The organism is Streptomyces sp. NPDC087844 (assembly GCF_044742785.1).
Taxonomy (GTDB): domain Bacteria; phylum Actinomycetota; class Actinomycetes; order Streptomycetales; family Streptomycetaceae; genus Streptomyces.
The window spans coordinates 1-56745 of the sequence record NZ_JBIUVD010000017.1; the positions used below are offsets into that span (position 1 = coordinate 1).

General features: G+C 68.5%; 51 protein-coding genes and 1 riboswitch (1 of these 52 only partly in view). Of the genes, 24 read left to right on the forward strand and 27 right to left on the reverse strand.

What is annotated here, in order from left to right; genetic code table 11:
• Positions 1 to 1302: 1302 nt before the first annotated feature.
• Positions 1303 to 1890 carry an ImmA/IrrE family metallo-endopeptidase gene (locus ACIOKD_RS28530; protein WP_402089693.1) on the reverse strand — a complete coding sequence of 196 codons (588 nt, stop codon included), beginning with the start codon at positions 1888 to 1890 and terminating at the stop codon, positions 1303 to 1305.
• A 1-nt stretch (position 1891) separates the two neighbouring features.
• Positions 1892 to 2254, reverse strand: a complete 363-nt coding sequence (locus tag ACIOKD_RS28535) for a helix-turn-helix domain-containing protein (RefSeq protein WP_402089695.1) — start codon at positions 2252 to 2254, stop codon at positions 1892 to 1894.
• 152 nt (positions 2255 to 2406) lie between these two features.
• Between ACIOKD_RS28535 and ACIOKD_RS28540 the strand changes: the two genes are divergently transcribed.
• Genes ACIOKD_RS28540 through ACIOKD_RS28550 form a run of 3 tightly spaced genes read left to right on the forward strand, consistent with a single transcriptional unit; the run spans position 2407 to position 4209 of the window.
• On the forward strand, positions 2407 to 2667 hold the full coding sequence (locus ACIOKD_RS28540; protein ID WP_402089697.1) for a multiubiquitin domain-containing protein: 261 nt from the start codon (positions 2407 to 2409) through the stop codon (positions 2665 to 2667).
• The gene (locus tag ACIOKD_RS28545; RefSeq protein WP_402089699.1) at positions 2642 to 3811 is read left to right on the forward strand and encodes a ThiF family adenylyltransferase; all 1170 of its coding nucleotides are present in this window, start codon (positions 2642 to 2644) and stop codon (positions 3809 to 3811) included. Before ACIOKD_RS28540 ends, ACIOKD_RS28545 begins: the two co-directional genes overlap by 26 nt.
• Positions 3808 to 4209 (forward strand): DUF6527 family protein, encoded by a 402-nt coding sequence (locus tag ACIOKD_RS28550; protein ID WP_402089701.1) that lies wholly within the window; start codon positions 3808 to 3810, stop codon positions 4207 to 4209. Before ACIOKD_RS28545 ends, ACIOKD_RS28550 begins: the two co-directional genes overlap by 4 nt.
• On the opposite strand, the gene ACIOKD_RS28555 is transcribed toward ACIOKD_RS28550, so the two are convergent.
• Positions 4154 to 4978: a hypothetical protein gene (locus ACIOKD_RS28555; protein ID WP_402089703.1), complete on the reverse strand. Its 825-nt coding sequence runs from the start codon at positions 4976 to 4978 to the stop codon at positions 4154 to 4156. The two genes, ACIOKD_RS28550 and ACIOKD_RS28555, sit on opposite strands and share 56 nt — an antisense overlap.
• A 267-nt stretch (positions 4979 to 5245) precedes the next feature.
• Positions 5246 to 6283 (reverse strand): hypothetical protein, encoded by a 1038-nt coding sequence (locus ACIOKD_RS28560; protein WP_402089704.1) that lies wholly within the window; start codon positions 6281 to 6283, stop codon positions 5246 to 5248.
• Between the two features lie 430 nt (positions 6284 to 6713).
• Here ACIOKD_RS28560 and ACIOKD_RS28565 point away from each other — a divergent pair, with 430 nt between their 5' ends.
• Positions 6714 to 8102 (forward strand): serine hydrolase domain-containing protein, encoded by a 1389-nt coding sequence (locus tag ACIOKD_RS28565; protein ID WP_402089706.1) that lies wholly within the window; start codon positions 6714 to 6716, stop codon positions 8100 to 8102.
• Positions 8103 to 8172: 70 nt separating this feature from the next.
• Here ACIOKD_RS28565 and ACIOKD_RS28570 read toward each other — a convergent pair whose 3' ends face one another.
• Both ACIOKD_RS28570 and ACIOKD_RS28575 read right to left on the reverse strand, forming a co-directional pair.
• Positions 8173 to 8625, reverse strand: a complete 453-nt coding sequence (locus ACIOKD_RS28570; RefSeq protein WP_402089708.1) for a GNAT family N-acetyltransferase — start codon at positions 8623 to 8625, stop codon at positions 8173 to 8175.
• 54 nt (positions 8626 to 8679) lie between these two features.
• Entirely contained in the window at positions 8680 to 9144 is a 465-nt protein-coding gene (locus tag ACIOKD_RS28575; protein WP_402089710.1) for a MarR family winged helix-turn-helix transcriptional regulator, read from the reverse strand.
• A gap of 138 nt (positions 9145 to 9282) precedes the next feature.
• On the opposite strand from ACIOKD_RS28575, the gene ACIOKD_RS28580 reads away from it, so the two are divergent.
• A complete protein-coding gene (locus tag ACIOKD_RS28580; RefSeq protein ID WP_402089712.1) occupies positions 9283 to 10509 on the forward strand; it encodes an MFS transporter in 1227 nt (408 codons plus the stop codon).
• Positions 10510 to 10560: 51 nt separating this feature from the next.
• Positions 10561 to 10980 (forward strand): heme-binding protein, encoded by a 420-nt coding sequence (locus ACIOKD_RS28585; RefSeq protein WP_402089714.1) that lies wholly within the window; start codon positions 10561 to 10563, stop codon positions 10978 to 10980.
• Between the two features lie 135 nt (positions 10981 to 11115).
• Here the strand turns inward: ACIOKD_RS28585 and ACIOKD_RS28590 are convergent, their stop codons facing one another.
• Entirely contained in the window at positions 11116 to 11982 is an 867-nt protein-coding gene (locus ACIOKD_RS28590; protein ID WP_402089716.1) for a GNAT family N-acetyltransferase, read from the reverse strand.
• Between the two features lie 5 nt (positions 11983 to 11987).
• Positions 11988 to 12524 (reverse strand): DUF2269 family protein, encoded by a 537-nt coding sequence (locus tag ACIOKD_RS28595; RefSeq protein ID WP_402089718.1) that lies wholly within the window; start codon positions 12522 to 12524, stop codon positions 11988 to 11990.
• An 848-nt stretch (positions 12525 to 13372) separates the two neighbouring features.
• Between ACIOKD_RS28595 and ACIOKD_RS28600 the strand changes: the two genes are divergently transcribed.
• Complete coding sequence (locus ACIOKD_RS28600) at positions 13373 to 14818, forward strand: globin domain-containing protein (RefSeq protein ID WP_402089991.1); 1446 nt, start codon at positions 13373 to 13375, stop codon at positions 14816 to 14818.
• A gap of 103 nt (positions 14819 to 14921) precedes the next feature.
• Here ACIOKD_RS28600 and ACIOKD_RS28605 read toward each other — a convergent pair whose 3' ends face one another.
• From ACIOKD_RS28605 to ACIOKD_RS28625, 5 genes are all read right to left on the reverse strand, one after another.
• A complete protein-coding gene (locus ACIOKD_RS28605; RefSeq protein WP_402089720.1) occupies positions 14922 to 15404 on the reverse strand; it encodes an NUDIX domain-containing protein in 483 nt (160 codons plus the stop codon).
• Between the two features lie 66 nt (positions 15405 to 15470).
• Positions 15471 to 16376 (reverse strand): LysR family transcriptional regulator, encoded by a 906-nt coding sequence (locus ACIOKD_RS28610; protein ID WP_402089722.1) that lies wholly within the window; start codon positions 16374 to 16376, stop codon positions 15471 to 15473.
• 215 nt (positions 16377 to 16591) lie between these two features.
• A complete protein-coding gene (locus ACIOKD_RS28615; RefSeq protein ID WP_402089724.1) occupies positions 16592 to 17731 on the reverse strand; it encodes a cystathionine gamma-lyase in 1140 nt (379 codons plus the stop codon).
• Complete coding sequence (locus tag ACIOKD_RS28620) at positions 17728 to 18219, reverse strand: low molecular weight protein-tyrosine-phosphatase (protein WP_402089726.1); 492 nt, start codon at positions 18217 to 18219, stop codon at positions 17728 to 17730. Before ACIOKD_RS28620 ends, ACIOKD_RS28615 begins: the two co-directional genes overlap by 4 nt.
• Before the next feature lie 8 nt (positions 18220 to 18227).
• Positions 18228 to 18605 (reverse strand): phage holin family protein, encoded by a 378-nt coding sequence (locus tag ACIOKD_RS28625; protein WP_402089728.1) that lies wholly within the window; start codon positions 18603 to 18605, stop codon positions 18228 to 18230.
• 60 nt (positions 18606 to 18665) lie between these two features.
• Here ACIOKD_RS28625 and ACIOKD_RS28630 point away from each other — a divergent pair, with 60 nt between their 5' ends.
• The 4 genes from ACIOKD_RS28630 to ACIOKD_RS28645 all read left to right on the forward strand — a co-directional run bounded on the left by ACIOKD_RS28630 (position 18666) and on the right by ACIOKD_RS28645 (position 20950).
• A complete protein-coding gene (locus ACIOKD_RS28630; RefSeq protein ID WP_381834445.1) occupies positions 18666 to 18983 on the forward strand; it encodes a cupin domain-containing protein in 318 nt (105 codons plus the stop codon).
• Positions 18984 to 19156: 173 nt separating this feature from the next.
• Positions 19157 to 19369, forward strand: coding sequence for a DUF5326 family protein (locus ACIOKD_RS28635; protein WP_398287251.1), 213 nt, complete (start codon positions 19157 to 19159; stop codon positions 19367 to 19369).
• A 315-nt stretch (positions 19370 to 19684) separates the two neighbouring features.
• Positions 19685 to 20410 (forward strand): IclR family transcriptional regulator, encoded by a 726-nt coding sequence (locus tag ACIOKD_RS28640; RefSeq protein WP_402089993.1) that lies wholly within the window; start codon positions 19685 to 19687, stop codon positions 20408 to 20410.
• Positions 20411 to 20509: 99 nt separating this feature from the next.
• Positions 20510 to 20950 carry an SsgA family sporulation/cell division regulator gene (locus tag ACIOKD_RS28645; protein ID WP_402089730.1) on the forward strand — a complete coding sequence of 147 codons (441 nt, stop codon included), beginning with the start codon at positions 20510 to 20512 and terminating at the stop codon, positions 20948 to 20950.
• A 162-nt stretch (positions 20951 to 21112) separates the two neighbouring features.
• Here the strand turns inward: ACIOKD_RS28645 and ACIOKD_RS28650 are convergent, their stop codons facing one another.
• On the reverse strand, positions 21113 to 22594 hold the full coding sequence (locus ACIOKD_RS28650; RefSeq protein WP_402089732.1) for a YibE/F family protein: 1482 nt from the start codon (positions 22592 to 22594) through the stop codon (positions 21113 to 21115).
• A 71-nt stretch (positions 22595 to 22665) separates the two neighbouring features.
• Positions 22666 to 22822, forward strand: a riboswitch (TPP riboswitch).
• Between ACIOKD_RS28650 and thiC the strand changes: the two genes are divergently transcribed.
• Together thiC and ACIOKD_RS28660 are read left to right on the forward strand one after the other, a co-directional pair.
• Positions 22815 to 24734 (forward strand): phosphomethylpyrimidine synthase ThiC, encoded by a 1920-nt coding sequence (gene thiC, locus ACIOKD_RS28655; RefSeq protein WP_402089734.1) that lies wholly within the window; start codon positions 22815 to 22817, stop codon positions 24732 to 24734. (Overlaps the previous riboswitch by 8 nt.)
• 638 nt (positions 24735 to 25372) lie before the next feature.
• A complete protein-coding gene (locus tag ACIOKD_RS28660; RefSeq protein ID WP_402089735.1) occupies positions 25373 to 25558 on the forward strand; it encodes a DUF397 domain-containing protein in 186 nt (61 codons plus the stop codon).
• Positions 25559 to 25656: 98 nt separating this feature from the next.
• On the opposite strand, the gene ACIOKD_RS28665 is transcribed toward ACIOKD_RS28660, so the two are convergent.
• The 4 genes from ACIOKD_RS28665 to ACIOKD_RS28680 form a co-directional block, all read right to left on the reverse strand.
• Positions 25657 to 26733, reverse strand: a complete 1077-nt coding sequence (locus tag ACIOKD_RS28665) for a helix-turn-helix transcriptional regulator (protein ID WP_402089737.1) — start codon at positions 26731 to 26733, stop codon at positions 25657 to 25659.
• Between the two features lie 264 nt (positions 26734 to 26997).
• Positions 26998 to 27870 (reverse strand): hypothetical protein, encoded by an 873-nt coding sequence (locus ACIOKD_RS28670; RefSeq protein ID WP_402089739.1) that lies wholly within the window; start codon positions 27868 to 27870, stop codon positions 26998 to 27000.
• Between the two features lie 184 nt (positions 27871 to 28054).
• Entirely contained in the window at positions 28055 to 29281 is a 1227-nt protein-coding gene (locus ACIOKD_RS28675; protein WP_402089995.1) for a metallophosphoesterase family protein, read from the reverse strand.
• Between the two features lie 176 nt (positions 29282 to 29457).
• Positions 29458 to 30570, reverse strand: coding sequence for a LacI family DNA-binding transcriptional regulator (locus ACIOKD_RS28680; RefSeq protein WP_402089741.1), 1113 nt, complete (start codon positions 30568 to 30570; stop codon positions 29458 to 29460).
• Positions 30571 to 31002: 432 nt separating this feature from the next.
• On the opposite strand from ACIOKD_RS28680, the gene hisC reads away from it, so the two are divergent.
• The 6 genes from hisC (at position 31003) to ACIOKD_RS28710 (ending at position 41528) form a co-directional block, all read left to right on the forward strand.
• The gene (gene hisC / locus ACIOKD_RS28685) at positions 31003 to 32109 is read left to right on the forward strand and encodes a histidinol-phosphate transaminase (RefSeq protein ID WP_402089742.1); all 1107 of its coding nucleotides are present in this window, start codon (positions 31003 to 31005) and stop codon (positions 32107 to 32109) included.
• Between the two features lie 299 nt (positions 32110 to 32408).
• Positions 32409 to 33914: a cytochrome ubiquinol oxidase subunit I gene (locus ACIOKD_RS28690; protein WP_402089744.1), complete on the forward strand. Its 1506-nt coding sequence runs from the start codon at positions 32409 to 32411 to the stop codon at positions 33912 to 33914.
• 20 nt (positions 33915 to 33934) lie between these two features.
• Positions 33935 to 34939, forward strand: coding sequence for a cytochrome d ubiquinol oxidase subunit II (gene cydB, locus ACIOKD_RS28695; protein WP_402089746.1), 1005 nt, complete (start codon positions 33935 to 33937; stop codon positions 34937 to 34939).
• Between the two features lie 144 nt (positions 34940 to 35083).
• Positions 35084 to 38578 carry a thiol reductant ABC exporter subunit CydD gene (gene cydD / locus ACIOKD_RS28700; RefSeq protein WP_402089748.1) on the forward strand — a complete coding sequence of 1165 codons (3495 nt, stop codon included), beginning with the start codon at positions 35084 to 35086 and terminating at the stop codon, positions 38576 to 38578.
• Between the two features lie 115 nt (positions 38579 to 38693).
• A complete protein-coding gene (locus ACIOKD_RS28705) occupies positions 38694 to 40283 on the forward strand; it encodes a GAF domain-containing protein (protein ID WP_402089750.1) in 1590 nt (529 codons plus the stop codon).
• Between the two features lie 180 nt (positions 40284 to 40463).
• Complete coding sequence (locus ACIOKD_RS28710; RefSeq protein WP_402089752.1) at positions 40464 to 41528, forward strand: peptidoglycan DD-metalloendopeptidase family protein; 1065 nt, start codon at positions 40464 to 40466, stop codon at positions 41526 to 41528.
• Positions 41529 to 41588: 60 nt separating this feature from the next.
• On the opposite strand, the gene ACIOKD_RS28715 is transcribed toward ACIOKD_RS28710, so the two are convergent.
• The 5 genes from ACIOKD_RS28715 to ACIOKD_RS28735 form a co-directional block, all read right to left on the reverse strand.
• Complete coding sequence (locus ACIOKD_RS28715) at positions 41589 to 42476, reverse strand: Cof-type HAD-IIB family hydrolase (RefSeq protein ID WP_402089754.1); 888 nt, start codon at positions 42474 to 42476, stop codon at positions 41589 to 41591.
• A 208-nt stretch (positions 42477 to 42684) separates the two neighbouring features.
• Positions 42685 to 43596, reverse strand: coding sequence for an LLM class flavin-dependent oxidoreductase (locus ACIOKD_RS28720; protein ID WP_402089756.1), 912 nt, complete (start codon positions 43594 to 43596; stop codon positions 42685 to 42687).
• Between the two features lie 152 nt (positions 43597 to 43748).
• Positions 43749 to 44297 carry an RNA 2'-phosphotransferase gene (locus ACIOKD_RS28725; protein WP_402089997.1) on the reverse strand — a complete coding sequence of 183 codons (549 nt, stop codon included), beginning with the start codon at positions 44295 to 44297 and terminating at the stop codon, positions 43749 to 43751.
• 152 nt (positions 44298 to 44449) lie between these two features.
• Entirely contained in the window at positions 44450 to 45394 is a 945-nt protein-coding gene (locus ACIOKD_RS28730) for a MerR family transcriptional regulator (protein WP_402089757.1), read from the reverse strand.
• Positions 45395 to 45497: 103 nt separating this feature from the next.
• Positions 45498 to 47255, reverse strand: coding sequence for an SDR family oxidoreductase (locus ACIOKD_RS28735; RefSeq protein ID WP_402089998.1), 1758 nt, complete (start codon positions 47253 to 47255; stop codon positions 45498 to 45500).
• 467 nt (positions 47256 to 47722) lie between these two features.
• Here ACIOKD_RS28735 and ACIOKD_RS28740 point away from each other — a divergent pair, with 467 nt between their 5' ends.
• The 5 genes from ACIOKD_RS28740 to ACIOKD_RS28760 all read left to right on the forward strand — a co-directional run bounded on the left by ACIOKD_RS28740 (position 47723) and on the right by ACIOKD_RS28760 (position 51765).
• Complete coding sequence (locus tag ACIOKD_RS28740) at positions 47723 to 48736, forward strand: ABC transporter ATP-binding protein (RefSeq protein ID WP_402090000.1); 1014 nt, start codon at positions 47723 to 47725, stop codon at positions 48734 to 48736.
• Positions 48726 to 49649 carry an ABC transporter permease subunit gene (locus ACIOKD_RS28745; RefSeq protein WP_402089759.1) on the forward strand — a complete coding sequence of 308 codons (924 nt, stop codon included), beginning with the start codon at positions 48726 to 48728 and terminating at the stop codon, positions 49647 to 49649. The genes ACIOKD_RS28740 and ACIOKD_RS28745 overlap by 11 nt, the downstream gene beginning before the upstream one ends.
• A 49-nt stretch (positions 49650 to 49698) precedes the next feature.
• Positions 49699 to 50610, forward strand: coding sequence for an ABC transporter ATP-binding protein (locus tag ACIOKD_RS28750; RefSeq protein ID WP_402089761.1), 912 nt, complete (start codon positions 49699 to 49701; stop codon positions 50608 to 50610).
• An 11-nt stretch (positions 50611 to 50621) separates the two neighbouring features.
• On the forward strand, positions 50622 to 51341 hold the full coding sequence (locus ACIOKD_RS28755) for an ABC transporter permease (RefSeq protein ID WP_402089763.1): 720 nt from the start codon (positions 50622 to 50624) through the stop codon (positions 51339 to 51341).
• A 163-nt stretch (positions 51342 to 51504) separates the two neighbouring features.
• A complete protein-coding gene (locus tag ACIOKD_RS28760) occupies positions 51505 to 51765 on the forward strand; it encodes a hypothetical protein (RefSeq protein WP_402089765.1) in 261 nt (86 codons plus the stop codon).
• A gap of 296 nt (positions 51766 to 52061) precedes the next feature.
• Here ACIOKD_RS28760 and ACIOKD_RS28765 read toward each other — a convergent pair whose 3' ends face one another.
• The 4 genes from ACIOKD_RS28765 to efeB form a co-directional block, all read right to left on the reverse strand.
• Positions 52062 to 52883 carry an HAD family hydrolase gene (locus ACIOKD_RS28765; RefSeq protein WP_402089767.1) on the reverse strand — a complete coding sequence of 274 codons (822 nt, stop codon included), beginning with the start codon at positions 52881 to 52883 and terminating at the stop codon, positions 52062 to 52064.
• Positions 52880 to 54157: a serine--tRNA ligase gene (gene serS / locus ACIOKD_RS28770; protein ID WP_402089769.1), complete on the reverse strand. Its 1278-nt coding sequence runs from the start codon at positions 54155 to 54157 to the stop codon at positions 52880 to 52882. Before serS ends, ACIOKD_RS28765 begins: the two co-directional genes overlap by 4 nt.
• A gap of 538 nt (positions 54158 to 54695) precedes the next feature.
• Entirely contained in the window at positions 54696 to 55628 is a 933-nt protein-coding gene (gene pheA, locus ACIOKD_RS28775; protein ID WP_402089771.1) for a prephenate dehydratase, read from the reverse strand.
• Between the two features lie 68 nt (positions 55629 to 55696).
• Positions 55697 to 56745, reverse strand: partial view of an iron uptake transporter deferrochelatase/peroxidase subunit gene (efeB, locus tag ACIOKD_RS28780; RefSeq protein WP_402089773.1) — the 3' portion only. The gene runs 277 nt beyond the window's last position; only the last 1049 of its 1326 coding nucleotides appear in the window; its start codon lies beyond the right edge, outside the window — the gene reads right to left on this strand; it ends in the stop codon at positions 55697 to 55699.

Sequence of the window (56745 nt, forward strand, 5' to 3'; positions counted from 1 at the left end):
AGCTACCTCGCAGGCCTCCACCTCCGCGCCTCCATGATCTGGATCAACGACCTGCTGAAGGCAACTGACTGATCACGACATCACACAGGCCCTAGGCCAAGCCCTGCTCGAACGAGCTGAGCGCGGCCGACCCATGAAGCCAACATCTTTCGGGAAAAGGGTGGCTGCGGCTGTCGGGAAAGTCCCTGCGGGTGAACGGACGGGGCGATGAGTGCACCGGAGACGTTGACCTACCGGCGCACAGTTCCCCATGGGCGACCACCCCGGTACAGGACCCGTATCAGTGAGCAGCCGATACCGTGCTGTGTCTTTGTACGTTCGAGGCGTCGGTAAACCGCAGACCGCGCTGCGCTAGACGAGTGGATCATGGCCGCCGTGTGCTTGAACCGCAAACAGGCTATTTCCCCGTCTCCTAATGTCTCCGACAGCAACGCCCAGCCCGCATCAGCAGGCTCTAACTGACTCGGAGCGCTAATGTTGTCCACCGCCACGGAAGTGCCCAAGGCTGTGTGGCACGTCGACGAAACCGGCCTCGTGACCGTACAGGCGCAACCGGCCTGGTGGCGGAAGTGGGCTCAGGATGCTGGCTGGCCGGAGTATGCCGAGATGTTCGCCCAAGCTGGCGAGCAAGCCCGCTCTGACGACGTGTGTGGTGTCCTTGGGCGTACCACCTTCCGCCCCTGTCGCCACAACACGAGGCTGTACGGTCCCTGCCCGCACCACTGTGAGACGCCGCTGCGCTTCCACTGCGCCATAGAGCGGAAAAAGGGAGGCTGGTGCCGGTGGGATCTCCGCAAGGGCGCCTGTAGCCACCATCTCGACTCCTACGAGGAGTACGCGGCTGCGGAACGGGCTGACGAGGAGGAGGAACTGCGGCGACAGACGGTGCGCGAACATGAACTTCGCAAGGCGGCAGAAAAACGGCGCCTCGGGACACTGGGAGTGGCGTGCCCCTACTGTGACGCTCAGCCCGGCACGTGTTGCGTAGGGAGAAAGGGCGAAGGGAAGCGCACGTTGCACGGTGCTCGAGAAAATCTATGGCTTCACACCGAAACGGCGACAGCGTCGGCCTGCACCTACTGTGCGGCAGCAGTCGGCGAGCTATGTCGTACATCCAGCGGACATATCGCCAGTCAGGCCCACGCCGACCGCTGATGCTGCCTCTCGCGCCTCGGCTGGCTCGCACTTACGCCCTCAGGACGCCAGTCCGCTGCTCCCGGGTCGGTTGGATATGTTCAACGTTTCGAGGCACATTTACGCATGATGCCGGTTAGCCAGCACAGCGTGAGTGCCCGTGGTCCATTATCGAGAGTGCCCTGTCGGGGTCCGGAATCCGTACCTGCTCGCGGCCCGCTGTGCCCGTACTCGCTGGCCCTTCATCTGCATCTGGGCGAACTGCTCACTCACTCCGTATGCAGCGGCGACGCGAGCGTTGTCCCAACCGTCGAACGCCATACGCTCCGCCGCGGTGAGCGGGATCAGCAACTCGCCTGCCATGAAGGTTGCCTGCTTCTCCTGCTCCTCATTGAACTGGCGCTTGTGGTCCTCGCCGAAGATCACATTGTCGAAGGGGTGTTCCAGTAGATGGTGGCCAAGTTCGTGCGCGATGTTCGACCTGCGCCGGGCAATGGCGTGCGACTCATTCTCGATGATGACCCGTGCTGTCCCCAGCGGCACCAAGGCGGCTGACCACGCGGACGAGTCGACCGCCGTGAAGTGGCTGAGGGCCCCTGGGCCGATGCCGAATTCGACCAGACCGCCGAGTGTGTACACGTCGATGCCGTGCTCCTCGGCGAGGGCGTACGGGTCGAACGGTGCGTTCGTCCTCAGGCCGAGCGCAGCTCGCTCCTCCTGGGCCACCTCTCGCATCAGGGCCTGCGTCCAGCGCATTTCAGTTTCTCCCGGAGCCACGTTCCGTGCGGAACCGCCGCGCGGCCGCCCCGATGACCTCTTGGAGGTACTCCACGTCTCCTTCGGAGAGGTCCCGGCGAGCTCGAAGCAGCGGAACGAGGGACGCCACGAGTTCCGGCTCCTCCGCGTGTGCCTCCGTACCTGGAACCACGTAGAAGGCCTCCGCCGGCATGTGTAGCCACGTCGTCATAGCCGCGAAGGCCATGACATCAGGCTTCAGACCGTTGGCCATGCGCGAGATGGTGGATGCGCTCACCCCGATCTCCTTCGCCAACTGGCGTCCGGATAGACCTCTTTCCAGGCGGGCCGCCTCCAAGGCCGCATGCAAGGCCTTGACGTCCACGCTCGGACTGTCAGTCATCACTGCCCCTGATCTCTCGTAGTGCTCGACATGTCGATCACCTCTGCTACATTGTAACTGCTCGAAACTTCGATCAGCGATCGACACTCGGCGTGGGTGTCGGTCGGCCCGTTCCCACGCCGTAGGAGTACCCGATGACACAGGACGCCCACGGGCCCCGCCCCGTCACGATCATCGTTAACACCCGATCGCATCCCTGGGGGGCGAGGGAAATCTCCTTTGAGCAGGTGGTCGAGCTCGCCTACCCCGGCCAGCCCGGGACCGGCGAGGACACCATCACAGTCCGATACAGCCGTGGCCACGATGGTCACGGGTCGGGGAGCCTGACTGCCGGCCACAGCGTGCGAGTGAAGGAGGGGATGGTCTTCGATGTCTACCGCACCTCTCGTTCGTGACCCCGACCTGTCCCGCCTGCTCGACGAAGGGTTCGACGTCGTCGTGCAGGCGGGACACCTGCTCGTGCGCCACATCCCCTACGTCACCGAGGCGAGGACCGTTGAGTACGGTTTCCTCGCCTATCCGGTCACCGTCAGCGGAGATCGCGTCGTATCCGACACCGACCACCGCATCTGGTTCGGAGGTTCGACCCCCTGCGACGAGCACGGCCAGAAACTGGCGATGGCCAATCCCGAGTCCCGGGTGATCGCCGAAGGGCTGTCGGCGAGCTTCATGCTCTCCAGCAAGCCGACGCCGAACGGGTACCCCGACCAGTACTCCAAGGTCACGGCATATGCACGGATGGTCGCCGACCAGGCACAGGCGATCGACAACTCGGTGACGCCCACCCCCGGGGCGGCCTGGCAGGAGATCGACGACGACACGCCGTTCGTCTACCGGGACACGGCCACGTCGCGAGCTGGCCTCGCCGCCGTCAACCGACGGTACCGAGGCCACCGGATCGTGATCGTCGGCCTCGGCGGAACGGGGAGCTACATCCTCGACCAGGTTTCCAAGACCGAGGTCGACTCGATCCTGCTCGTCGACGGCGACACCTTCGACAACCACAACGCGTTCCGAGCACCGGGCGCGGCTACCCTCGACACGTTGCGAAACCGTCCGAACAAGGCCACGCACTTCTCGGCGGTCTATTCGAACATGCACCGTGGCATCACCACGTGCGAGCAGTACCTGGACGAGGACAACCTCGACATCCTCCAAGGGGCGACGTTCGTCTTCCTCGCATCGGACGACGCCGCCGGCAAGCCCGTCATCATGGACTGGCTGGAGGCCCGAGACGTGCCGTTCATCGATGTTGGACTGGGCATCGACGAGACCGACGGCCGACTCGGCGGCCTGCTGCGGGTCACGACGAGTCTGCCGGGGCGCCGCGAGCAGGCTCGCCGCAGGATTCCGATCCCTGCACCCGAACGAGACGACTACGGACGCAACATCCAGACCGCTGACCTGAACGCGCTCAACGCGATGCTCGCGATCATCCGCTGGAAGCGCCATGTCGGCACCTACGCTGATGCGACGGGAGAGGGATTCGCCACCTACTCGTTGATCACGAACGAGATCTCCAACGAGGACCTAACGTGACCGCGGTCGGCTTCTTTCGGCCGGAATTCGTTGAGAGCTTTCCAGCTCCTATGGAGGAGGGAGCGCTGTACGTCTCGATCGCGTACAGCACCTGCGGCCATCTGTGTTGCTGTGGCTGCGGGCAAGAAGTGATCACGCCGTTGTCGCCGGCGCAGTGGTCGTTCACTTACGACGGCGAGAACGTCTCCCTGACACCTTCGGTCGGCAATTGGGCCCTGTCATGTCGATCGCACTACTGGATCCGCAAGGGCAAGGTGCAGTGGAGCCGCAGGTACTCGCCCGACGAGGTCGCCGAAAACCGTGAACGCGATCGGCATGAGCTCGCGCAGCAAGCTGGCGAGATCACGGGCGGCCGGTTCGCCAGGCTGCGTCGGCGGTTGGGCGCATGGCGTTGGTGAATCCTCGCTGGGTGGGATGGTCCGTTCTGCGAACGGACCATCCGGAGTCTGCCGCGCGGCAGACTTGGAGTAGACGAAAGGGGTACCCGATGAGTGCACTGCCGGTCCGCCAGCATAAGCCTGACCGCGTACCTCGAAACGGTGCGCGGGTGTGCCGTTTCGTACTGGTGCCGCTCGGGTCCTCGTAGTCCATGTCATGCACGATGTCATTGCGGGCGGTGAAGAAAGGGTCGAGCAGCGCGAGCCGCTGCTTGGATACCTTCGCGTTGGGTATTCCCAGAGTGTCGCGTACCCGCTTGCGCAGATCTTCGCTCCCCTGCATGCTCGCCTTCGTTCGCGCCGCTACGTACAACTTGATCAACTCGTCGCGGGGCGTTTTGTTGCGGATCGCGGCGGCGACCGGATCAGATGGGCCGACGGCAAGTTCGTGGGCCAAGTACTCGTCGAATTTCCGCGCCGCGTCCGCGTTGCCCTTGATCAGCGCCGTGGCCGTATCCCGGACAAGGCGTTTGCAGCAGGCGTCCAACCCGCTGAAGGTGAACACCAGCGCGGCACGCAGCAGGTTCTGTTCATCGGTGCCCAGGCGCCCACGGAACTCCTCGCGCGCTTCGGCCCGGGCCCGACGCAGCACGGACAAACCGTCGAAGATGCCTTGGACGCTGGAATTGGCCGCCTTGAGGTACTGCCATGCCGGCGTGATCATTTGCCCCCTCGGCTTGGGGCCGAGATCTCTCAAGGAGATCTCGGTGAAGCCCTCACCGTTACCCATTTCCACCTCGTTGTTCTTGCCATCTGTGATCTGTCCATGCCATCGGGACGAGCTACCACTTCGTCTCTTCCGCCCTCTCGATCCGCCTTCCGCAGCGGGCGGAGAGGGTAAACCGGGGCTGGCCCGTGAGGTGGAGGCTTGGCTGTACCGACTAACTGGACTATGTGGGAAGACCGGCACACTGGCCAAAGGCGGGCCAGACGTAAAGCTCACGGACCAAGTCGGCCGCGCCTCAGGGCGCGTACGGATTCCGGCGAAGTGCGGGAGCTATTCAGCGGCGATTGCTTCACGCAGACAGCCGTCGCAGACGGATTCGCCGTCCGTCGGCGCGAACGGCTTCCCGCAGCGGAAGCACTCCTCCATCCCGGAGAAGGTCTCGCCGCAGTGGAAGCACAGGTCGACCGGGTTCCTCGGGGCGGCCGCAGCGAGCGCCCCACGCACCAAGGCCTCGACGTCGCAGGCTGGACACCAGTAAACCGGATCCAGTCCGCCGCGGACCGCCGACCACTCGGTGCGGTCCAGGATCTCGTACGCGTATGCCGACGCGATGTCGTCGGGCCCGCGCCGGTAGTGGCAGTACAAGCAGTAGGCGCCCTTCTCGTCCCCGACAACCAAGGCGTACTGGTCGCAGTTCCAACACTGGACGGTACGGGACTTCACGGGGTCGAGGTCGGGGCGCAGCCGCCGCATCCGCGCCGCAACGTAGCCACGGATCTCGTCGAGTCCTTCGTGGATGCGTGCCAGAGACTCAGCCGTCTCCCCGTCCGGTGGGTCGAGGCGGGGCAGCAGTTCGGAGTCCACGAAGTGGATCAGGAACTCCAACACGTCCGCGGCCTTCGCCTCGATCACGTACCGGTTGACCTTGGCGTCGTGCAGGCGGCCATAGTGCTGCAGTTGGTTGCGGAGGCTGGCCAGCTGCTTGAGGTCCTTGTCCTCCTTCGAGCTGATGGCGACGCCCGCAAGGTTGACGAGGCGAGTGATCGTCTGATCCACGGTGCAGGTGGTCAGGCTGCCGTCATCCAGGTCGCTGCGCATTGCGTCGCCGGGGTTCTTGAACACTAGGCTCCAGTGCTCGAGTTCCAACCGGTACTTCAGCAGGCACTCGACGGCGGCCTGCAGGTGTACCACGGCGTACTTCAGTTCCCGACGGCCGACCTCATCGCCGCGTAGGTGATCAACCACGCTGACCAGGTAGTCCAGACCATTGTCCACTGGCGGGTAGTGCACCTCGGCCGCCAAGCCCTCGCCGCCCGTAGCCGATGCGGCCTCCTCGGCTGGCACTGCGCCCCCCTTGTCGTCCGTCATCTTGAGTTTTCTCTCCTCTCGGTTCCGCCGACCAGGAGGTGACGGAGTATCACGTCGTCTGCCGCACAGGGCTGCTCTCTACGAATAACAGTGGGCTACGACGCGGGGCGCTTCGAAGATATGACAACAGGCGTGATGGCACGAGGGAATTGTCCATCGGAGCAGGAGAGTCATGACCCCGCTGAACTGGCCTTCGACGAGTTGATGAGCGGAGAACACCGTCCGTCGGGAGATCCCGGCCCGCCGTCGTGGCCCCCTCCGCTGGGCATGAGGAAATGCCACCCGCCCTGAGACATGAGCAGGTGGGCACGACGTGAGACAGTTTGAAAACTGCTGGTCAGAAGCTCGGCCTGTGTCACGGGCCGCGAGATCCTACAGCCCGGCGGCACATGTGCTCGACGCGGGACGTCGGGGCAGGTGGACTGGGGCCATGACGACGACTTCCGCGGAAGAACTGCATCCCGCCACGCGCAGGGCCCTGCTGCACAGAATCGCCACTGCCCAGGCGCAAGGGCGTGCGCCGTCGTTGGTCGCGGCGGTGGTGCGGGGCCGGGACACGGTATGGCACGGGTCCCGCACCTCGGTGGACGGTCACGGACCCGACGAGGACGTGCAGTACCGCATCGGTTCGATCACCAAGACCTTCACGGCCGTCCTGGTACTGCGGCTGCGGGACGAGGGCCTGCTCGACCTCGGTGATCCGCTGGAGAAGCATCTCCCGGGCACCGGCGCGGGGGAGGCGACGATCGCCGAGCTTCTCGCGCACACAGCCGGGTTGGCCGCTGAGTCGCCCGGCCCCTGGTGGGAGCGCACTCCCGGGTCGTTGCGTCCCGAACTCGCCGACGTCCTGGGCGAGCAGCCGCTCCGGCATCCGGTCGGGCGGCGGTTCCACTACTCGAACCCCGGTTACACCCTGCTGGGCGCGTTGATCGAGGAGCTGCGGGGTGCCTCCTGGGAGGAGGTCCTACGGAGCGAGGTGCTCGAACCGCTGGGACTGCACCGGACGAGCGGACAGCCGCAAGCACCTCATGCGGGCGGCTGGGCCGTGCACCCCTGGGCGGACGTCATGCTTCCCGAGCCGGTCGAGGACCTCGGGCTGATGGCGCCGGCCGGTCAGCTCTGGTCGACCAGCGGCGATCTGGCGCGCTTCGCCGTCTTCCTCGCGCGGGGCGACGACCGGGTGCTGAGCGCGGAGTCCGTACGGGAGATGCGTACGCCCGCCGCGCCTGCCGAACCGGAGGAGGTGGCGGCCGGTGCCGCGTACGGGCTCGGTATGCAGGTTCAGCATCGGAACGGCCGGACTCTGGTGGGGCACGGCGGTTCCCTCCCGGGCTTTCTCGCCGGGCTCATGATCAGTGTCGAGGACGACCTCGCCGCCGTCGTGCTCGCGAACTGCACCTCGGGTCCACCGGTGGCGACGGTAGCCGCCGACCTCGTGCGTATCGTCGCGGAGGCCGAGCCCCGGATTCCCGAGCCGTGGCGGCCGCTGCCGGAAGTCGACGGATCTGTACTGGAGTTGGCCGGGCCCTGGTACTGGGGGACGCATCCTTTCGCGCTGCGTCTCACGTCCGACGGCGGCGTGACGCTCGGGCCCCTGGCAGGCAACGGCCGGCGCTCGCGTTTCCGGGCTGAGAGCGACGGGACCTGGACCGGGCTCGACGGCTATTACGCCGGTGAGCTTCTACGGGCCGTTGAGGCGCCTGACGGGTCGGTGACCCACCTGGACCTCGGCTCGTTCGTCTTCACGCGTCAGCCGTACGGTGAGGGCGCTCCGGTCCCGGGTGGAGTGGACCCAGAGGGGTGGCGCGGGATCAAATAGCGGCCTTCCTGGCTGCGGCGCATGGATCTGCCATGTCACGATCCATGACCCGGCTTGGCCGGGACACTCTTCAGAGCTGCAGCTTGAACCCGACGTGCGAGGCCGTGAAGCCGAGACGTTCGTAGAACCGGTGAGCATCTGTCCGAGTGGCGTCCGACGTCAGCTGTACCAACTCACAGCCCTCGCTCCGGGATCGGTCCACGGCCCACTCGATGAAACGGGTGCCCAGACCGCTGCCCCGCTCGTCGGCATGGACACGTACGGCTTCGATGATCGAGCGGGTCGCTCCCTGGCGGGACAGCCCGGGAACGATCGTCAGCTGAAGTGTGCCGACGACCCGGCCCTCCCGTACAGCGACGACCGCGTGCTGGTTCGGATCTACGCTGAGGCGTTCCAAAGCGGACAGGTACGGGGTCAGGTCGCCCGGTGACTCACGCTGTGAGCCCAGCGGGTCGTCGGCGAGCATCGCGACGATCGCGGGGATGTCGTCGGCGACCGCGGGGCGTATCTCAAGATCTCCCATGGCGTCAGCCTACGCAGGACGAGAACGGCACAGCCGTGTCCGTGGTGGACCTGCCTATGCGGGCGCGGGCAGGCTCGCCGACTCCACGACGCGCACCAGCGGGGCCAGCTCGGGGTTGCGGGCCGCCTCGTCCAGCGCCTCCCGAAGGGCCGCGTCGTTGGTGGGCCGAGCCTCCCCCAATAGCTTGAGACCCGCCTCGCTGACGTTCGTGTAGATGCCACGGCGGTCTGTGGGGCACAGGTAGCGCGAGAGCAGGCCTCGGTCCTCCAGCCGGGTCACCAGTCGTGTGGTGGCGCTCTGGCTGAGGACGACCGCGTCGGCGACCTGCCTCATCTGCAGATGGCCGCCGTCGCCGTCGTGCTGGCGGCTGAGGACGTCCAGGAGCGAGTACTCGCGCACGCTCAGACCGTGCCGCGTCTGCAGGGCTCGTTCGATGTGCGCCTCGATCCTCCCGTGCAGCAGAGAGAGGGCGCACCAGCCCTGGGCGAGAGCGGTGAGTGCGGGGTCCGTCGCTGTCATGGCATTTCCTCCGTCCCGGAGCGGCTGACACCAGGATAGGGCACGATCGCAATATCATGCGCTTGCACTTAACCCGCGTCTGCAACTATTGTGAACGCACGTAAAGCGCTCTTGCAATCCTCTGGAAGGTCATCCCCCATGCCTCTCGCGCTTCTGGCCCTCGCGATCGGGGCCTTCGGAATCGGAACCACCGAGTTCGTGATCATGGGTTTGCTGCCCGAAGTCGCCGGCGACTTCGGTGTCTCCATCCCCACCGCGGGTTTCCTCGTGACCGGCTACGCGCTCGGAGTCATGTTCGGCGCACCCCTCATGACCGTGCTCGGCACCAAGGTGTCCCGCAAGCGGATGCTGATGCTGCTGATGGGACTCTTCATCGTCGGCAACCTGATCTCCGCGGTCGCCCCCAGCTTCACCGTCATGCTGATCGGACGCGTGGTCGCCTCGCTCGCGCACGGTGCCTTCTTCGGCATCGGCTCGGTCGTCGCCGCCGACCTGGTCGCGCCGGACAAGAAGGCCGGCGCCATCGCCATGATGTTCACCGGCCTGACCGTCGCCAACGTCGTCGGTGTACCGCTGGGCACGCTCATCGGGCAGTCCGCCGGCTGGCGCGTGACCTTCACGGTCGTCGCCGCGCTGGGGGTCCTCGGCCTGGCAGGCATCGCCAGGCTGGTACCCGACATGCCCAAGCCGGAGGGCGTGCGACTGCGTCACGAACTGGCCGCCTTCAAGAACGTCCAGGTCCTGCTCGCCATGGCGATGACCGTGCTGGGCTTCGGCGGGGTCTTCGCCGCGATCACCTACATTGCGCCGATGATGACGCACGTCACCGGCTACGCCGACGGATCCGTCACCTGGCTGCTCGTCCTCTTCGGCCTCGGCATGGTCGGCGGCAACCTCGTCGGCGGCAGGTTCGCCGACCGCGCCCTGATGCCGATGCTTTACGTGTCACTGGGCGCCCTCGCGGTCGTACTCGCCCTGTTCACCCTCACCGCGCACAACAAGATCGCGGCGGCCGTGACCATCACGCTGATCGGAGCCCTCGGGTTCGCCACCGTTCCGCCGCTGCAGAAGCGGGTGCTCGACCAGGCGCACGGAGCTCCGACACTCGCCTCCGCCGTGAACATCGGTGCCTTCAACCTCGGCAACGCCCTCTCTGCCTGGCTGGGCGGCGTCGTGATCGCGGCCGGCATGGGTTACACCGCCCCCAACTGGGTCGGCGCCGTCCTGGCCGCCGCCGCTCTGCTGCTCGCCGTCCTCTCGGCCGCGCTGGAACGCCGCGCCGATTCCGCCGATTCGGCGGACCCGGTCGCCGTAATGCCAGAACAGGCGCACTCCGTGCGGCAGCAGACCATCGTCCACCACTGAGCGTCGGTCGCAATCCCCCACACCGCACCATCTCGCAAGGAGCAACCCCTCATGAGCACCACCACCGTCACCCCGCTGACCATCCAGGACGCCGAGGCGCTCGTCACGGCCGCCCGTCGTGCCGCGGAAGCCGCGGACGTCAAGGTCAGCGTCACGGTCCTCGACGCGGGCGGCCACCTGCTCGCCTTCCGGCGGGACGACAGGGCGGTCCTGATCTCAGGTGAGACCAGCACCCGTAAGGCCTACACGGCACTGCAACTCGGCACTCCCACGGCGGACCTCGTCGAGGCCGTCCGGCCCGGAGGGCTCTTCCACACCCTGCCGACCGCGCTCGACCGCCCGCTCCTGTTCATCGCCGGCGGTGTGCCGGTGCACCGCGACGGCCGCCTGATCGGCGCGATCGGAGTCGGCGGCGGCGCACCCGAGCAGGACCACGGCTTCGCCACCGCCGCGGTGCGGACCCTCGCCTAGGTCCTGTCGTCACATTCCCGTCGTCCGCCGGGCCGGCAGGCGCGAATTCGACGACGCAACCCAGGAGGCCCGGCGCCCGGAGCGCCCCGCGACAGCGAACCGCCCGCTCGTCCCCGAGCGGGCGGTTCGCCCGGTTCAGCCCGCGGCCACGGTGAGCGGAGCGAAGCGCCGCGTCCAGTCGCCGGGCAACTCCCCGATGCCGTACGTCATGACCGCGTTGAAACTCACGGAGGCGAGCCCGCGCTCCTTGACCCACGCCAGCAATTCCTCATGGCGTACATCGATGTCCGTGCGCAGCGGACGGTCGGCACGCGAGGCCAGCGAGGCGATGAGCGCCTTCGCCGTCTCGGTGTCCCGGGCGATCAGCGGGCCCACGACATGGTTGTCCATGTTGGGCCAGGCGGCCCCGTACCCGATGATCCGGCCGTTCTCCTCGGCGACGCGCAGTTGGTCGGAGAAGGCGGGCAGCCGCGTGATCATGTGCGTCCGGTCCGCGCCGAAAACCTCCTCGTCGAGGCGGAGGATCGTGACGAGATCCTCGGCCGTCGCCGCGCGTGTGGACACCTCGGGCTCCGGGCCAAGAGGGCTGAAGCGGCCACGGACCATCTCGGCGCGCCCGATGGTCTTGAAGCCGAGTTCCTCGTAGAGAGGGCGCCCGTACGGCGTGGCGTGCAGGGTCACCGGGGTGGTCCCCAGTTCGGCCACGACGTGGCGCATCAGGCGGCGCCCGATGCCCTGGCGGGCGTACCGCTCGGCGACCAGCACCATGCCGATGGCTGTCAGATCCGGCTGTTCCCGGGGCCCGTAGTCGGTCACGATGCAGGCGGCGACGAGGCCCCCGCCGGGGTCGTCGATGCCATAGCCCGTACCGGCCGTGAGCAGCAGACCCCACTTGTGCTCCTCGCGGGGCCAGCCCCGGTTCTCGGAGAGGTCGGCGCAGGCGGAGAGATCGCGAGGCGTCAGACGGCGGATGGGCAGAGCGGCGGTGGAAGGAGTCGGCACGCAGATCAGGCTGTCCGACGGACGGCTTCCGCGTCCACCGGTTTGCGGGCGGCCGTACGGATCTTTTGCCCGCGCCGGGTCAGCCCCCAGGGCTTGAGGACCGAGATCACCGTCATGAGGAGATACGCGGACAGCGAGACGATCGGTCCGAACAAGACGTCACCGGGGTCGGGCAACGGTCCACCGTCCGACACCGCGGCGACCGCGGTGTCGACCCCGGGGCGCAGGGCGAGAACGGTGGCCGTGGCGGTGGCCAGAGTCAGCCAGAACTTTGTGTAGACCCACCGATGCCTCGCCAGCCCCCACGGCGTGCCCAGGGACAGCACCAGGCCGGTGAGGAGCGTAAGGAACGCGAGGGGGAGCAGAAGCCAGTCGGCGAAGGTCTTCATGGCGCGGACAGAGGCTTCAACGGTGACCGCGGACCCGGTGGTGGTCGCGGTGATTCCCAGGGCGAGCAGCCCGAGCGTGAGCCCGAGCCAGCAGGCGGACGCGGCTACATGGACGACGAGGTTGGCCCGGCGCGCGGGGCGGCTTAGTTTCACGTGAAACACCGTGCTGGGCGCGAGCTGCTGAGGCATCTGACAGCGGGAGTAACCCCGCGTACTAGCCTCGGCGTACACCCTGTGAATTGGCTTGCCCCGCCCGGTAATTGAGAGAACTGGCGAGACGTCCACCACGCATTTCCTGACGTAAGGAAGCGGGGACTTGTGCGTCGGACCGCGGCCGGTATGGTCGACTCCGGTTCGTGTCCGACGAGGTGTCCGCACATCCTGTCGGGGCGATCGCAGGGCAATGCAGCATAACGGGACAGGAATATCGAAGACTCGCATTTCCGGTTACGTGACCGGGCTGGTGGTACCGGGTGGGATGCTGACTCGGCTGAAGTGCGGCCAATGTCACATTCTCGGCTCACTTGTCCACGGTGTGCGATGACGCGGTCCACTATGGGCGCATTGGCCGACAGGACGGAACGGGGCGAAGCAAGCAGTCTGCGGGGGGAAAGCAGGCATCTTCCGATCGAGGAGGTGCGCAGACCGACCGAAAGATGTTCGAGGCGAGGCACAGCATGGACGCTCCGACCACCACGTCGGCCGACAACGGCACTTCAGGGGGTGGCGGCGGAGGCGGCTGGTTCACGCCGCACACGCCACCGGAGCCGCCCGCGGGCGGCGAGCAGGGGGCGACCGGGGGGCGGCGCCTGGCCGCGTTGCGGCCCGTCCGCAGGTCCGCGACGGGAGAGGGCGGCCCGACGCAGGGGCGAATACCCCCGGAGGCGGAGCTCGGACCGGACACGGATCGAACCGACGTCAACCGAACCGACGTCGACGGCGGCCCCGGCCCCAGCCGCATCCCTGGCGAGAGCGAAGGCACCGCCCGTGCCGTCTCGTCCGTGCCCCCGGCGGCTTCGCGCGAGGCGACGCCCCCCGCAGTGACGCCCCCCGCGGTGACGCCCAACGGGCCTCCCCCTTCGCCGAAGCTGGACCACGAGCACCCAGACCGAGAGCACCCAGACCGAGAGCACCCAGACCGAGAGCACCCAGACCACGAGCACCCGAACCATGAGCACGCCGTCCGCGGCCGGCGGCCCTCTCACCTCGTAGCTCCCACAGCAGCCGCCCCCACGCCGGTCCCGGCCCCAACAGCGGTCTCCGCGCCCACAGCGGTCTCCGCACCCGCCCCGGACTCAGTGCCCGCGCCCTCGCCCGCCCCCGCGAGGCCCGCCTCCCCGGACGCCGTCCTCATCCGTCGCACCATGGCCGAGGTGGCGCCCGTCGCCGACAAGGTCACCTCGTACTTCTACGCGCTGCTCTTCGTCCGCCATCCCGACCTGCGCCCTCTGTTCCCGGCCGCGATGGACACCCAGCGGGACCGGTTGCTCAAGGCCCTGCTGACAGCGGCCGAACACATCGACAACACCGAGGTCCTGGCCTCTTATCTGCAGAATCTCGGCCGCGGTCACCGCAAGTACGGCACACGCCCCGAGCACTACCCCGCCGTGGGGGAGTGCCTCCTCGGCGCGCTCAGCCGGTTCGCCGAGGCAGCCTGGGACGGGGAGACCGAGGCGGCCTGGGTCAGGGCGTACACGAAGATCTCCCAGATCATGATCGACGCCGCCGCGGCGGACGAACTGCGCGCCCCGGCCTGGTGGTACGCCGAGGTGGTCTCGCACGATCTGCGGACCCCGGACGTCGCTGTCGTCACGGTCCGCCCCGATCAGCCGTACCCCTTCCTCGCCGGTCAGTACGCGAGCCTGGAGACCGCGTGGTGGCCCCGCGTCTGGCGGCACTACTCGTTCGCCTCCGCGCCCCGCTCGGACGGGCTGCTGTCGTTCCACGTGAAGGCGGTCGCGGCAGGCTGGGTCTCCAGCGCGCTGGTGCACCGGGCCCGCCCTGGCGACATCGTCAGGCTCGGCCCGCCCGCCGGTTCGATGACCGTCGACCACACCACCGACAGCGGACTGCTCTGCCTGGGCGGCGGCACCGGCATCGCGCCGATCAAGGCACTGGTCGAGGACGTTGCCGAGCACGGGCAGAGGCGGCCTGTCGAGGTCTTCTACGGGGCCCGCACCGATCACGACCTGTACGACATCGACACCATGCTCCGGCTCCAGCAGAGCCACTCATGGCTCGCGGTGCGTCCCATCGTCGACCAGCAGGCGCACCTCCAACTGCCGGACGCGGTCCGCGAATACGGCCCGTGGAACGAGTACGACGCCTATCTCTCGGGCCCGCCCGGCATGATCCGCAACGGCGTGGACGCGCTCCGGGACATCGGTATCCCGTCGGAACGGATCCGTCACGACGCGGTGGAAGATCTCGTCGCGGCACGCGACTGACACCGGACCGAACCGAAAGCACGAACCCGAAACCGAAACCGAACTCGAACCCGAATCACCCACCCGGGCCACCAACCGAACCCGGCTCGCAGCAGCGGACTGTTCAGCCGAGATCGGGTGCCTGCATCGCTCGTACGCCCTCGATGTTCCCGTCGAGATAGTGCCGCAGCGACAGCGGTACGAGGTGGACGGAAGCGATGCCCACGCGAGTGAAGGGGATGCGCACGATCTCGTAGTCGCCGCAGGGTTCCTCGATCTCGGGGCCATGGCGGAGTGAGGGATCCATGGATTCCAGGTGGCAGACGAAGAAGTGCTGCACCTTCACCCCGGTCGAGCCGCTGTCCTCGCCGATGTGTTCGACGGTGTCGACGAAGCAGGGCACGACATCGGTGATCTTGGCGCCCAGTTCTTCGTGCACTTCACGATGGAGCGCGTCGACAACTGTCGTGTCCTCGGGCTCGACCCCGCCGCCGGGCGTCAGCCAGTAGGGATCGACGCCGGGTTTGGTCCGTTTGATCAAGATCAAGTCGTCGCCGTCCAGCAGGACGGCCCGGGCGGTGCGCTTGACCACGGGTCGGTCGGTCATGGGAGGAATGTGGCCCGGTTGGTTCCACGTGAAACATCGCCGTCCGGAGCAGGCGAGGCATCTGCGTCACGACCAGCCGGTAGCGGCGCGCAGCAGCCACTCGTGGGCCCGCGCGATATGCGGCATGGCCAGTGTGCCGGTCCGTACCACCAGGAAGTATGTACGAAGGGGTGGAACCGTCGGCTCGCTCAGCGCCACTACGTCGCCCCGCTCCAGAGCCGGCCCGCACAGATAGCGCGGCAGGACCGCGAGACCCGCGCCGGTGGTGGCGCAGGCGAGCACCGCCCGCAGGTCGGGAACGATGACGGTGCCCGATGCGGCGGGCAGGGAGTCGAAGACGGAAGCCCAGTAGCGGGCGATGAACGGCAGCGATTCGTGCACCTCGACCACGGGCAGGTTCTCCAGCGCGTGCGCACCGTGGCGTCGCAACGTGTCGGAGCCGATTCGGGCGACCCAGCGGGGGGCGGCTACCAGTACATGCTCCTCGTCGCAGAGCGGAGTCGCGGTGAGCAGGGACCCCCGGGGGCGTGCCGTGCAGATGGCCAGATCGTGATGCCCGGCAGCGAGTCCTTCCAGCGTCTCCTCCGCATTGCCGAAGGAGGCCCGCAGCGCGAAGCCGTGGCCGTCGTCGCCGATCAGCTCGGTGAGCGCGGGCAGTGCGCGCTCGGCGGTGAATTCCAGGGGTCCGGCGAGGTGGAGGGTGCGCACGGAGGAGTCCGCGTCGAGACCGGTCTCGGTGATCTCCACGAGGGCGTCGAGATGCGGAGCGGCCTTGTGGGCGAGTTCGTCTCCGATGGTGGTGGGGGTCACCCCGCGGGCCTGGCGCAGGAACAGTGGGCGCCCCAGCTGCCGTTCGAGTGTGCGGATCTGTGAGGTGACGGCCGGCTGGGAGAGGCCGAGCAGAGCGGCGGCGCGAGTGAAGGAGCCGGCCCGGTGCACGGTCACAAAGGTCCGCAGCAGGGCCAGATCCATGGCTTCCCTTCGATCTCCAGCTTCCCGGAAGCCTTCAACTATAAATAAGTCGATAGCCCCCTGTCGCTACCGTGATTGGACACTGACACAGAGTCAACTAGCCTAGTTGGCGCGGTTCTTAGCGCAGAGAACCGGGGCGGTCCGAGCCACGAGGGGGGAGGCTCGGGCCGCCCGCTGTGCGTAGTGCTACTACTGGCAGGTCACTCAGTAAGCGCTCACTTCGCGGACTCGTCGAGCGCCCGCCGGACATCCGCCGTCAGGTCCTCCGGATCCTCGGCACCGACCGAGAAACGGATGAAGCCCTCCGGGACCGCGTCGCCGCCCCAGCGTCCGCGCCGCTCGGCGGTCGACCGCACCCCGCCGAAGCTCGTCGCGTCGTCCACGAGCCGCAGGGCGTCGAGGAAACGGTCGGCACGCGCGCGCGTGGGCAGGGTGAACGACACCACACATCCGAAGCGCCTCATCTGCTGCGAGGCGATCTTGTGCGAAGGATCGCCGGGCAGCCCGGGATAGCGGACCGCGAGCTCCTCGGGCCAGTCCCGCAGGGTCTCGGCGATCACCTGGGCGTTCGCGTTCTGCCGGTCCACCCGCATCTGCAGCGTGGCGAGCGAACGGTGCGCGAGCCATGCCTCCATAGGCCCCGGGATCGCCCCGACGATCTTGCGCCAGCGCCGTACGGAGGCCATCGCCGAGGCGTCGCCACCCGTGACGTACCCCAGGAGGACGTCTCCGTGCCCGGTGAGCTGCTTGGTGCCGCTGGCCACGGAGAAGTCCGCGCCCAGCTCCAGCGGCCGCTGCCCGAGCGGCGTCGCCAGGGTGTTGTCGACCGCGACGAGGGCGCCGCGCGCGTGGGCCGCCTCGGCGAGCCGTCGCACGTCGCACACATCGAGCCCCGGGTTCGACGGGGTCTCGATCCACAGCAGCTTCGCTCCGTCGAGGACGTCGAGCTGGGCGTCGCCGCCGGTCGGCGCCGTGCGCACCTCGATGCCGTACGCCTCCAGCTGTCCGCGTACGAGCGGCAGGACCTGGTAGCCGTCGTCGGGCAGCACGACCGTGTCGCCGGCGCTCAGCTGGGAGAAGAGGACGGCCGAGATGGCGGCCATGCCGGAGGCGAAGACGAGCGTCTCGACGCCGTCCCGGTCCGGAGCCTCCAGCTCGCCGATGGCGCGCTCCAGGTGGGTCCAGGTCGGGTTCTCGTCGCGACCGTAGGTGTAAGGGCCGGTGGGATCGCCCGGCAGATGGAAGTGGGCGGCGAAGACCGGGCCGGGGAGGGTGGGCTCGTGCTTGACCGGCTCGGGCAGTCCAGCCCGCACGGCGCGCGTGCCGTCACCCGCTCCCTCGAAAGAATGTGTCATGCCGCCAGTCCCTCCACTTGCTCGCGTACAGCGGCGAGCAGTCCGGGGCTCGCCGCCTCCACCATCTCAAGACACTCCTCGAAACCGTCCATCCCCCCGTAATAGGGATCCGGTACGTCGCGATCGGCTCCGGCGGCGAAGTCGTACGAGCGCAGCAGCCGGACCTTCTCGGCGTCGACCGGGGTCGGCGCGAGGCGGCGCAGGGCTTTCAGGTGGCTGGAGTCGAGAGCTATCACCAGGTCGAGTCGGGAGAACCAGTCGGGCCGGAACCGGCGGGCCGCATGGCCGCTGCCGTAGCCGTTCGTCTCCAGCACGGAGACGGTGCGCGGGTCGGCGCCGTCACCCTCGTGCCAGCCGTCGGTACCCGCGCTGTCCACCTCGACCAGACCGTCGAGCCCCGCCTCGGCCACCCGCGCGCGGAAGACGGATTCGGCCATCGGGGAGCGGCATATGTTGCCGGTGCATACGAAGCACACGCGATAGGGCATCGGGTCGCTCAGTCCTCGTCGGGAAGGACGACGTTCAGGGCCCAGGAGACGATCGAGATGATCAGACCGCCCAGAACGGCGGTCCAGAAACCGTCGACGTGGAAGCTCAGATCGACCTTGTCCGCCAGCCACGAGGTGAGCAGCAGCATCAGGGCGTTGACCACCAGCGTGATCAGCCCGAGCGTGAGGATGAACAGCGGGAATGTGAGGACCTTCACGACCGGCTTGACCAGGAAGTTCACCACTCCGAAGAGCAGCGCGACGAGCAGCAGCGTGCCGATCTCCTTGCCCGTGCTGTCCCCGGTCAGGGTGATCTTGTCGAGCAGCCACACCGCCACCGCCAGGGCGCCCGCGTTGGCGATCGTCTTGACTACAAAATTCTTCATGTGTCTGATCGTGACAGAAGAGATCGGATACGAGCAGCGGGGCAAGGGCGGACAAGGGCGATGAAAGCATTCCGGCTGGACGAACTGGAGGCGGAGCGCGCCGCCAACGACGGCGCGTACCTCCAGTTCCTGCGTGAGAAGAACATGTCGGTCGGCCTGTACGCGCTGGACGCGGGCGCACAGGACCCGCAGCAGCCCCACCGCCAGGACGAGGTGTACCTCGTCGTCAGCGGCCGTGCCGCGATCACGGTCGGTATGGAGACGACGCAGGTGGCGCGCGGCAGTGTCGTGTACGTACCCGCGGGGGTGGCTCACAAGTTCCACCACATCAGCGAGGATCTGCGGGTCGTCGTGGTCTTCTCTCCGCCGGAGAGCTGACGTCCGCCTCAGGGTTCCCTAGGGGAACGGTCAGGGGAGGACAAGGGGTGCGAGGCCCCCATCGGCACCCCTGCCGCGCCTAGCATCGAGGCAGGACGTTCGTGGCCCGCCGGCACGGCGGGAACGATCAGGGACAGCACTCGGAAACGGGCAGAGAGACAAGGACAAGGGCGATGCGAGAGATCTTCGCGGGGATGCCGTGGTGGGTTAAGTGGATCGCGGTGCCGGTCATCGCTCTGGTCGTGTTCGGCGGCCTGATAGCGAGTGTCGTCGGATTCGTGATCGGCCTGCTCTTCAAGTTGCTGCTCTTCGTGGCACTGGTCGGCGGACTGATCTACGTCGTACGGAAGTTCATGTCGGGCTCCTCGTCGAGGAGCGACTGGTAGACGGGCGGCACGGGGGACAGGTGATCCGCCGGATCTCATCGTCCGGCAGGCCCTCACCGCTGAGGGGAACGTCAGTTCCCTCGGGTGGGGGAAGTTTTCGAGGCATGTCATCAGCGATCGGTGGCAGACGGTTAAAGTCCGGAACTCGCCGCGGGGTTGATCCTCGGGAGCGGCGTTTCGAACCCACCCGTGTCACACCCTCGCGCGGGCGGCCCCCTCGCGCTTCGGGAGTGACCTTTGGCCACGGTTGACACCGCACCCGCAGGACCGAAGGTTTCCGGCTCCGAGCCGCATCCCACGACCCTCATCGGTTCGGTGCAGCGTGCGATGCGTCTTCTGGAGTCCGTCGCGCGTCACGAGCACGGGGCGCCCGCGAAGCAACTGGCTCGCGAAGCCGGACTCGCTCTCCCCACGGCGTACCACCTGCTGCGCACCCTGGTGCACGAGGGATATCTGCGCCGCGAGAAGGGACTGTTCTTCCTCGGCGAGGCGGCCGAGCGGCTGAGCCGCAGCGGCGCCCAGCAGAAACGTCGCAGCACGATCGCCGATGCCTTGGGAAGCTGGCGCGATTCGATCGGTGCGCCCGTCTACTACGCGGTCTACCGCGGCGGGGAGATCGAGGTCCAGTGCGTCGCCGACACCCCGGGCAACCCCGCGGTCGAGGAGTGGGCGGACTTCCGGGAGACGGGGCACGCGCACGCGATCGGCCAGTGTCTGCTGTCCCAGCTCGACGCGGAGGGGCGCAGGGACCACCTATCCCGCTATCCCGTGCGATCCGTCACGCCGTACACGGTGCGTGACGATCAGACCTTGATTCGCCGTCTCGAATCGACCAAACGTATGCAGCCCATGATCGAACGTCAGGAGTACGCGCTGGGAACGGTCTGCGCCGCGATCCCGCTCACGCTGGGCAGCACGGCGGCCACGGTGGCCATCTCCATGCCTTCCCACCAGGCCGATCGACTGCTGCCCGCGGCGCGGCGACTGCAGAGCGAGATCGACCAGTTGCTGGGGACGCTCTCCGTCTCTATCAGCATCTGAAAACTCACTCCTTGTGATCTGGTGTACACGTTAAGCAAGATGCCAGAAGTGTTTAGGTGGACGATTCCCGGCCATGGACGGCAAACGACGGGGTAGGCGATGCGCGAGTCGGTAGTACAGGCAGAGGTCATGATGAGCTTCGTCGTCTCGGAGGAGCTCTCCTTCCGCATTCCGGTGGAGCTGCGTTACGAGACCTGTGATCCCTATGCCGTGCGTCTGACCTTCCACCTGCCCGGTGACGCTCCGGTGACCTGGGCCTTCGGCCGGGAGTTGCTGATCGACGGTGTGGGCCGGCCGTGCGGGGACGGAGACGTGCACATCACTCCCTCGGACTCCGAGAGTTTCGGCGATGTGCTGATCCGGCTTCAGGTGGGCGTCGACCAGGCTCTGTTCCGCTGCGGTACGGCACCTCTACTGGCGTTCCTCGACCGTACGGACCGGCTGGTCCCGCTGGGCCAGGAGCGCTCCCTCGCCGGCTTCGACACGCATCTGGACGAGGCCCTGGACCGCATCCTGGCGGAGGAACAGAGCGCGGGGTGACGTGGCGGCGGCCGAAGTGAGGGAACGCTTCCGCGCTTGTCGCCGCCCGCTGCCCAACCGCGCACCGCCCGCCGCCCGCGGTCGGCCGACAGCCGGTCCCGCGCGGGCGGTGTCCCTGTTCCGGGGCCCAGAAAAACGGTCAGCCCCGGTGCCGTGCCGGCTTCAGTGCTTGCGGCGGCGGCCGCTCCCACCGCGCAGCGGTGCCTTCGCCCCGGACTGCGGCTGCGGCTGCGGCTGCTGGACCGGGGCAGCGTCGCCCAGGCGGTCGGCCGAGACCACCAGGGCCGCGAGCGCCGTCGTGACCGGCACCGAGGCGACCAGCCCGATCGAGCCGACGAGCGTGCGGACGATCTCCGCGGCCACCAGTTCACTGTTGGCCACCGCCCCCACGCTGCTCTGCGCGATGGAGAAAAGCAGCAGCAGAGGCAGCGCCGCGCCCGCGTAGGCAAGGACGAGCGTGTTGACGACAGACGCGATGTGATCGCGTCCGATACGGATGCCCGCGCGGTACAGCCCTCGCCAGCCCATCGTCGGGTTGGCCTCGTGCAGCTCCCAGACCGCCGACGTCTGGGTCACCGTGACGTCGTCGAGCACTCCGAGCGAACCGATGATGATCCCCGCGAGCAGCAGACCACTCATGTCGATGGACGGGTAGAGGCCGTGGATCAGGCCGGTGTTGTCGTCGGTGTTGCCGGTCAGCGCGGCCCAGTCGATGAACACTGAGCCGAGCAGCCCGATCAGCACCAGGGACAGCAGCGTGCCCAGTACGGCGACCGACGTCCGGGCCGAGAGACCGTGGCACATGTAGAGCGCGATCAACATGATGGCGCTGGCCCCGACGACCGCCACGACCAGCGGATTCGACCCCTGAAGGATCGCGGGCAGGATGAAGAACGTCAGGATCATGAAGCTGACGGCCAGCGCGATCAGCGCCATGACACCGCGCATCCGGCCCACCACGACCACGGCGAGGGCGAAGATGCCGGCGAGCAGCGCCATGGGGAGCTTGCGGTTCACATCGGTGACCGAGTACTGGAGCTCCTTGGGGGCGTCGGGCGCGTACGCCACGATCACCTCCTGGCCCTGCTCCAACTGGCGCGAGGAGTCCGGCTGGACGATCTCCGTGAAGGTACGGCCCTTGTCCTTGCCGGAGTCGACCCGGATCGTCGCCTTTTTGCAGGTGCCTGAGTCCTGTTGCTGAGCCGATGAGCCCTCGGCCGTCGAGGTGTCACCGGTCGGAGTCCCGCCCGAGGCGTTCACGGACTTGCAGTCGACCTTGTCGACCTTGGTCACGGTGGCCTGCTGGGTCTGCCGGTCGAAGCCGACACCCGTGCGCTCATGACCGGGGGCGCCGCCCGGCCAGAGCACAGCGAGACCCACAACGACCGCCACGGCGAAAGGAATCAGCACCGCCGCGATGATCTTGCGCAGGTGCATGGAGACAGGGGCCGCGGGGCCATGACTGTGCGAGTGGCCGTGCCCGCCGCCGACAGGTCCGTCGCCGTCGCCACCGCCGGGCCGGTCGCCACCGCCTCCGGGGCCATGGGATCCATGTCCAGGTCCGCCGCCGTGACCGTGGCCGTCGTGGCCGTGTCCGTGGGGCGATTCGGACGGCGGAAGTGGGGGCTGCTGCGTCGTGGTCACCGACCGATCATCGCAAGAACGAGAGAGGCCCACTGTTCACCGCGCCCATTGTGACGCTAGCGTGGAAGCACCTTTGCACACGCGGGAGCTCGGAGCACCGGGCTGAGAGGGCGCTGACCTCCGTATCCGCGATGTTTCACGTGGAACATCGCCGGACGGGAAACGCTGCGTCGACCGCCGAACCTGTTACCGGGTAATGCCGGCGTAGGGAGTAGGTCTCATGACCAACAAGGACGTACGCACGCCTGTCTCCAGTCAGACGGGCGGGGCGCCCGCCTCGGCCGACGGAACCGAGCTGTCCGCGGCGGCCGAGCACGACGGCGCAGCTGCTTCGCCCGAGAACGACGAAGCCGGTAACGATGAAACCGGTAACGATGAAGCCGGTAACGATGAAGCCGGGAAGTCCATCGGCTGGCACAAGGCGTATGTCGCGGGCTCGCGCCCCGATCTTCGGGTGGCGGTCCGTCAGGTGCACCTCACCAACGGTGAATCGGTCACCCTGTACGACACCTCCGGCGCGTACACCGATCCGGTCGTCGACACCGACGTACGCAGGGGTCTGGCGCCCCTGCGCGACAACTGGATCATCACCCGTGGCGACACCGAGGAGTACGCGGGCCGTCCTGTGAGCCCCGAGGACGACGGGATCAAGCACACCTCGCCGCGCGGCGGACTGCGCAACCTCGACGCGGTCTTCCCGGGGCGCCTGCGTCTGCCCCGCCGGAGCCGTGACGGGCAGGCGGTGACGCAACTCGCCTACGCACGGCGGGGCGAGGTCACGCCGGAGATGGAGTACGTGGCGATCCGGGAGAACGTCGGCCCGGAGGTCGTCCGTGAGGAGATCGCGGCAGGCCGGGCCGTGCTACCGGCCAACGTCAACCATCCGGAGATCGAGCCGATGATCATCGGCAAGCGGTTCCTGGTGAAGGTCAACGCCAACATCGGCAACTCCGCGGTCACCTCCTCCATCGAGGAGGAGGTCGACAAAATGACGTGGGCGACGCGCTGGGGCGCCGACACGGTGATGGACCTGTCGACCGGCCGCAACATCCACACCACCCGTGAGTGGGTGCTGCGCAACTCCCCCGTCCCCATCGGCACGGTCCCCCTCTACCAGGCACTGGAGAAGGTCGACGGGCGTGCCGAGGAACTCACCTGGGAGATCTACAAGGACACGGTCATCGAGCAGGCCGAGCAGGGTGTGGACTACATGACCGTCCACGCGGGTGTGCGTCTGCCGTACGTCCCACTGACCGCGAACCGCAAGACCGGCATCGTCTCGCGCGGCGGCTCGATCATGGCGGCGTGGTGCCTGGCGCATCACAAGGAGTCGTTCCTGTACGAGCACTTCGAGGAGCTCTGCGAGATTCTCGCCGCGTACGACGTCACGTACTCGCTGGGCGACGGGCTGCGGCCCGGGTCGATCGCGGATGCCAATGACGCCGCGCAGTTCGCGGAGTTGCGCACCCTCGGAGAGCTCAACAAGGTCGCGAAGCGTTTCAACGTACAGACCATGATCGAGGGCCCGGGGCATGTCCCGATGCACAAGATCAAGGAGAACATCGACCTTCAGCAGGAGATCTGCGAGGAGGCTCCGTTCTATACGCTGGGCCCGCTGACGACCGACATCGCCCCGGCGTACGACCACATCACCTCCGGCATCGGTGCCGCGATGATCGCCTGGTGGGGCACGGCGATGCTCTGCTACGTCACGCCCAAGGAACACCTGGGCCTGCCCAACCGTGACGACGTCAAGACGGGTGTCATCACCTACAAGATCGCGGCCCACGCGGCGGACCTCGCCAAGGGACATCCGGGCGCACAGGAGTGGGACGACGCGTTGTCGGACGCCCGCTTCGAGTTCCGCTGGGAGGACCAGTTCAACCTGGCCCTGGATCCGGACACCGCCCGGGAGTTCCACGACGAGACCCTGCCGGCCGAACCGGCCAAGACGGCGCACTTCTGCTCCATGTGCGGGCCGAAGTTCTGCTCTATGAAGATCAGCCACAGCATCAACGAGCAGTTCGGCGGTACGGCGTCCGCGGGGGCCTCGCCCGAGGAGGTCGCCGACGGGATGCTCCAGAAGTCGAAGGAGTTCGCCGCCGCGGGTAACCGGGTCTATCTGCCCATGGCCGACTGAAACGGGCCGCCCGTCGGCTCGGGTGCCGTACGGGCGCCTCTTTGGCCGATCGAACGGTCATGGTGCCGTGGTGCCGAGGTCCTGGACGATGCTTTCCAGGACCTCGGTGGTCCGGCCGACGCCGGCTCGCGGATGAGGCCGGTGATGAAAGAGGGACGCTATTTCTTTTCGAGCCACCAGATCAGTAACGAGACTGCTCCGGCCCCAAGTGCCGTGCAGGCTCCCTTGAATGCGTTGGCGCCTGCGGTGCGCGCCCATTGCTTCCAGTTCGTTGAGCTGGTCTTGTGTGGTGAGTAGCCCTCCGAGATGGAGTCTGTAGACTCCATGGCAGAGCTCCTTTCGGTTTCGCAGACGAGGGTGCTTGGCGTGAGGGAGTCCGTGACCTGAAGCTTGCCGGCCGGGTCGCCGGGCTCCCTTTTGCTGTGTTCACTCGGAACAATCTTGGTTTCTTTTCGGCCAGGCGTTTGAGCACCGAGGCCGATATTTTATTGTGTTTGCGGGCCATATACCTCCATTTATCGTCATGTGCTGGGCGCTCGCGTGCATCTTGGCAGTGCTGATGTCGGCGCCCATAATGATTTGGATGCCGAAATGCCTCGGCATCGCCATCCAATGGTTGGTGCAGACATGGGGGTTGCATGCGAGTCGAGGATGCTGAGGTGCGATGGCGGAAGAGCTCGGCCACTAACGGAGGAAATTGCGTCGAGGTGGCTCTCGCTGATCACGTAGCCGTTCGCGATTCACATTTTCCCGACCGGGCGCTACTGGGTTTCAGTACTCATGCCTGGCGATCATTCCTTTCTGAGCTGAAAATTTCCGATTGAGGACCTTGCTTTTTAGCGGCTTGCTCTGCTGGCTCTTCGGGTTTGTTTTCAGGTCGGCCAGTGACGTTCCGTGACATGCTCCCCTGCTGTCTTCAGTGTCACTCCTGACCGAACAGAAACTCTCTCGTCACTTCAGTCGCGACCCCCCTCTCCACATCCCAGAAGATATCGAGATAGTCTGTCGGGCGACGTTGTGACGTGCGCCCAAGAGCCTTCTCGCTCAGAATGGCTTCGCCGTCTGGGTTCTCCAAGTAGACGACCATCTCGTCCTCGTCCTCGGGGAACTCGAAGAGGGCATAAGGCGAGCCGAAGCGCGGATAGATGCCGACGCTGAAGGGGACGGTCAGTACCGTGACTTTCGGCATCTCATTGATTGTCAGCAGCTTTTCGAACTGCTTGTCCATGGTCTCGGGTGATCCCACGGTCCTGCGGATCACGGCTTCGTCCAGGATGAAGAAGGACTCCGGGCCATCCGGCTGAATAAGACGGTCCTGGCGTTCCAGGCGCAGTTGCACGAGTTGCTCGGTCTTCTCCGTCCCGAAGTCGAGCCGGTTCAGGACCACACGCATGTACTCTTCGGTCTGCAGCAGGCCGGGCACCAGGTTGGGCTCGAAGTTTCTGATGATCGACGCGGAGCTCTCGTATCCGAGGTACGTCTCGAAGTCCTGGGTCACCCACGGGCGGTACTGGTCCCACCACGGCGGCCGTCGTGCGGCACGCGCCATGTCTGTCAACACCTTGACCTGCGCCTGCTCGGTGATCCCGTAGTGCTCCGCGAGCACCCGCACGTCGGTGACCGACACGCCGACCGTGCCCGCCTCGATCCGAATCACCTTCGAGGGTGACCAGTCCAGCTGCTCCGCCACCTCACGCTGCTTCAGCCCCGCGCTCTCCCTCGCCTTCTTGAGGCGGTCACGCAGTCGTGCACGCTGGAATCCGGGCTCTTCCTGTGGCACCGAGGTCTCCGTCCTGACGCTGTTGGCGTTGTCCGTCAGTAGGCTAGTGGCCTCAAGGCGACCAGGCACGCCGCTTACGGCTGCTCGGCGGATGGTGAGGACACTGTCTGCTGCCGCCCCGAACGCCTGGACCCCATGAGCCGCAAGGCTCAGCGCCTGCTGACTCAACGCCGCCAGCCTGCCTGCTTGTGTACTGAGTGCGTGCTGCTGGATTGCCACATGGCATATAGCATCCTTCGCGCGCACGAATAAAACAAGCCCACCTGCGAATCTGTGCAGCAGAGTTGATTTATGGGGCTTGATTTACGGCGGGGCCCTATTTTTTTATCGTGGTGATACATGACGCAGGAGACGTAAGTGCATGCTCTGGCGAAGCGCACGCTCTGGCGACATAACTGGGGGGACGTAAAAAGAAAAGATCGACGACGGATTTCCGTCGTCGATCATTCTTGCCAGGACGGGCGGTATCGGCGGGCCCGGACCCTACTCCGGAGCGTGCTCCGGTCCCCCGAAGTCCGGGCTGCTGAAGTCCGGGCTTGAGTAGCTGGGGCGGGGACCCGCTGCCGCACCCCCGTCAGGGCTGCTGAAGCCGGGGCGGTCGTAGCCGAGCTGCGGCATCCGGCTGACAGGTGCCGTCGGCTTCGTCCGGCCGAGTGCCGCTGTACCCGGGCCGGCGAGAGCCTCCCTGAGGAACGGCATGAGGCCGCGCTCCAGGAGGGCTTCGTGCCAGGCTTCCCTGGCCAGGGTGACCTCCTCGCTCCGCTCGCCGTGCACACCGGCCTGGAGCGAACTGGCGCCGTTGCGCAGTGCGGCGAGCAGCAGGCAGACGGCGGCGACCAGGATCGAGACCGCCGTGATGGCGCCGAAGACCCAGCCGGTGGTGAGAAGGGTCCGTGCGATGCCCGGCTGGGGGTCGAGCATCTTCAGGATGTAGCCGACGAGCAGGAAGATCGCCGCGGCGGTGCCGGCGAGGACCGGGGCGAGCACGGCGACAACCGCGGCGGCACCGGCCCCCGCGGTCTCGGCGACTTCCCCCATGGCGGTGGCGAGCCCCACCGCGCTCGTGCCCGGATCCGAGGAACTGGTGGATCCTTCGCGGACGGGAGGGGCGGACGGCGCCGGCTGGCGCAGTTCCTCGCGAACCTTCACATAGTGCTGGTACTCGCTCGCCGCGGCGGCCGTGATGAGCGCGGTGGCGTTGAGTGCCATCGTGCGCAGTTGTTCGGGGTTGAGCCGCTGACCGACAGCGGCGAGTTCCGGACGGTGTGGTGCGGAGCGCAGCGCCTCGTCGAGGATCCGCTCGTACTCTTGGCGGTCCTCGTTCAGCAGGTGCTGCGGAACGCTGTTCATGTGCATCCCCCGATGCTCCGTAGGGCTGGGTGACTCGGCATGCTGACGAGCCGTCGGGCAGAAACGGAGGGGAGCCTGCTACGGATAAGCCGATGGTAGAGCGATGACGGCACAGGGTGACAGGGGGTTTCCAGAATTTGCCCCGGGACCGCACGCGTCCTCCATCGCAGGACGTGTGCCCCGTGAACGCTCAGCTATCCAGGGGGAGCTGTTGGACCAGCAGCTTTCCGGCCATGGTCACGCCGCCGTCCATCGCGATCGCGAGCTTGTCGGCGTACACATGAGGTTCTTCGACCGCGAGAGCCGGTGACCTCTCCCCGTCCTCCGATCCGACTTCGCCCCGGAGATACGGAATGGGGCTGTGACCATGGACGATGCGTGAACCGCCGTAGGTCTCCAGCAGGGAGCGGACCGCCTGCGCACCGCCGTCGTCGCGGAACGCGAAGCGCTTGGTGAACTTGCGGAAGAGGTCCCAGCACTCGTCCGGGTCATTGCGGGTGAGGGTTTCGCGGATGGTGTCGTTGACCGCTTCGATGGAGTCGCCGTAGTCGAGATAGGCGGTCGTGTCGGAGTGCACGAGCAGATGCCCGTCCGCCAGTTCCATCGCGTCCAGGCGGGCCATCCACTGCAGATGATGGTCCTGGAGACGCTCCATGTCGGTTTTCTGGCCGCCGTTGAGCAGCCAGGCGGCCTGGAAGGTGGCGGTTCCCGCGCCGGAGTTGACGGGGGCGTCCCCGAACCGCCTGGCGCCCAGGAGCAGCAGTTCGTGGTTGCCCATCAGCGCCTTGCAGTAGCCGCCGACCGCGGCGGCCTCCGCGGACAGCCGCATCACGAGGTCGATGACGCCGATCCCGTCGGGGCCTCGGTCGGTGAAGTCACCGAGGAACCACAGCCGGGAGGTGCCGGCCGCCCAGCGGCCTTCGAGGTCGATGAGCCCCTTCTCGTGCAGCGCGGAGACGAGTTCGTCCAAGTACCCGTGCACGTCACCGACGACGTACAGCGGACCCGGTCCCTCCTCGGGCTGCGGAATCTGCCCGGCCTCGGGGTCGACCGGCATCTGAACCGTGTCACCGCGGTTGATGACCGGCAGATCGCGCTCCGTCGGCGTGTAGCCCTCCGGCTCGGCGGCGGGGACGCCGGCCTCACCGTGCGGCGGCCCGCCCGCGTAGGAACCGGATCGGACGTACGGCTCCGGGGGTCCGGTGTACGGGTCGGCGGCCTGGTCGTACGGCTCGGCGGAGCGGTCGTACGGTTCGGCCGGCCGGTCGTACTGCCCGGGCGGTGCCGGGTGCGGTCCGGGTGGCTGCGCGTACGGACCGGCTTCGTGGACGTACGCCGGTACGCGGAAGTCGCGCACCGTCGGCGTCCGCATCTCGGGTCCCTGACCGGCCCCCTGAGTCATCGACCCCTCCACCACCATCGCGCCGCATCTGCACCGCGTCGGACTGCCTGGTCGCAGCGGCCCGCGGTGTCGTCCGCCCATCATAGGAATGCGGATCGCGCCATGTGATGACCCAGGGGTGGTGAATCGGAGCAGAACCCCAGTTCACCGTGGTTTTCTACCGAATTGAGGGGGGCTTTCCGCGTCGGAGGTCACCCCTGCTCCGGAGACCTCGGGGGACTGACGGTCGTCCGTGGCGACCGTCGTTCGGAGGAGGTGCGCACGATCAGCTCCGTCGGTATCACCTGCTCGACCGGTTGGTCCGATTCGACCCCCTCGATGGCGTCGATGAGGAGCTGGACCACGGCCGTGCCGATTCGTCTCGGTTTGAGCGAGAGTGTCGTGACGGGCGGTTCGGTGCTGGCGTAGACGGTGGACTCGCTGCAGCACACGAGAAGCAGGTCGTCCGGTACGCGCAGGCCGTAGCGCCGGGCCGCCGCGAGGAGGTCGGTGCCGTTCGGGTCGAACAGGCCGTAGACGGCGTCGGGCCGGTCGGGCCGGGCGAGCAGCCGGTCGGCGGCCACCGCGCCCGCGCACGGATCGTGCGCGGGATAGGCCTCGTACACAGGATCCTGGCCGACGCGCTCGCACCAGCGGAGGTACGCGGTCGTGGAGAGATGGGTGTACGTGTCGGTGGTCGTCCCGGTCAGCAGGCCGATCCTGCGGGCTCCGGCGGCGGCCAGGTGGTCGAGGATGCCCAGGACCGCGGCTTCGTGGTCGTTGTCCACCCAGGCGGTCACCGGCAGCGAGCCGGCCGGGCGGCCGTCCGAGACCACCGGTAACCCCTGGCGGACCAGTTCGCTGACGACCGGGTCCTGGTCGGAGGGGTCGATGACGACCGTCCCGTCCAGGGCCACGTTCGACCACACGTCGTGGCGTGAGGTCGCTGGGAGGATGACCAGGGCGTAGCCCCGGGCGAGCGCGGCCGAGGTGGCGGCTCTGGCCATCTCCGCGAAGTACGCGAACTCCGTGAAGGTGAAAGGTTCGTCCCCGTAGGTCGTCACGGTCAGGCCGATGAGGCCCGACTTGCCGGTACGGAGGGTTCGGGCCGCCGCGGAAGGCCGGTAGCCCAGCCGATCGGCGACCTCGCGGACATGGCGTCTGGTGGCGTCCGGGAGCCGTCCCTTGCCGTTGAGGGCGTCGGAGACCGTCGTGATGGAGACTCCTGCGGCCGCGGCCACGTCTCTGATACCCGCCCGGCCCGGCCGGTTTCCTCGACGGGAGGTTTCCGACCGGCTCACCTGGTGCTTCCCTGCTGCTGTCATGGCGAGCCGATAGTAGGGCTCATGCGGTGGGGTAGTGCGGACGCATATGCACTCGTTGACAGGCACGTTTCTGCATGGTCATAAGTAGCCAACTGCCATGGAAAGCAAGGGCGTTGACCGATTCGATGGCAGTACGTCACTTGTCGACGCGCATGGGCCTGCTAAAGGGGCCATGTCTCGAAGAGGTCTCAACTCACCTTTACGGGGGATGCGCGCCACGGCGTGAGCTATCGGCGCGGGCCGCGACGGGCAGCGCGCCCCCTCTTTCGTACGCCTTCGTGCGGTGATGCCCGGGAGTGCGCACACGGATCTTCGTTGCCCGGCCGGGAGGTCGGTCCCGGCCGTACTCAGGGGTCTCGAATCCTCTTAAGGTGAGCAGTAATGACAGCCGGTGGTGGTGATGAGCCGGAGACGGTCACAAGGAGGACTGCGGTGAGCGAGACGAGCCCGAAGCTGCGAGCCGAGCTGGAGGGTATCCCCACGTACAAGCCCGGGCGTGGCACATCAGCGTCCACCGCCGCGGGCGCGGCGGTCTCGGACGGTCCGGCGGCGTACAAGCTGTCCTCCAACGAGAACCCCTACCCGCCGCTGCCGGGTGTGCTGGAGAGCGTGACCGCGGCGGTCGAGGCCTTCAACCGCTACCCCGACATGGCGTGCACGGGGCTGATGAGTGAGCTGGCGGACCGGTTCGGGGTGCCGCTGACGCATCTGGCGACCGGCACCGGCTCGGTCGGCGTCGCCCAGCAGCTGGTGCAGGCGACCTCCGGACCGGGCGACGAGGTGATCTACGCCTGGCGGTCCTTCGAGGCGTACCCGATCATCACCCGCGTCAGCGGGGCGACGCCGGTCCAGGTGCCGCTGACGCCGGGGGATGTGCACGACCTCGACGCGATGGCGGACGCGATCACCGACCGGACCCGGCTGATTTTCGTCTGCAACCCCAACAACCCCACGGGTACGGCGGTGCGCCGGGCCGAGCTGGAACGATTCCTCGACCGGGTGCCGGGCGATGTCCTGGTGGTTCTCGACGAGGCGTACCGGGAGTTCGTGCGCGACGCGGAGGTGCCGGACGGCGTCGAGCTCTACCGGGACCGGCCGAACGTGTGCGTGCTGCGTACGTTCTCCAAGGCGTACGGTCTCGCCGGACTGCGGGTCGGCTTCGCGATCGCTCATGAGCCGGTGGCGTCGGCGCTGCGCAAGACGGCCGTGCCCTTCGGGGTGAGTCAGCTCGCGCAGGACGCGGCGGTCGCCTCGTTGCGCGCCGAGGACGAGCTGTTCGGGCGGGTCGGTTCGCTGGTCTGCGAGCGCACGCGGGTGGTCGAGACGCTGCGCGGGCAGGGCTGGACGGTGCCGGACACCCAGGCGAACTTCGTGTGGCTGCGGCTCGGAGAGCGCACGGTCGACTTCGCGGCCGTCTGCGAGCAGGCAGGGGTGGTCGTGCGGCCGTTCGCGGGCGAGGGCGTCCGGGTGACGGTGGGCGAGACCGAGGCCAACGACATCTTTCTGAGGACGGCGGAGGTCTTCCGCAAGGAGATCTAGCCGAACTGCCGGCATCGGCTGTGGACCAAGGCCCCGGCACCCCGCGAGCGCGGGGTGCCGGGGCCTTGTGGCGTTCGTCTCGTTCGGTGCCCTTGCGTGCCCGCTGACCTGGAACTTTGCGCCGGACGTGCCACGGCCCGCAGCTGAGTACCCCCGCCTGTCATCGCTCGAACGTCCATGCGTCATAATTGCTTGTGAATGTGAACGCGTTCACAAGCGTGTCCCATTTGCTCCCTGGATGTCTGGGGCAAGGAGGGCAAACCGCCGCGGTTACCACGGCGACGTAAGGAGTTGACGACGTGGAATTGGCTTTGGCGCCGGAGACGATAGCGCGATGGCAGTTCGGCATCACCACCGTCTACCACTTCCTCTTCGTCCCGCTCACGATCTCGCTCGCCGCGCTCACCGCGGGCCTGCAGACCGCATGGGTGCGCACGGAGAAGGAGAAGTACCTCAGGGCCACCAAGTTCTGGGGCAAGCTCTTCCTGATCAACATCGCGATGGGTGTCGTCACGGGCATCGTGCAGGAGTTCCAGTTCGGCATGAACTGGTCCGACTACTCGCGCTTCGTCGGTGACGTCTTCGGTGCCCCGCTGGCCTTCGAGGCCCTGATCGCCTTCTTCTTCGAGTCCACGTTCATCGGGCTCTGGATCTTCGGCTGGGACAAGCTGCCGAAGAAGATCCACCTGGCCTGCATCTGGATGGTCTCGATCGGCACGCTGCTGTCGGCGTACTTCATCCTCGCGGCCAACTCCTGGATGCAGCACCCCGTCGGCTACCGCATCAACGAGAAGAAGGGGCGCGCCGAACTCACCGACTTCTGGCTGGTCCTGACCCAGAACACGGCACTCAACCAGGTGTTCCACAGCTTCTCGGCAGCGTTCCTGACGGGCGGCGCCTTCATGGTGGGTATCGCGGCGTTCCACCTGATGCGCAAGAAGCACATCCCGGTGATGCGGACCTCGCTCCGGCTCGGACTGGTCACCATGGCGGTCGGTGGCCTCCTCACCGCGATCAGCGGGGACACCCTCGGCAAGGTCATGTACGAGCAGCAGCCGATGAAGATGGCCGCCGCGGAGGCACTGTGGGACGGCGAGAAGCCCGCGCCCTTCTCCGTGTTCGCCTACGGGGACGTCGACAAGGGTCACAACACGGTGGCCCTTGAGATACCCGGGCTCCTGTCCTTCCTCGCCCACAGTGACTTCGACTCGTACGTGCCCGGCATCAACGACACCAACAAGGCCGAGCAGGAGAAGTTCGGCCCCGGCGACTACAAGCCCATCGTCCCCGTCGCCTACTGGGGCTTCCGTTGGATGATCGGCTTCGGAATGGCGTCCTTCTCCCTGGGCCTGCTGGGCCTGTGGCTGACCCGGAAGAGGTTCCTGCTGCCGGCCGCCCGGCGGACGGGGGAGGACGAGGTCCCGCACCTGGTGCTGCTCAAGAAGCCACTCGGGTCCAGGCTCACCCGGCTGTACTGGCTCCTGGCGGTCTGGACGATGGCCTTCCCGCTGATCGCCAACTCCTGGGGCTGGATCTTCACCGAGATGGGCCGGCAGCCCTGGGTCGTCTACGGCGTCATGCAGACCCGGGACGCGGTCTCCCCCGGTGTGTCGCAGGGCGAGATGATCACCTCGCTGATCGTCCTCACGACGATCTACGCGATCCTCGCCGTCGTCGAGGTGAAACTGCTCGCCAAGTACATCAAGGCCGGACCACCCGAGCTCACCGAGGCCGACCTCAACCCGCCCACGAAGATCGGTGGCGACCTCCGGGACGCCGACAAGCCGATGGCCTTCTCGTACTAGGCCCAGGGAGCTGCTGAGTCATGGAACTACACGACATCTGGTTCGTCCTGATCGCCGTCCTGTGGACCGGCTATTTCTTCCTGGAGGGCTTCGACTTCGGGATCGGTGTTCTCACCAAACTGCTCGCCCGCGACCGGACCGAGAAGCGGGTACTGATCAACACCATCGGCCCGGTCTGGGACGGCAACGAGGTGTGGCTGCTCTCGGCGGGAGGCGCGACCTTCGCCGCCTTCCCCGAGTGGTACGCCACGCTCTTCTCCGGCTTCTATCTGCCGCTGCTGCTCATCCTCGTCTGCCTGATCCTGCGCGGAGTCGCCTTCGAGTACCGGGCGAAGCGCCCCGAGGAGCAGTGGCAGCGCAACTGGGAGAACGCGATCTTCTGGACCTCGCTGCTGCCGGCCTTCCTGTGGGGTGTGGCCTTCGGCAACATCGTCCGGGGCGTGAAGATCGACCAGAACTTCGAGTACGTGGGAAGTCTCGGGGATCTGCTCAACCCGTACGCCGTCCTGGGCGGGCTGGTGACGCTGACGCTGTTCACCTTCCACGGAGCGGTGTTCGCCGCGCTCAAGACCCTCGGCGACATCCGGGAGCGGGCGCGGAAGCTGGCTCTGCGGCTCGGACTGGTGACGGCCGTGCTCGCGCTGGTCTTCCTGCTCTGGACCCAGGTCGAGAACGGCGACGGCAAGAGTCTGATCGCACTGGTCGTGGCGGTGGCCGCGCTGGTCGCAGCGATCATGGCGAACCAGGCAGGGCGAGAGGGCTGGGCCTTCGGGCTGTCGGGCCTCACCATCGTCGCCGCGGTCGCGATGCTGTTCCTGACGCTCTTCCCGAACGTCATGCCGTCCTCGCTGAATGACGAGTGGAGCCTGACGGTCACCAACGCCTCGTCGAGCCCGTACACGCTGAAGATCATGACCTGGTGTGCGGTGATCGCGACACCGGTGGTGATGCTCTACCAGGGGTGGACGTACTGGGTGTTCCGCAAGCGGATCGGTACCCAGCACATTGCCGACGCCGTGCACTGAGCCCGGCCGAAGCGTGCTGAGCCGAGCCAAAGCCGCGTGCCGAGGCCGATGAATCCGGGGGCGTGTTTCACGTGAAACACGCCCCACGAGAAGCAGGTGTGTTTCACGTGAAACATGCCTGCTTGACCCAAGGGTGTGTTTCACGTGAAACCGATCGACCCACGACTTCTTCGATACGCCCGCGCCACCCGGCTCTTCCTGATGGCGGTCGTGGGACTGGGAGTTGTGGGAGCGGGGCTGGTCGTCGCCCAGGCCATGCTCATCGCCGAAGTGGTGGTCGGCGCCTTCCAGCACGGACTGTCGACGGGTGAACTCCGTACGCCGCTCCTTCTGTTGGCGGCTGTCGCGGTCGGTCGAGCGCTCATCTCCTGGCTCACCGAACTCGCGGCGCACCGGGCGAGCGCGGCGGTCAAGTCGGAGCTGCGCGGGCGGTTGCTGGAACGGGCCGGAGCGCTCGGTCCGGAGTGGTTGAGCGGGCAGCGGACAGGGTCACTGATCGCGCTCGCCACCCGCGGGGTGGACGCTCTCGACGATTACTTCTCGCGCTATCTGCCGCAGTTGGGGCTCGCGGTGGTCGTACCCGTCGCCGTGCTCGCGCGGATCGTCACCGAGGACTGGGTGTCGGCGGCGATCATCGTCGGCACGCTGCCGCTCATCCCGATCTTCATGATGCTCATCGGCTGGGTCACGCAGTCCCAGATGGATCGGCAGTGGCACCTGCTGTCCCGGCTCTCGGGTCACTTCCTGGACGTCGTCGCCGGGCTGCCCACGCTCAAGGTCTTCGGACGGGCCAAGGCGCAGGCCGAGTCCATCCGGCGGATCACCGGGGAGTACCGGCAGGCGACCATGCGGACCCTGCGGATCGCCTTCATCTCGTCCTTCGCGCTGGAACTGCTCGCCACGATCTCGGTCGCCCTGGTCGCGGTGACCATCGGCATGCGGCTCGTCCACGGTGAGATGGCGCTGTACGACGGACTGGTCGTACTGATCCTCGCCCCCGAGGCATATCTGCCGCTGCGCCAGGTCGGAGCGCAGTACCACGCGGCGGCGGAGGGGCTGTCGGCCGCCGAGGAGATCTTCTCGGTCCTGGAGACGCCTGTGCGGGAGCCCGGGACCGGTGTGGTGCCCGCCTCCGGGGAGTTGCGCTTCGAGGGAGTGACGGTCCGCTACCCCGGGCGGTCGTCCGACGCGGTGTCCGACGTGTCCTTCGCGGTTGGGCCCGGAGAGACGGTGGCGCTCGTCGGCCCCAGCGGCGTGGGCAAGACGACTCTTCTCAACGTGTTGCTGGGTTTCGTCCGGCCCACGGAGGGTCGGGTCGGCATCGGGGGAGTCGAGCTCACGGAAGCCGATGTGAAGGATTGGCGTTCGCACGTCGCCTGGGTGCCGCAGCGGCCCCATCTGTTCGCCGGGTCCGTCGCCGAGAACGTACGGCTGGCGCGGCCGGAGGCGGACGACTGCGCGGTGCGGGAGGCGCTGGCCGACGCCGGGGCCCTGCAGTTCGTGGAGGCGCTTCCCGACGGAGTGCGCACGGTCCTCGGTGAGGACGGTGCCGGGCTGTCCGCCGGGCAGCGTCAACGGCTTGCCCTGGCCCGGGCGTTCCTCGCGGACCGGCCGGTGCTGCTCCTTGACGAGCCGACGGCCTCACTGGACGGGGCGACCGAGGCCGAGGTCGTGGAAGCGGTGCGGCGTCTCGCCGTCGGCCGGACCGTCCTCCTGGTCGTCCACCGGCCGGCCCTGCTGGACGTGGCCGACCGGGTGGTGCGGCTGGAACCGGCGGCTTCGGCGGACCGTGCCGTGTGGTCCGGTGAGACACGGACGCGTCGCTCCGACGTGGTGGCGTCCGTGCCCGCGGCAGGCGCGGAAAAGGCGGCCCCGCTCCCGGAGAGGCGTGGTGACGTGCTCGCGCGTGTACGTGCCATGGCCGGGCCGCGCCGGGGGCGGCTCGCACTGGCCCTTCTGCTCGGCAGTCTCGCGCTCGGAAGCGCGGTCGGCCTCATGGCCACCTCGGGCTGGCTGATCTCCAGAGCCTCCCAGCAGCCGCCCGTGCTGTATCTGATGGTCGCCGTGACAGCCACGAGGACCTTCGGGATCGGGCGGGCCGTCTTTCGGTACGCCGAGCGGCTGGTGTCGCACGAGGCGGTGCTGCGGATGCTCGCCGACACCAGGGTCGCCGTGTACCGCCGCCTCGAACGGCTGGCACCCGCGGGACTGCGGACCACCCGGCGCGGCGATCTGCTCTCGCGGCTCGTCAGCGATGTCGACGCGCTGCAGGACTACTGGCTGCGCTGGCTGCTGCCCGCCGCCGCGGCGGCCGTCGTGTCCGCCGGCTCGGTCGGGTTCACTGCCTGGCTGCTGCCCGAGGCGGGTGCCGTGCTCGCCGTCGGGCTGCTCGCCGCGGGCGTGGGCGTTCCGCTGGTGACCGGCGCCGTCGCGCGCCGCGCCGAGCGCCGGCTGGCACCGGCACGCGGTGTACTGGCGACCCGCGTGGCCGATCTCCTGACGGGGACGGCGGAGTTGACGGTCGCGGGCGCCCTGCCCGCCCGTACCGCCGAGGCGCGGCGGGCCGACGCGGACCTCACCCGCATCACCACACGTGCCGCCGCCGCCACCGCGCTCGGCGACGGGCTGACGGCGCTCATCTCCGGTCTCACCGTCACAGCTGCCGCGCTCGTCGGCGCCCAGGCGGTCGTCGACGGACGCCTCAGCGGCGTCGCGACGGCCGTCGTCGTCCTCACACCACTGGCCGCCTTCGAGGCCGTCCTGGGGCTGCCCCTCGCCGCCCAGTACCGACAGCGGGTGCGCAAGAGCGCGGAGCGCGTGTACGAGGTCCTGGACGCGCCCGAGCCCGTACGGGAACCGGAGCGGCTGGCGGCGGCGCCCGAATCGCCGTTCCCGGTCGTGGTGAAGGGCTTGGCCGCCCGATACGAGGGACAGGAGCGGGACGCGGTCGCCGGGGTGGACCTGGTGCTCGAACAAGGGCGCCGGACCGCCGTCGTCGGGCCGTCCGGAGCCGGCAAGACGACGCTGGCGCAGGTGCTGCTGCGCTTCCTGGACCCACGCGGGGGGACGTACACGCTGGGGGGCGTGGACGCGTACGGCATGGACGGTGACGACGTGCGGCGACTGGTCGGACTCTGTGCGCAGGACGCGCATCTGTTCGACAGCTCGGTGCGCGAGAACTTGCTGCTCGCACGGAAGGACGCGACGGACTCCGCGCTGCGGGACGTGCTGGGGCGGGTGCGGCTGCTCGACTGGGCCGACGGCCTGCCCGACGGGATCGACACGATGATCGGGGAGCACGGCGCACGGTTGTCCGGGGGACAGAGGCAGCGGTTGGCGCTCGCCCGTGCGCTGCTCGCGGACTTTCCCGTGCTGGTTCTCGACGAGCCCGCGGAGCATCTCGACCTGGCCACCGCCGACGCCCTCACCGCCGATCTGCTGGCCGCCACCGAGGGGCGTACGACATTGATGATCACTCACCGGCTGGCGGGCCTCGAAGCGGTCGACGAGGTGATCGTCATGGCCGAAGGGCATGTGGTGCAGCGGGGAGCGTTCGACGAGCTGGTGCGCGCGGAGGGGCCGTTGCGGGAGATGTCCGAGCGGGAGAGCCGGACGGAGATACCGGCTCTCGCACGGTGAGGGCTCCGCACAGGCTTGGCGCTCCATGCGGCGCTCCATGCGCTGCCGCTTACGGCACTTCGCGCGGCGCGACCTTCGACTTTCCCTGACAAATGGGACTAACTAGGCTCGGCGCATGTCAGTCGAGCCGGGCCCCGGTGGCGCCCCGAACCCAGACGACGTGCCGCGGCTGCTGGAAGCGATGCGGGCGGTCGGAAGCGGTCTGCAGTTGCGGTCCACGCTGGAACGGATTTGTGAGACCGCGGCGGAACTGGCGGACGCGCGGTACGCGGCGGTCGGGCTCGCGGCGGAGTGCGGGGACGGCCTCGCCGAACGTGCGGACGAGGACACCGACGGGCAGGCGGTCCGGTGGATCGGGCGGCTGCCGGACGGGTACGGGGAGACCGCGGGGGCCTGTCATCCGCCCGAGGCCGGCTTCCTGGCCGTCCCCATCCGCGCACAGGGGGAGCACCTCGGCACCTTCTACCTCGCCGAGAAGCGCGACGGGGGCCCGTTCGGCGAGCACGATCTCGACATGGTGCGCGTCCTGGCGCGTGAGGTGGGCATCGCGGTGGGGAACGCGCGGCTGTACGGGGCCGCCAAGCGGCGTGAGCGCTGGATCGACGGATCCGTGGCCGTCACCACCGCGCTGCTCTCCGGAGGAGACGCCGACGAAGCACTTCAAGTGGTCGCCGAACAGGCCCGCCGGCTCTCCGACTCGATGGCCGGACTCGTGCTGCTGCCCGCGGCGACGGGCGGACTGGAGATCGTCGCCGTAGCGTCCGAGCACCCGTCGAGGGCCCTGGGCCTTGTCCTACCGCCCGAGAACGCGGTGGCGGGCCGGATCCTCGCGGGGAAGGCCGTGTTCGTCGAGGACGCGGCCTCGGATCCGCGGATGCACGCCGACCTCTCCCGCGGCTACGGGCCGACGATGCTCCTTCCGCTCCGGAGCGGTGGCCGGGTCCTGGGGACCCTCGTGATGGCACGCGCGGCGGGCGCCCGCCCGTTCACGGATGCCGAGCGCACCCTGGCGACGCAGTTCGCCTCCCAGGCCGCGCTCGCGCTGATGATGGCCGAGGCGCAGCGGGACCGGGAACAGCTCGCGGTCTACGAGGACCGTGACCGGATCGCCCGTGACCTGCACGATCTCGTCATCCAGCGGCTGTTCGCCACCGGGATGCTGCTGGAGAGCGCCCAGCGGCGGTCCGTGCTGCCCGAGGTCCGGCAGGGCGTCGGCAAAGCGGTCGACGAACTCGACGTCACCATCCAGGAGATCCGTACGGCCATCTTCGCGCTCCAGCAGGGACCCGCGGAGTTTCCGGCCCAGCTGCGGACGCGCGTACTGCGGGAGATCAACATGGCCGCCGTACCGCTCGGCTTCAAGCCGTCACACCGCTTTGTCGGATCCGTGGACACGGTGGTCGGCGAACTCACGGCCAAGAATCTCGTCGCGGCCCTCCGCGAAGCCCTGTCCAACGCCTCCCGGCACGCGGGAGCGTCCCGGATCGACGTGACCGTGGACGCGACGGTACGGCTTCCGAACGAGGAAACCGGGGTACGTCTGACGGTCACGGACGACGGCGTCGGCATCCCCGAAGTGGGCCGGCGCAGCGGGCTGAAGAACCTGAAGCGGCGCGCGGAGTCGCTGGGCGGGGACAGCTGGTACGGACCGGGGTCCGGGGAGGACGGCGGCGGCACGTCGGTGGTCTGGCAGGCGCCGTACTGACATCAGGGCGAGGCGAGGCAGGGCGCCGCAGGAGCCTACGAGCGTGTGGCGCGACTCGCCGAAGTCGTGGCGGCAGGACCCCTGTTCGGCCCAGCGCAGTGGTCCATCCGTGCCGACCGCTCCCCCAGGTGTACGACCTGAACAGGACCGGAGCCGTCCCCGCGCGACACGATTCATGTCATGCGCTCACGTCGATGTCGCCGTCCCCTGCTCGTCACGGCGCTGTCGTGCGCGCTGGCCGTCCTGGTGGCGGGGCCCACGGCGGCCACCGGGGACGCCGACAGCTCGGATGCCGACAGCTCGCACGACCTCGGCGCCGAGGTCGTGCGGCTGTACGAGGAGGCGGCACTGGCGACGCGGCGGTACGAGGCAGGGCGCCGCGAGGCCGAGGAGCAGCGGGGCAGGGCCCAGCGGCTGGAGCGGCTTCTCGACCGGGAGCGGCGGGACATCGCCGTGCTGCACGGGGGTCTCGGCCGTATCGCCCGTGCCCAGTACCGCACCGGCGGTGGGCTCCCGCACACCGTGCGGTTGCTGCTCGCGGACAGCCCCGAGGAGTTGATGCGTGGTCAGCGTGCCGTCCGACAGGCGGATCTGGCGGTCGACAACGCCGTCACCAGGAGTCGCCGGGCCGAGAACAGGCTCGCAGCCGACGAGTCGAAGGCGGCCTCCGCGTGGCAGGTGCTGGAGCGGCGCAACGACGAACTCGCCGGGATCAAGCGCGGCATCGAGCGGAAGCTGGAGGAGGCCCAGGGCTCGCTCCAGGAGCAGGCGGACGCCTCGGCCGCCGCCGGTGCGTGCCGGGGTTCGGTCCGGCTCGACCAGCCGGACGCGGCCTTCACCCAGCCGTGGATCCCCCCGGTGGAGACGTACGAACTCTCCGCGGGATTCGGCAGCGGCGGTGAACGCTGGGCGAGCCGGCACACCGGGCAGGACTTCGCGGTGGACATCGGTACGCCGGTGCGTTCGGTGGGCCGGGGACGGGTGGTCAGGGTGTCGTGCGGCGGCCCGTTCGGCATCGAGGTCGTGGTGCGGCATCCGGGCGGTTACTACACGCAGTACGCCCATCTGGCGGCCGTCACCGTGGATCAGGGGGATCGGGTGTCCACCGGGCAGTGGGTCGGCCAGTCGGGAACGACCGGCAACTCGACGGGTCCGCATCTGCACTTCGAGGTACGGCTGACCCCGCAGCCGGGCTCGGGGGTCGATCCGCGCGAGTGGCTCGCCGAGCGGGGAGTTGAGCTGTAGCTGTAGCGCGGTAGCTGCAGGAACCGGTCGGAGTGGACGTGACGCCGCCCGTGCTCGTTCCTACCGGTGTTCCGCGAGTATCCGCTCGATCACGACAGCCACGCCGTCCTCGGTGTTGGCGGCCGTACGTCCGGACGCCGCGGCGATCACGTCGGGGTGCGCGTTGCCCATCGCGTACGACGTGCCCGCCCAGGTGAGCATCTCCACGTCGTTCGGCATGTCACCGAAAGCGACGACCTCTTCGTGCGAGATGCCGCGCTCGGCGCAGCACAGCGCGAGGGTGCTGGCCTTCGAGACGCCGGGGCCGCTGATCTCCAGCAGCGCGCTGGGGCTGGACCGGGTCACGTTGGCCCGGTCGCCGATGGCCAGCCGGGCGGTCATGAGGAAGTCGTCCGGGGCGATCTCGTGGTGGTACGCGAGGATCTTGAGCACCGGCTCATCGGCACCCGGGGCGTCCGGCGCCAGAAGTTTCTCGGCGGGCGCGACGGTGTCGGGAACCTCCAGGTGCAGCTTCGGGTACGCGGGCTCCTGGTAGAAGCCGTATGTCTGCTCGACGGCGAAGAGGGTGCCCGGAGCGGCGTCGCGCAGCAGCCGTACGGCGTCGAGCGCGTTCTCCCGCGCCAGTTCCCGCACCTTGACGAAGCGGTGGCTGCCGGGGCCGCCGTGCAGATCGACCACGGCGGCGCCGTTTCCGCAGATGGCGAGGCCGTGACCGTGGACGTGATCGCTCACGACGTCCATCCAGCGGGCCGGGCGCCCGGTCACGAAGAAGACCTCGATGCCGGCCGCCTCGGCGGCGGCCAGGGCGGCCACCGTGCGCGGTGAGACGGACTTGTCGTCGTGCAGCAGGGTGCCGTCGAGGTCCGTGGCGATCAGGCGGGGCGGGAAGGGGGAGGCCGGAATCCCGGGCCGTCGGGTCGCTGAGGTCACTCCGCCATTCTCCCGCATATGCGCGCACGGTCGTGCGGTGGTCCGCACATGTGAGTGACGTAACCCTTCACCTGCCCTTTCGCGGGCGAGGAACCGCTCGGCGGACCGCCGTCCGGCAGGGCTCCGCAAGGGGCGCGGGGAACGGCGTGAGCAATACACGACGACTCGCAGTCGCGTACCCGGGCCCCCGGCCCCTCCCCACTGGGCGCCGGTCCGCGACCGGGCGTCAGCCCAACTGCGCGACCGCTTCCAGCGCGATCTGCTCGAAGACCTTCTGGTCCGCCGCGAAGTCGGAGTCCGGAATAGGCCAGTGGATCACGATGTCCGTGAAGCCGAGCTCCAGGTGGCGGCCCGCGAAGTCGACGAACGCGTCGAGGGACTCCAGCGGACGTCCACGGTCCGGGGTGAAGCCGGTGAGCAGGACCTTGTCGAGCTCGCGCACATCGCGGCCGACCGTGTCGGACGCGGCGGCCAGCTTCTCCAGCTGGCCGCGCAGAGCGTCCACCGACTGCTCGGGAGTGCCCGTCTCGAAGAGCTTCGGGTCCCCGGTGGTCACCCACGCCTGCCCGTGCGCGGCGGCGAGCCGCAGCCCTCGCGGCCCGGTGGCGGCCACCGCGAAGGGCAGCCGGGGGCGCTGCACACAGCCGGGGATGTTGTACGCCTCACGCGCCGAGTAGAACGTGCCGTCGTACGACACGGTGTCCTCGGTGAGCAGCCGATCGAGCAGCGGTACGAACTCGCCGAAGCGGTCGGCCCGCTCGCGCGGCGTCCACGGCTCCTCACCGCCGCGCAGCAGCGTCGTGGCGTCGAACCCGGAGCCGCCCGCGCCGATGCCCAGCGTGATCCGGCCACCGGAGATGTCGTCGAGGGAGATCAGTTCCTTGGCGAGGGCCACCGGATGCCGGAAGTTCGGGGAGGTCACCAGCGTGCCGAGGCGCAGCCGGTCGGTGGCGCCCGCGGCGGCGGTCAGCGTCGGCACGGCGCCGTACCAGGGGCCTTCGCGGAACGTCCGCCACGCCAGGTGGTCGTAGGTGAAAGCGGTGTGGAACCCGAGCTGCTCGGCGCGCTGCCAGGTGGAACGCCCTCCCTCGTGCCAGCGGAGGTACGGCAGGATCACGGTGCTCAGACGCAGACTCATGCCGCAGAGCCTAAGCGCAGCCGTGCGGCACACCGAAGCGGCCGACCGGCGGGGGCGACCACGCCGGACCGCGCGACCCACACCGTTCATCGGCGCATCGGCGCATCGGCGCATCGGCGCATCGGTGCATCAGGGCGTGGCTCATCGGTTCATCAGGACGTGGCCGGAAACCGCAGGTAGCGCGCAGGCGCGGCGGCCGTGAGCCAGACACCGTTGGCGCTGACCTTGAAGACATGGCCGTCGCGACTCATGGCGCCGGCGTCCACGGAGAGCACGACCGGGCGGCCGCGGCGGGCTCCGACGCGGGTCGCCGTCTCACGGTCGGCCGAGAGGTGCACGTCGTGCCGGTTCATGGGCCGCAGACCCTCGGCGCGGATCGCGTCCAGACTGCGGGCGACGGTGCCGTGGTAGAGGTCCGCGGGCGGGGTCGCCGACGGCAGTCCCAGGTCGACCTCCACGGAGTGGCCCTGACTGGCGCGGATCCGGGTGCCCTCGATCGCGAAGCGCCGCTTGTCGTTGGCGGCCACCACGTGGTCGAGCTCACCCCGGGTGAACCGGAAGCCGTGCGACGCCGCCGCGGCCATCAGCGTGCCGATCTCGACCCAGCCGCCGTCGTCGAGCGTGAGCCCGATCCGCTCGGGCTGGTGCCGCAGATGCTTCGAGAGGTACTTCGACACCTTTTCGGTGCGCCTCTCGTCCATGGGTCTCTCGTTCATGGGCCTCTCGTTCATCCCGCCAGGGTGCCTGGAGAGACACTGATCACGCATTTGATTTTGGCCCGGAGGTTTGATCCACAGCCAAATGCGTTATCCACAGGCCTAGTTGGGGAATCTGTGGACAACTCTCCGGCACTTTACGGCGGTTCGTCAACTTCTGTCGTTGGCGGCGGACATGCGGCAAGTGCGTCCAAGGCACGTGCCCTGACCTCGCGTTCGGCGGCCAGCGCGATGAACTCGGACGCGCGCTCCGCGCCGACAAGCCCTTCCACAGCGGTCATTGTCGCCGCCGGGACCGCCACAGTACGCGTCTCTTCCGTGTGCGCCCGGGGTTTCTCCACACCGAGATGCCGGCGCAACCGGCGATGGGCGAACAGCTGCATGGCCCGGGCAAGTTCGGCATCCACTGTCTGGCGTGCGAGCGGCCGCAGCCTGCGTACGAGCGCGGCCGCTTCCGTGGCGTCGGTGTCGGTCGGCGGACGTTCGCCGAGATAACGGACGAAGACATGCTCGGCCGTGAACTCCAGGAAACGGGCAGCGATGTGCTCCACCTGGCCCCTCAACTCCCGCAGATGGCCGGAGATCGCGGACAGCGGAACGCCCGCCCCGTACAACTCCGCTGCCACCGCCAGCTCCTGGGGGCTCGGCACGAGGAACGTGTCCTCCTGCCCCGGTATCCGTTCGAGCACTCCCAGCTCGATGGCCTCGGCCACCGCCGCGTCCTCCGGGTGACCGCCGAACCGTTCGTCGAGTTCGGTCCGCGAGATACGGACCGCCTCCTCGTCCGTCCACGGTCCGTCGACCTCGGCGACCAGACCGAGTACGCCGCCCAGGCCGCGCCCCGCGTCCCAGGCCTCCAGGAGCTCCTTGATGGAGGCCAGGGTGTAGCCGCGGTCCAGCAGGTCCGCGATCTGCCGCAGCCGGGCCAGATGGGTGTCCGCGTAGACGTTGGAGCGTCCGCGCCGCTCCGGGCGGGGGAGCAGCCCGCGGTCCTGATAGGCGCGGATCGTCCGGACCGTGGCGCCACTGCGGTGCGCCAGGTCCTCGATCCGGTACGCCGCGCCGGCCGGCTCGTCGGTCACTGTCCCCGTCCTTCCGGACCCCCGTCGCCACGCGGTCGCCGCGGCGCCGCCCTCCAGGTGGGCAGGGGCCCTCCGTGCACCGGCATGACGGTGTGCCGCCCGGTCACAGCGGGGGCTCCAGCCGTGCGATCGCGCGCAGTGCCCTGGGAGCGAAACGGGACATGAGGCGGCCGCCGCGTGCCTCCGCCGTCACGGGCACCACCGCCTGGTTGCGGACGACGGCCCGTACGACGGCCTCGGCGACCTTCTCCGGCGGGTAGTTGCGCAGCCCGTACAGCCGCGCGGACCTCTTCCGGCGCCGTTTCTCCTCGTCGGCGTCGACTCCGGTGAAGCGGGCGGTCGAGGTGATGGCGGTGTTGACGAACCCGGGGCAGATCGCCGAGACGCCGATGCCCTGACCCGCCAGCTCGGCGCGCAGACACTCGCTGAGCATCAGCACCGCGGCCTTGGAGGTGCTGTAGGCGGGCAGTGCCTTCGACGGCAGATACGCGGCCGCCGACGCGGTGTTGACGATGTGGCCGCCCTGTCCGCGTTCCGCCATCTGCTTCCCGAAGAGCCGGCAGCCGTGGATCACACCCCACAGATTGACGTCGAGGACCTGCCGCCAGTCCTCCACGGTGGTGTCGAAGAAGGAGCCGGACAGTCCGATCCCGGCGTTGTTCACCAGGACGTCGACCACCCCGTACTCGGCGGCGACCTTCGCGGCCAGTTGTTCCATGGCCTGCTCGTCCGAGACGTCGACCGTCTCGGCCCAGGCCTCCGGGGCGCCGATGAGCCGGGACAGCTCCGCGGTGCGCGCCGCGCTCTGAGCGTCCCGGTCGACGGCCACCACGCGCGCGCCGGCCTCGGCGAACGCGAGGACGGTGGCCCGTCCGATACCGCTGCCCGCGCCGGTGACCAGTACGAGCTGCCCGCCGAAGCGGTCGGCGTGCGGGCCGCTCACCGCGGGTGCCGGCCGTCCTCCCTCAATCGAGGTCACGAACTCGGTGATCCAGGCGGCCACCTGGTCGGGCCGGGTGCGCGGAATCCAGTGCTTGGCCGGCAGGGTGCGGCGCACCAGCCGCGGGACCCACTGCTCCAGTTCGTCGTAGAGCCGCTCCGAGAGGTAGGCGTCTCCCAGGGGCGTGATGAGCTGCACGGGCGCATGCGCGTACGCGTCGCTGCGGGGTCTGCGCAGGCGGGGACGGATGTTGTCGCGGTACAGCCATGCGCCGTGGGCCGCGTCCCTGGGCAGTGACGAGGTCGGATAGTCGCCGGCGGGGACCTTCTCCAGACGTCGCAGGATCTTCGGCCACTGCTTGCCGAGGGGGCCGCGCCAGGCCAGTTCGGGCAGGACGGGAGTGTGCAGCAGGTACACGTACCAGGACTTGGCGCCCTGGCCGAGCAGTTGAGCGACCTTGCGGGGTGTCGGGCGGGACATGCGCTTCTTGATCCAGTGCCCGAAGTGGTCGAGAGAGGGACCGGACATCGACGTGAAGGACGCGATCCGCCCTTCCGTGCGCTTGACCGTGGTGAACTCCCAGGCCTGCACCGAACCCCAGTCGTGGCCGACCAGATGGACCGGCCGGTCCGGGCTGACCGCGTCCACGACCGCCAGGAAGTCGTCCGTCAGCTTCTCCAGGGTGAACCCGCCGCGCAGGGGCCGGGGCGCGGTGGACCTGCCGTGGCCGCGCACGTCGTACAGCACGACGTGGAAGCGCTCCGCCAGGCGCCCGGCGACCTCGGACCACACCTCCTTGGAGTCCGGATAGCCGTGCACGAGCACCACCGTGGGCTGCGTCGCCGGATCGCCCCACTCGGCGACGCACAGCTCGACTCCACCCGTACGCACCCAGCGCTCACGCGCGCCCGCGAGGGGCACTCGTCCTTCACCAAGAGTCACTTGTCCTCCGCCCAGCGCCGCATTCCCGAACGCTCGAACGACCTCGCGCGGGGCGACCCCCGTCGCAAGTCGTCGTCCAGCCAGAACGCGCTCCCTGGCGAGGCCACTGCTGAGGTCATGCCACCGTCCGTTCCAAGCCGACTGCCGTACGCGTCCGTAACTTGACACTGATGAATGTGACCATTGTTGGCGGCTGCGTCAAGGGGCGGGTACGGGACCTGTGGAAAACCGTGTGGTTGTGGACAACCCGGGCAACCCAGTCGCCCCGGGCAACCCAGTCGACCCGGGCAACCCAGACGACCAGGGCACCCCGGGCACAGCGCCGGCCGCCGGTTGTTCGACCTGAGGGGGACCCCTACGGGCCCGTACGACTGGAGACTGACAGCGATACAGCTCCCAGGTCTGACGACTGATGTGGCCTGCGCCACTACCTTCGAATCGTGACTGTGATCGCGACCGAAAGCCTGAGCAAGCGGTTCCCCAGGGTGACCGCTCTTGACCGGCTCTCCGTGGACGTCGGACCCGGTGTGACCGGACTCGTCGGAGCCAACGGAGCCGGCAAGTCCACACTGATCAAGATTCTGCTGGGGCTGTCCCCCGCCACCGAGGGCCGCGCCGCGGTGCTCGGACTCGATGTCGCCACCAAGGGCGGCGACATCCGGGAGCGCGTCGGATACATGCCCGAGCACGACTGCCTGCCACCCGACGTCTCGGCCACCGAGTTCGTCGTCCACATGGCGCGGATGTCCGGGCTGCCACCGGCGGCGGCCCGCGAGCGCACCGCGGACACGCTGCGCCACGTCGGCCTCTACGAGGAGCGGTATCGGCCCATCGGCGGCTACTCGACGGGCATGAAGCAGCGCGTGAAACTCGCGCAGGCGCTGGTCCACGACCCGGAGCTGGTCTTCCTCGACGAGCCGACGAACGGCCTCGACCCGGTCGGCCGCGACGAGATGCTCGGCCTGATCCGCCGCATCCACACCGACTTCGGCATCTCCGTCCTGGTCACCTCGCACCTGCTCGGCGAGCTGGAGCGCACCTGCGACCACGTCGTCGTCATCGACGGCGGCAAGCTCCTGCGGTCCAGCTCCACCACGGACTTCACGCAGCGCACCGCGATCCTCGCGGTCGAGGTCACCGACACGGACGAGCACCCGGACGGCACCGGCGCACTGCGCGAGGTCCTCCACGAGCGCGGGATCGAGACCCACGACGGCAGCGGGCTGCCGGGCGCGGGCCACATCCTGCTGCTCACCGCGCAGGGCGAGGAGACGTACGACCTCGTACGGGACGTCGTCGCCGACCTGGGCCTCGGTCTGGTGCGCATGGAGCAGCGCAGGCACCACATCGCGGAGGTCTTCAAGGACAGCGACGAGCAGGCGGCCAGGGACGCCGAAGCGCAGTCGGCCCTGAAGGACGGCGACGAACAGCGGAAGGAGGCGGTCGGCCATGGCGGTTGAGCAGCCCCAGGTACAGGCCTCGGCCCCGGCTCGCGCGGGCGAGCAGACGCAGATCCACAACATCGGCTACCGCAACTACGACGGCCAACGCCTGGGACGTGCGTACGCCCGCCGCTCGCTCTACTCGATGTCCCTGCGCGGTTCGTACGGCCTCGGCCGCTCGGTGAAGTCCAAAGTGCTGCCGATGCTGCTCTTCGTGGTGATGTGCGTCCCCGCACTGATCATGGTCGCGGTCGCCGTCGCCACCAAGGCGAAGGACCTGCCCGTCGACTACACGCGCTACGCGGTCATCATGCAGGCCGTCATCGGTCTGTACGTCGCCTCCCAGGGACCGCAGTCCGTCTCCCGCGACCTGCGCTTCAAGACCGTCCCGCTGTACTTCTCGCGCCCCATCGAGACCGCCGACTACGTACGCGCCAAGTACACGGCGCTGGCCTCGGCGCTGTTCCTGCTCACCGCCGCACCGCTGCTCGTGCTGTACGTGGGAGCGCTGCTCGCCAAACTCGACTTCTGGGACCAGACCAAGGGCTTCGGACAAGGGCTCGTCTCCGTGGCACTGCTTTCCCTGCTCTTCGCCGGCATAGGCCTGGTCGTCTCGGCGGTCACCCCGCGCCGCGGCTTCGGTATCGCCGCCGTCATCGCCGTGCTGACCATCTCCTACGGAGCGGTGTCCACCGTCCAGGCCATCGCCTACGAGCAGTCCAGCACCGACGCGATCGCCTGGCTCGGCCTCTTCTCGCCGATCACGCTGATCGACGGAGTGCAGACCGCCTTCCTGGGGGCCACGTCCGCGTTCCCCGGCGGTGAGGGTCCTTCGACCGGCCAGGGCGTCGTGTATCTGCTCGCGGTGCTGGGACTCGTCGCGGGCTGCTACGGACTCCTGATGCGCCGCTACCGAAAGGTCGGACTGTGACCGCCCGCCCGTCGTCCGCCACCACCCTTCCAAGGAACGGGCCGCGCCCATGAGCACCCTCACCATCGACCACGTCTCACGCTGGTTCGGCAACGTGGTGGCCGTCAACGACATCACCATGACCATCGGCCCCGGCGTCACCGGCCTGCTCGGCCCGAACGGCGCAGGGAAGTCCACCCTCATCAACATGATGGGCGGCTTCCTGGCCCCCTCCACCGGCTCCGTCACCCTCGAAGGCCGGCCGACCTGGCGCAACGAACAGATCTACAAACAGATCGGCATCGTGCCCGAGCGCGAGGCGATGTACGACTTCCTCACGGGCCGCGAATTCGTCGTGGCCAACGCCGAGTTGCACGGCCTCGGCGACAAGGCCGCACACCGGGCCCTCGCCACGGTCGAGATGGAGTACGCGCAGGACCGGAAGATCTCGACGTACTCCAAGGGCATGCGCCAGCGCGTGAAGATGGCCTCCGCGCTCGTCCACAACCCCTCGCTGCTGCTGCTCGACGAGCCCTTCAACGGCATGGACCCGCGCCAGCGCATGCAGCTGATGGAACTGCTGCGGCGCATGGGCGACGAGGGCCGCACGGTTCTCTTCTCGTCGCACATCCTGGAGGAGGTCGAGCAACTCGCCTCGCACATCGAGGTGATCGTCGCCGGACGGCACGCGGCCAGTGGCGACTTCCGCCGGATCCGCCGCCTGATGACCGACCGCCCGCACCGCTATCTGGTCCGCTCCAGCGACGACCGCGCGCTCGCGGCAGCGCTCATCGCCGACCCGTCGACGTCCGGCATCGAGGTGGACCTCCAGGAGGGCGCCCTGCGCATTCAGGCCGTCGACTTCCCGCGCTTCACGGCACTGCTGCCGCGAGTGGCCCGCGACCACGGCATCCGACTGCTCACGGTCTCGCCGTCCGACGAGTCCCTTGAGTCCGTCTTCTCGTATCTCGTCGCGGCGTAGGAGGCCGAAAGATGTACGACCCCACAGTCGCCCGGCTCACCTACCGCGGCCTCCTCGGCCGCCGCCGGGCCCTCATCCTGGGCGCCCTGCCCGTCCTGCTGATCGTCATCTCCGTGGCCGTACGCGGCTTCACGGGCGCCGACGACCAGGTGGCCGCGGACGTCCTCGGCGGCTTCGCGCTCGCCACGATGGTGCCCATCATCGGCGTCATCGCGGGCACCGGAGCGATCGGCCCCGAGATCGACGACGGTTCGGTCGTCTACCTGCTCGCCAAGCCGGTCAAGCGCCCCACGATCATCTTCACCAAGCTGATCGTCGCCGTCGCCGTCACCATGGTGTTCTCGGCGGTCCCGACGTTCCTCGCCGGGCTGATCCTCAACGGCAACGGCCAGCAGGTCGCCGTCGCCTACACCGTGGCCGCGCTGGTCGCCTCGATCGCGTACGCCGCGCTCTTCCTGCTGCTCGGCACCATCACGCGGCACGCGGTGGTCTTCGGGCTCGTCTACGCCCTGGTGTGGGAGGCGCTCTTCGGGACGCTGGTCTCCGGGGCGAAGACGCTCAGCGTCCAGCAGTGGTCGCTCGCGGTGGCCCACAAGGTGTCCGGCGGGGATCTCGTCACCTCGGACGTGGGTCTCACCACCGGCACGGTGCTGCTGGTCGTGGTGACCGTCGCCGCCACCTGGTTCGCGGGACAGAAACTGCGGACGCTGACACTGGCCGGCGAGGAGTAGCGCTTCCGCGGCCCCGGAAGGCGGGGCTCAGGTCGGTCGATGCGGCTCCACGCGTGCGTGGAGCCGCATTTTGTTTGACGTGAAGCGACTTCTTGATCTTGAAGTGGGTTCTACGCGGGTGACGGCACACTTGCCCGAGGGGATGCGACGAGGAGGAACGGGGATGGCAGCGCAGGCACCACGCGGTGAGGGACAGGGCCCCGGCGAAGGCCAGGGGGAGGCCGCCGGGGAGGTCTGGGACGAACTCGTCCTGGACGAGGACTTCATACGGTCCGCCGATACGGCTGAGCCGTCCGCGCGCGCCCGTATGCTCGCGGTCCGCTGGCGTGAGGGCGGCCCCGATCCGCAGCCCTGGCGCTCCGACGAGCCGCCCGCGGGATGGTTCTTCAGCAAGGCGCGGCGGCGTAGGTGGCGGCGCCGCTGATCTGCTCGCCCGGTGTCCCGGACGCCCTTTTATTCAGTGGCGTCCGACTCGTCCCACGGGCACAGTGGTCATGTCCAGGTCGCCGGACTCCTCCGGCGCCGCAGTCCGGGTGGGGAGCACCACGATGCCCGTCAGTGGCAGTTCGTCGGGCTCCCGGCAGGGCAGCGTGCGGGCTCCGGAGTAGTCAGCTCCGCCGAGTCCGCCCCGTACGGGAGCTGCCCGGGGCGGCCGCTTCGAGCGCGTACCTCCGCGCGGGCCGCCCTCCCCGGGCGGGGTCCCGCGATGCCGCGGAGCGGCTAGCCCAGCAGCCTCTCCAGCACCACCGCGATGCCGTCCTCGTCGTTGGACAGGGTCATCTCGTCGGCCACGGCCTTGAGTTCGGTGTGTGCGTTGGCCATCGCCACTCCGTGCGCCGACCACGCGAACATCGGTATGTCGTTCGGCATGTCACCGAAGGCGATCGTGTCGGCGGCCTTCACGCCCAGGCGGCGGGCCGCCAGGGAGAGCCCCGTGGCCTTGGACAGGCCCGGGGGCAGGATCTCCACGATGCCCTCGCCCGCCATCACGATGTTCACCAGCGAGCCCGCCGCCGCCCGCGCCGCGGACGTCAGCTCGTCGTCGGTGAGACGGGGATGCTGGATGTACACCTTGCTCAGGGGCGCGGCCCACAGCTCGGCCACATCGGTGAACGGGACGGACCGCAGCAGGCCCTGCACCCGGTAACCGGGGCCGACCAGGACGTCACCGTCGAGACCGTCGCGGCTCGCGGCAAGAGCCAGTGGGCCGACCTCCGCCTCTATCTTGGCGAGCGCGAGCCCCGCCAGCTGCCGGTCGAGGGTCACCGACGTGAGCAGACGGTGGGCCCCGGCGTCGTACAGCTGGGCGCCCTGGCCGCACACCGCGAGGCCCTCGTACCCGAGGTCGTCGAGGATGTGCCGGGTCCAGGGCACCGCCCGGCCGGTGACGACGAGGTGCGCGGCACCCGCCACGGTGGCCGCGGCGAGTGCCTCGCGTGTGCGCTCGGAGACCGTGTCGTCGGAGCGCAGCAACGTTCCGTCGAGATCGGTCGCGACAAGCTTGTAGGGGAACGCCCCTGAGGACTCGGTGGTGCCGGTCACTTGGAGATCGGCTCCAGCAGCTCACGGCCGCCCAGATACGGACGCAGCACCTCGGGCACCCGTACGGAGCCGTCGGCGAGCTGGTGGTTCTCCAGGATCGCCACGATCGTGCGCGGAACGGCGCACAGCGTGCCGTTCAGTGTCGCGAGCGGCTGCACCTTCTTGCCGTCCCGCATACGCACCGACAGACGGCGGGCCTGGAAGCCGTCGCAGTTCGAGGCCGAGGTCAGCTCGCGGTACTTGCCCTGGGCCGGGATCCACGCCTCGCAGTCGAACTTGCGCGAGGCGGACGAACCCAGGTCGCCCGAGGCCACGTCGATGACCTGGAAGGGCAGCCCGAGGCCGGTCAGCCACTGCTTCTCCCAGTCGAGGAGCCGCTGGTGCTCGTTCTCCGCGTCCGCCGGATCGACGTACGAGAACATCTCGACCTTGTCGAACTGGTGCACGCGGAAGATGCCCCGGGTGTCCTTGCCGTACGTGCCGGCCTCGCGGCGGAAGCACGGCGAGAAGCCCGCGTAGCGCAGCGGCAGCTTGTCCGCGTCGAGGATCTCGTCCATGTGGTACGCCGCGAGCGGGACCTCGGAGGTGCCGACCAGGTAGAAGTCGTCCTTCTCCAGGTGGTACACGTTCTCCGCGGCCTGGCCGAGGAAGCCGGTGCCCTCCATGGCGCGCGGGCGGACCAGCGCCGGGGTCAGCATCGGGATGAAGCCGGCCTCCGTGGCCTGCGCGATCGCCGCGTTGACGAGCGCGAGCTCCAGGAGCGCGCCGACACCCGTCAGGTAGTAGAAGCGCGAGCCGGACACCTTGGCGCCGCGCTCGACGTCGATGGCGCCCAGCGCCTCGCCGAGCTCCAGGTGGTCCTTGGGCTCGAAGCCCTCGGCGCCGAAGTCACGGATCGTGCCGTGCGTCTCCAGGACGACGAAGTCCTCCTCGCCGCCGACCGGGACGTCGGGGTGCACGAGGTTGCCGAGCTGCCGCAGGAGGCGCTTGGTCTCCTCGTCCGCCTCGTGCTGCTCGGCGTCGGCCGCCTTGACGTCGGCCGCGAGCAGGCCGGTCCTCCTGAGCAGCTCGGCCTTCTCGTCGCCCGAGGCCTTGGGGATGAGCTTGCCGAGCGCCTTCTGCTCGGAGCGCAGCTCGTCGAAGCGGACGCCGGACGACCTGCGCCGCTCGTCGGCGGAGAGGAGGGAGTCGACGAGCGCGACATCCTCTCCACGGGCGCGCTGGGAGGCGCGAACACGGTCGGGGTCCTCACGAAGCAGGCGAAGGTCAATCACCCCACAAGGCTACCGGTGCGGGGTTCCGGGACACGACCCGGTATTCCGATCTGTCGCTTCTGTCACGTTTTGGGAGAAGTGTCGAATCGTTTGAATTGTGCCGATCCGCGTCAATCGAAAAGGGCCCGGCTCCCTGGAACGGGGCGGGAGGGATGCGGTGGGTTGACCCGATTCCCTTGTGCGGCAAGGGACTTGGCAGGGGGTTGTCCACAGGAATCCACACCCCCGGAAAGTTATCCACAGGCTGTGCGAAAGATCTGTGGACATCGGAAGTGATCGTTCCGAAAGCCGCGTCGGGGACGGGGAATTCCCGAGTCAAACTCTCTCTACACCCACGTTCGGGTGGAAATGGTTCCCCCTAAGGGATTGGCCAGGGAAAACAGGTGGACGAAGGGTGACCTGCGGGGCTGTGGACGCAGTTGTGGGTCGTAGGCCGATTTGTCGACCATGTCATGCTTCGTTGTCGACTTGTCCCCAGGTCGAGAAGCAGGCCTGTGGATAACTTTGTGGATGAAGAAAATCTGCAGGTAGGACCGACTTAGAAACGGCCGTCCTGGCAGCGTGCCAGCCAGTCCGAGGCAGCCGCGAACTCGCCGTCCGACGTACCGGCCCGCGGTGCGCGCATGTCCTTCGGATCGACGTCGGCCTGCGGATAGGACCCGAGGAACCGCACCTTCGGGCAGACCCTCTTGAGCCCCATCAGCGCCTCGGCCACCCGCCGGTCCGCGATGTGCCCCTCCGCGTCGATGGCGAAGCAGTAGTTGCCGATGCCCTCGCCGGTCGGCCGGGACTGGAGCAGCATCAGGTTGACCCCGCGCACCGCGAACTCCTGCAGCAGTTCGAGCAGAGCACCCGGATGGTCGTCGCGCTGCCAGATCACCACGGACGTCTTGTCCGCACCGGTCGGCGCCGCGGGCCGGGCGGTCCGACCCACCAGGACGAACCGGGTCTGCGCGTTCTCCGCGTCGTGGATCTCGGTCTCCAGGGCCTCCAGGCCGTACCGCGCCGCCGCGAACTCACCCGCGAAGGCCGCGTCGTAACGCCCCTCCTGCACCAGGCGGGCGCCGTCCGCGTTGGAGGCCGCCGACTCCCAGACGACATCCGGGAGGTTGTCCCTCATCCAGTTGCGCACCTGCGGCTGGGCGGCCGGGTGCGCGCTGACCGTCTTGATGTCGGACAGCTTCGTGCCCGGGCGGACCAGCAGCGCGAAGGTGATCGAGAGGAGCACCTCGCGGTAGATCATCAGCGGCTCGCCGACGGCCAGCTGGTCGATCGTCGTGGTGATACCGCCTTCCACCGAGTTCTCGATGGGTACGAACGCGGCTTCGGCCTCACCGGCCCGGACGGCGTCCAGGGCCGCCGGAACGGACACCATCGGGACGAGTTGCCGGGTGGCCGACTCCGGAAGAGTCCGCAGGGCCACTTCGGTGAAGGTGCCCTCGGGGCCGAGATACGCGTAGCTGGCTGGCATGGCCTCACCCTAATGGGCCTTGCGGAACTGGGCTCCCGCTTCCGGAAGCACGCCTCGGCGAGCGGTTCTCAGCCCTCCAGCAACTTCTGCCCCACGTACTCCCCCTCCACCGCCCCGCCCGGCACCGCGAACAGCCCGCTCGACTCGTGCCGGATGAAGGTGGACAGCGCGTCCCCGCGGTCGAGCTTGCGCTGCACCGGTACGAAGCCGCGCAACGGGTCGGCCTGCCAGCAGACGAAGAGCAGCCCCGCGTCCGGCACACCGTCCGCGTCGATGCCGTCGTGGAAGGAGAAGGGCCGGCGGAGCATCGCCGCGCCGCCGTTCTCGTCGGGCCGGGTGATCCGGGCGTGCGCGTTGATGGGGACCACCAGCTTGCCGTCGCCGCCGGTCTTCTCCAGATCCATCGCGGTCGTCTCGGTGCCGCCGGACAGCGGCGCCCCGTCGGACTTGCGGCGCCCGATCACGTCCTCCTGATCCTTGACCGAGAGCTTCTCCCAGTCGTCGAGGAGCATTCGGATACGGCGTACGACGGCGTACGAGCCGCCTGCCATCCATGCCGGGTCGCTCGCGTCGGGCACGAAGATCCGCCGGTCGAAGTCGGGCTCCGAGGGCTTGGGATTACGGGTGCCGTCGATCTGCCCCATCAGATTGCGGGCCGTCAACGGGCGGGTGGTGGCGCCCGGTGAGCGGTTGAAGCCGTTCATCTGCCAGCGCACTCCGGCGGCCCGGCCCGCGTCCTGCTGGATCGCGCGCAGGGCGTGGAAGGCGACGAGGGAGTCGTTCGCGCCGATCTGGACCCACAGGTCGCCGTTGCTGCGGGCCTTGTCGAGATGGTCCGACGAGAAGTCGGGCAGTGGGTCGAGGGCGATCGGGCGCTGCTTCTCCAGTCCCGTACGGGCGAAGAAGCTGTGGCCGAAGCCGAAGGTGACCGTGAGGGACGAGGGTCCGGCGTCGCGCGCCACGTCCGTGTCGTCGTTCGCGGACGTCTCTCCCGCCATCAGCCGCCCGGCGGTCACCGACCAGCGCCGCAGCAGAGCGGCCGCCTCCTTGCGGCCCGCGCCCGCCGTCAGGTCGAAGGCGACGAGATGACCCTTGGCCTGCAGGGCGGTCGTGATGC

Excerpts from the sequence above, each read along its gene's own strand:
- ACIOKD_RS28530 (WP_402089693.1), bottom strand. The coding sequence starts at position 1,890 with ATGCGCTGGACGCAGGCCCTGATGCGAGAGGTGGCCCAGGAGGAGCGA.
- ACIOKD_RS28540 (WP_402089697.1), top strand. The coding sequence starts at position 2,407 with ATGACACAGGACGCCCACGGGCCCCGCCCCGTCACGATCATCGTTAAC.
- ACIOKD_RS28545 (WP_402089699.1), top strand. The coding sequence starts at position 2,642 with ATGTCTACCGCACCTCTCGTTCGTGACCCCGACCTGTCCCGCCTGCTC.
- ACIOKD_RS28555 (WP_402089703.1), bottom strand. The coding sequence starts at position 4,978 with ATGGGTAACGGTGAGGGCTTCACCGAGATCTCCTTGAGAGATCTCGGC.
- ACIOKD_RS28560 (WP_402089704.1), bottom strand. The coding sequence starts at position 6,283 with ATGACGGACGACAAGGGGGGCGCAGTGCCAGCCGAGGAGGCCGCATCG.
- ACIOKD_RS28565 (WP_402089706.1), top strand. The coding sequence starts at position 6,714 with ATGACGACGACTTCCGCGGAAGAACTGCATCCCGCCACGCGCAGGGCC.
- ACIOKD_RS28570 (WP_402089708.1), bottom strand. The coding sequence starts at position 8,625 with ATGGGAGATCTTGAGATACGCCCCGCGGTCGCCGACGACATCCCCGCG.
- ACIOKD_RS28575 (WP_402089710.1), bottom strand. The coding sequence starts at position 9,144 with ATGACAGCGACGGACCCCGCACTCACCGCTCTCGCCCAGGGCTGGTGC.
- ACIOKD_RS28580 (WP_402089712.1), top strand. The coding sequence starts at position 9,283 with ATGCCTCTCGCGCTTCTGGCCCTCGCGATCGGGGCCTTCGGAATCGGA.
- ACIOKD_RS28585 (WP_402089714.1), top strand. The coding sequence starts at position 10,561 with ATGAGCACCACCACCGTCACCCCGCTGACCATCCAGGACGCCGAGGCG.
- ACIOKD_RS28605 (WP_402089720.1), bottom strand. The coding sequence starts at position 15,404 with ATGACCGACCGACCCGTGGTCAAGCGCACCGCCCGGGCCGTCCTGCTG.
- ACIOKD_RS28610 (WP_402089722.1), bottom strand. The coding sequence starts at position 16,376 with ATGGATCTGGCCCTGCTGCGGACCTTTGTGACCGTGCACCGGGCCGGC.
- ACIOKD_RS28615 (WP_402089724.1), bottom strand. The coding sequence starts at position 17,731 with ATGACACATTCTTTCGAGGGAGCGGGTGACGGCACGCGCGCCGTGCGG.
- ACIOKD_RS28620 (WP_402089726.1), bottom strand. The coding sequence starts at position 18,219 with ATGCCCTATCGCGTGTGCTTCGTATGCACCGGCAACATATGCCGCTCC.
- ACIOKD_RS28625 (WP_402089728.1), bottom strand. The coding sequence starts at position 18,605 with ATGAAGAATTTTGTAGTCAAGACGATCGCCAACGCGGGCGCCCTGGCG.
- ACIOKD_RS28630 (WP_381834445.1), top strand. The coding sequence starts at position 18,666 with ATGAAAGCATTCCGGCTGGACGAACTGGAGGCGGAGCGCGCCGCCAAC.
- ACIOKD_RS28635 (WP_398287251.1), top strand. The coding sequence starts at position 19,157 with ATGCGAGAGATCTTCGCGGGGATGCCGTGGTGGGTTAAGTGGATCGCG.
- ACIOKD_RS28645 (WP_402089730.1), top strand. The coding sequence starts at position 20,510 with ATGCGCGAGTCGGTAGTACAGGCAGAGGTCATGATGAGCTTCGTCGTC.
- thiC (WP_402089734.1), top strand. The coding sequence starts at position 22,815 with ATGACCAACAAGGACGTACGCACGCCTGTCTCCAGTCAGACGGGCGGG.
- ACIOKD_RS28660 (WP_402089735.1), top strand. The coding sequence starts at position 25,373 with ATGCGAGTCGAGGATGCTGAGGTGCGATGGCGGAAGAGCTCGGCCACT.
- ACIOKD_RS28670 (WP_402089739.1), bottom strand. The coding sequence starts at position 27,870 with ATGCACATGAACAGCGTTCCGCAGCACCTGCTGAACGAGGACCGCCAA.
- ACIOKD_RS28680 (WP_402089741.1), bottom strand. The coding sequence starts at position 30,570 with ATGACAGCAGCAGGGAAGCACCAGGTGAGCCGGTCGGAAACCTCCCGT.
- cydB (WP_402089746.1), top strand. The coding sequence starts at position 33,935 with ATGGAACTACACGACATCTGGTTCGTCCTGATCGCCGTCCTGTGGACC.
- ACIOKD_RS28705 (WP_402089750.1), top strand. The coding sequence starts at position 38,694 with ATGTCAGTCGAGCCGGGCCCCGGTGGCGCCCCGAACCCAGACGACGTG.
- ACIOKD_RS28710 (WP_402089752.1), top strand. The coding sequence starts at position 40,464 with ATGCGCTCACGTCGATGTCGCCGTCCCCTGCTCGTCACGGCGCTGTCG.
- ACIOKD_RS28715 (WP_402089754.1), bottom strand. The coding sequence starts at position 42,476 with ATGCGGGAGAATGGCGGAGTGACCTCAGCGACCCGACGGCCCGGGATT.
- ACIOKD_RS28720 (WP_402089756.1), bottom strand. The coding sequence starts at position 43,596 with ATGAGTCTGCGTCTGAGCACCGTGATCCTGCCGTACCTCCGCTGGCAC.
- ACIOKD_RS28725 (WP_402089997.1), bottom strand. The coding sequence starts at position 44,297 with ATGGACGAGAGGCGCACCGAAAAGGTGTCGAAGTACCTCTCGAAGCAT.
- ACIOKD_RS28745 (WP_402089759.1), top strand. The coding sequence starts at position 48,726 with ATGGCGGTTGAGCAGCCCCAGGTACAGGCCTCGGCCCCGGCTCGCGCG.
- ACIOKD_RS28750 (WP_402089761.1), top strand. The coding sequence starts at position 49,699 with ATGAGCACCCTCACCATCGACCACGTCTCACGCTGGTTCGGCAACGTG.
- ACIOKD_RS28755 (WP_402089763.1), top strand. The coding sequence starts at position 50,622 with ATGTACGACCCCACAGTCGCCCGGCTCACCTACCGCGGCCTCCTCGGC.
- ACIOKD_RS28760 (WP_402089765.1), top strand. The coding sequence starts at position 51,505 with ATGGCAGCGCAGGCACCACGCGGTGAGGGACAGGGCCCCGGCGAAGGC.
- pheA (WP_402089771.1), bottom strand. The coding sequence starts at position 55,628 with ATGCCAGCCAGCTACGCGTATCTCGGCCCCGAGGGCACCTTCACCGAA.